Source organism: Nonomuraea sp. B5E05, from assembly GCF_039880665.1.
GTDB lineage: Bacteria > Actinomycetota > Actinomycetes > Streptosporangiales > Streptosporangiaceae > Nonomuraea.
The window spans coordinates 56,155-113,276 of sequence record NZ_JBDPMJ010000019.1 but is presented as its reverse complement, the minus strand read 5'-3'; the positions used below and the strand labels follow the sequence as shown (position 1 = coordinate 113,276).

54 protein-coding genes (2 of these 54 only partly in view) are annotated in these 57,122 nt (G+C 69.9%); 22 read left to right on the top strand and 32 right to left on the bottom strand.

The window, feature by feature from the left end:
• Positions 1-715 carry the 5' portion of a nitrate- and nitrite sensing domain-containing protein gene (locus tag ABGB01_RS30795; protein ID WP_347777018.1) on the bottom strand. The gene continues 2,120 nt to the left of window position 1, outside the view, so the window shows 715 of its 2,835 coding nt (coding positions 1-715); the start codon lies at positions 713-715; its stop codon lies beyond the left edge, outside the window.
• Between the two features lie 501 nt (positions 716-1,216).
• Here ABGB01_RS30795 and ABGB01_RS30790 point away from each other — a divergent pair.
• The 4 genes from ABGB01_RS30790 to ABGB01_RS30775 are packed head-to-tail and all read left to right on the top strand — an operon-like array spanning position 1,217 to position 5,218.
• Entirely contained in the window at positions 1,217-2,167 is a 951-nt protein-coding gene (locus ABGB01_RS30790) for an ABC transporter substrate-binding protein (protein ID WP_347777017.1), read from the top strand.
• Positions 2,164-2,973 (top strand): ABC transporter permease, encoded by an 810-nt coding sequence (locus ABGB01_RS30785; RefSeq protein WP_347777016.1) that lies wholly within the window; start codon positions 2,164-2,166, stop codon positions 2,971-2,973. Before ABGB01_RS30790 ends, ABGB01_RS30785 begins: the two co-directional genes overlap by 4 nt.
• Complete coding sequence (locus ABGB01_RS30780) at positions 2,970-3,746, top strand: ABC transporter permease subunit (RefSeq protein ID WP_347777015.1); 777 nt, start codon at positions 2,970-2,972, stop codon at positions 3,744-3,746. Before ABGB01_RS30785 ends, ABGB01_RS30780 begins: the two co-directional genes overlap by 4 nt.
• A 23-nt stretch (positions 3,747-3,769) precedes the next feature.
• Positions 3,770-5,218 carry a dihydroorotase family protein gene (locus tag ABGB01_RS30775; protein WP_347777014.1) on the top strand — a complete coding sequence of 483 codons (1,449 nt, stop codon included), beginning with the start codon at positions 3,770-3,772 and terminating at the stop codon, positions 5,216-5,218.
• Positions 5,219-5,222: 4 nt separating this feature from the next.
• Here ABGB01_RS30775 and ABGB01_RS30770 read toward each other — a convergent pair whose 3' ends face one another.
• On the bottom strand, positions 5,223-6,032 hold the full coding sequence (locus ABGB01_RS30770; protein ID WP_347777013.1) for a methyltransferase domain-containing protein: 810 nt from the start codon (positions 6,030-6,032) through the stop codon (positions 5,223-5,225).
• A 225-nt stretch (positions 6,033-6,257) separates the two neighbouring features.
• On the opposite strand from ABGB01_RS30770, the gene ABGB01_RS30765 reads away from it, so the two are divergent.
• The 3 genes from ABGB01_RS30765 to ABGB01_RS30755 are packed head-to-tail and all read left to right on the top strand — an operon-like array spanning position 6,258 to position 8,775.
• Positions 6,258-7,217: an ABC transporter substrate-binding protein gene (locus tag ABGB01_RS30765; protein ID WP_347777012.1), complete on the top strand. Its 960-nt coding sequence runs from the start codon at positions 6,258-6,260 to the stop codon at positions 7,215-7,217.
• Complete coding sequence (locus tag ABGB01_RS30760) at positions 7,214-7,993, top strand: ABC transporter permease subunit (protein ID WP_347777011.1); 780 nt, start codon at positions 7,214-7,216, stop codon at positions 7,991-7,993. Before ABGB01_RS30765 ends, ABGB01_RS30760 begins: the two co-directional genes overlap by 4 nt.
• Positions 7,990-8,775: an ABC transporter permease gene (locus tag ABGB01_RS30755; protein WP_347777010.1), complete on the top strand. Its 786-nt coding sequence runs from the start codon at positions 7,990-7,992 to the stop codon at positions 8,773-8,775. Before ABGB01_RS30760 ends, ABGB01_RS30755 begins: the two co-directional genes overlap by 4 nt.
• Here the strand turns inward: ABGB01_RS30755 and ABGB01_RS30750 are convergent.
• The 6 genes from ABGB01_RS30750 to ABGB01_RS30725 form a co-directional block, all read right to left on the bottom strand.
• On the bottom strand, positions 8,765-9,778 hold the full coding sequence (locus ABGB01_RS30750) for a nitrilase-related carbon-nitrogen hydrolase (protein WP_347777009.1): 1,014 nt from the start codon (positions 9,776-9,778) through the stop codon (positions 8,765-8,767). The genes ABGB01_RS30755 and ABGB01_RS30750 overlap by 11 nt on opposite strands.
• Positions 9,779-10,222, bottom strand: coding sequence for a hypothetical protein (locus tag ABGB01_RS30745; RefSeq protein ID WP_347777008.1), 444 nt, complete (start codon positions 10,220-10,222; stop codon positions 9,779-9,781).
• A gap of 2 nt (positions 10,223-10,224) precedes the next feature.
• Complete coding sequence (locus tag ABGB01_RS30740) at positions 10,225-11,610, bottom strand: aldehyde dehydrogenase family protein (protein ID WP_347777007.1); 1,386 nt, start codon at positions 11,608-11,610, stop codon at positions 10,225-10,227.
• Positions 11,607-12,404: a DUF1838 family protein gene (locus tag ABGB01_RS30735; protein WP_347777006.1), complete on the bottom strand. Its 798-nt coding sequence runs from the start codon at positions 12,402-12,404 to the stop codon at positions 11,607-11,609. Before ABGB01_RS30735 ends, ABGB01_RS30740 begins: the two co-directional genes overlap by 4 nt.
• A gap of 359 nt (positions 12,405-12,763) precedes the next feature.
• Complete coding sequence (locus tag ABGB01_RS30730; RefSeq protein WP_347777005.1) at positions 12,764-14,116, bottom strand: ATP-binding protein; 1,353 nt, start codon at positions 14,114-14,116, stop codon at positions 12,764-12,766.
• Positions 14,019-14,711 carry a nitrate- and nitrite sensing domain-containing protein gene (locus ABGB01_RS30725; RefSeq protein ID WP_347777004.1) on the bottom strand — a complete coding sequence of 231 codons (693 nt, stop codon included), beginning with the start codon at positions 14,709-14,711 and terminating at the stop codon, positions 14,019-14,021. The genes ABGB01_RS30730 and ABGB01_RS30725 overlap by 98 nt, the downstream gene beginning before the upstream one ends.
• A 526-nt stretch (positions 14,712-15,237) precedes the next feature.
• On the opposite strand from ABGB01_RS30725, the gene ABGB01_RS30720 reads away from it, so the two are divergent.
• Complete coding sequence (locus ABGB01_RS30720; protein ID WP_347777003.1) at positions 15,238-16,221, top strand: ABC transporter substrate-binding protein; 984 nt, start codon at positions 15,238-15,240, stop codon at positions 16,219-16,221.
• Positions 16,222-16,237: 16 nt separating this feature from the next.
• On the opposite strand, the gene ABGB01_RS30715 is transcribed toward ABGB01_RS30720, so the two are convergent.
• Genes ABGB01_RS30715 through ABGB01_RS30700 form a run of 4 tightly spaced genes read right to left on the bottom strand, consistent with a single transcriptional unit; the run spans position 16,238 to position 20,400 of the window.
• Complete coding sequence (locus ABGB01_RS30715; protein ID WP_347777002.1) at positions 16,238-16,825, bottom strand: ATP/GTP-binding protein; 588 nt, start codon at positions 16,823-16,825, stop codon at positions 16,238-16,240.
• Positions 16,806-17,186, bottom strand: a complete 381-nt coding sequence (locus ABGB01_RS30710) for a DUF742 domain-containing protein (RefSeq protein WP_132601579.1) — start codon at positions 17,184-17,186, stop codon at positions 16,806-16,808. The genes ABGB01_RS30715 and ABGB01_RS30710 overlap by 20 nt, the downstream gene beginning before the upstream one ends.
• A 38-nt stretch (positions 17,187-17,224) precedes the next feature.
• Positions 17,225-17,647: a roadblock/LC7 domain-containing protein gene (locus ABGB01_RS30705; RefSeq protein WP_132339573.1), complete on the bottom strand. Its 423-nt coding sequence runs from the start codon at positions 17,645-17,647 to the stop codon at positions 17,225-17,227.
• Positions 17,644-20,400 carry a nitrate- and nitrite sensing domain-containing protein gene (locus tag ABGB01_RS30700; RefSeq protein WP_347777001.1) on the bottom strand — a complete coding sequence of 919 codons (2,757 nt, stop codon included), beginning with the start codon at positions 20,398-20,400 and terminating at the stop codon, positions 17,644-17,646. Before ABGB01_RS30700 ends, ABGB01_RS30705 begins: the two co-directional genes overlap by 4 nt.
• A 607-nt stretch (positions 20,401-21,007) precedes the next feature.
• On the opposite strand from ABGB01_RS30700, the gene ABGB01_RS30695 reads away from it, so the two are divergent.
• The 4 genes from ABGB01_RS30695 (at position 21,008) to ABGB01_RS30680 (ending at position 24,553) form a co-directional block, all read left to right on the top strand.
• The gene (locus ABGB01_RS30695) at positions 21,008-22,009 is read left to right on the top strand and encodes an ABC transporter substrate-binding protein (protein ID WP_347777000.1); all 1,002 of its coding nucleotides are present in this window, start codon (positions 21,008-21,010) and stop codon (positions 22,007-22,009) included.
• A complete protein-coding gene (locus tag ABGB01_RS30690) occupies positions 22,006-22,821 on the top strand; it encodes an ABC transporter permease (RefSeq protein WP_347776999.1) in 816 nt (271 codons plus the stop codon). The genes ABGB01_RS30695 and ABGB01_RS30690 overlap by 4 nt, the downstream gene beginning before the upstream one ends.
• On the top strand, positions 22,818-23,624 hold the full coding sequence (locus ABGB01_RS30685) for an ABC transporter permease subunit (RefSeq protein WP_347776998.1): 807 nt from the start codon (positions 22,818-22,820) through the stop codon (positions 23,622-23,624). The genes ABGB01_RS30690 and ABGB01_RS30685 overlap by 4 nt, the downstream gene beginning before the upstream one ends.
• Before the next feature lie 158 nt (positions 23,625-23,782).
• Complete coding sequence (locus ABGB01_RS30680; protein ID WP_347776997.1) at positions 23,783-24,553, top strand: ABC transporter ATP-binding protein; 771 nt, start codon at positions 23,783-23,785, stop codon at positions 24,551-24,553.
• A gap of 337 nt (positions 24,554-24,890) precedes the next feature.
• On the opposite strand, the gene ABGB01_RS30675 is transcribed toward ABGB01_RS30680, so the two are convergent.
• Positions 24,891-25,655 carry an SDR family oxidoreductase gene (locus tag ABGB01_RS30675; protein WP_347776996.1) on the bottom strand — a complete coding sequence of 255 codons (765 nt, stop codon included), beginning with the start codon at positions 25,653-25,655 and terminating at the stop codon, positions 24,891-24,893.
• A 54-nt stretch (positions 25,656-25,709) separates the two neighbouring features.
• Between ABGB01_RS30675 and ABGB01_RS30670 the strand changes: the two genes are divergently transcribed.
• On the top strand, positions 25,710-26,060 hold the full coding sequence (locus tag ABGB01_RS30670; protein WP_347776995.1) for a metalloregulator ArsR/SmtB family transcription factor: 351 nt from the start codon (positions 25,710-25,712) through the stop codon (positions 26,058-26,060).
• Between the two features lie 147 nt (positions 26,061-26,207).
• On the opposite strand, the gene ABGB01_RS30665 is transcribed toward ABGB01_RS30670, so the two are convergent.
• The 6 genes from ABGB01_RS30665 to ABGB01_RS30640 form a co-directional block, all read right to left on the bottom strand.
• Complete coding sequence (locus tag ABGB01_RS30665; RefSeq protein ID WP_132601556.1) at positions 26,208-26,786, bottom strand: ATP/GTP-binding protein; 579 nt, start codon at positions 26,784-26,786, stop codon at positions 26,208-26,210.
• Positions 26,767-27,171, bottom strand: coding sequence for a DUF742 domain-containing protein (locus ABGB01_RS30660; RefSeq protein WP_226898832.1), 405 nt, complete (start codon positions 27,169-27,171; stop codon positions 26,767-26,769). Before ABGB01_RS30660 ends, ABGB01_RS30665 begins: the two co-directional genes overlap by 20 nt.
• Before the next feature lie 19 nt (positions 27,172-27,190).
• The gene (locus ABGB01_RS30655) at positions 27,191-27,604 is read right to left on the bottom strand and encodes a roadblock/LC7 domain-containing protein (protein WP_201760494.1); all 414 of its coding nucleotides are present in this window, start codon (positions 27,602-27,604) and stop codon (positions 27,191-27,193) included.
• A 5-nt stretch (positions 27,605-27,609) separates the two neighbouring features.
• The gene (locus tag ABGB01_RS30650; protein WP_347776994.1) at positions 27,610-30,804 is read right to left on the bottom strand and encodes a nitrate- and nitrite sensing domain-containing protein; all 3,195 of its coding nucleotides are present in this window, start codon (positions 30,802-30,804) and stop codon (positions 27,610-27,612) included.
• Positions 30,805-31,055: 251 nt separating this feature from the next.
• Positions 31,056-32,453 carry an aminobutyraldehyde dehydrogenase gene (locus tag ABGB01_RS30645; protein ID WP_347776993.1) on the bottom strand — a complete coding sequence of 466 codons (1,398 nt, stop codon included), beginning with the start codon at positions 32,451-32,453 and terminating at the stop codon, positions 31,056-31,058.
• 27 nt (positions 32,454-32,480) lie between these two features.
• The gene (locus ABGB01_RS30640; RefSeq protein ID WP_347776992.1) at positions 32,481-33,731 is read right to left on the bottom strand and encodes a glycosyltransferase; all 1,251 of its coding nucleotides are present in this window, start codon (positions 33,729-33,731) and stop codon (positions 32,481-32,483) included.
• 146 nt (positions 33,732-33,877) lie between these two features.
• On the opposite strand from ABGB01_RS30640, the gene ABGB01_RS30635 reads away from it, so the two are divergent.
• Entirely contained in the window at positions 33,878-34,483 is a 606-nt protein-coding gene (locus ABGB01_RS30635; RefSeq protein ID WP_347776991.1) for a helix-turn-helix domain-containing protein, read from the top strand.
• On the opposite strand, the gene ABGB01_RS30630 is transcribed toward ABGB01_RS30635, so the two are convergent.
• The 4 genes from ABGB01_RS30630 to ABGB01_RS30615 are packed head-to-tail and all read right to left on the bottom strand — an operon-like array spanning position 34,477 to position 38,284.
• On the bottom strand, positions 34,477-35,526 hold the full coding sequence (locus ABGB01_RS30630; RefSeq protein ID WP_347776990.1) for an ABC transporter ATP-binding protein: 1,050 nt from the start codon (positions 35,524-35,526) through the stop codon (positions 34,477-34,479). The two genes, ABGB01_RS30635 and ABGB01_RS30630, sit on opposite strands and share 7 nt — an antisense overlap.
• Positions 35,513-36,295 carry an ABC transporter permease gene (locus tag ABGB01_RS30625; RefSeq protein WP_347776989.1) on the bottom strand — a complete coding sequence of 261 codons (783 nt, stop codon included), beginning with the start codon at positions 36,293-36,295 and terminating at the stop codon, positions 35,513-35,515. Before ABGB01_RS30625 ends, ABGB01_RS30630 begins: the two co-directional genes overlap by 14 nt.
• A complete protein-coding gene (locus tag ABGB01_RS30620) occupies positions 36,288-37,154 on the bottom strand; it encodes an ABC transporter permease (RefSeq protein ID WP_347621879.1) in 867 nt (288 codons plus the stop codon). The genes ABGB01_RS30625 and ABGB01_RS30620 overlap by 8 nt, the downstream gene beginning before the upstream one ends.
• Positions 37,155-37,159: 5 nt before the next feature.
• Positions 37,160-38,284, bottom strand: coding sequence for a spermidine/putrescine ABC transporter substrate-binding protein (locus ABGB01_RS30615; protein ID WP_347776988.1), 1,125 nt, complete (start codon positions 38,282-38,284; stop codon positions 37,160-37,162).
• Between the two features lie 172 nt (positions 38,285-38,456).
• Between ABGB01_RS30615 and ABGB01_RS30610 the strand changes: the two genes are divergently transcribed.
• Together ABGB01_RS30610 and ABGB01_RS30605 are read left to right on the top strand one after the other, a co-directional pair.
• Positions 38,457-39,623: a hypothetical protein gene (locus ABGB01_RS30610; protein WP_347776987.1), complete on the top strand. Its 1,167-nt coding sequence runs from the start codon at positions 38,457-38,459 to the stop codon at positions 39,621-39,623.
• Entirely contained in the window at positions 39,620-40,579 is a 960-nt protein-coding gene (locus tag ABGB01_RS30605; protein ID WP_347776986.1) for an SIS domain-containing protein, read from the top strand. The genes ABGB01_RS30610 and ABGB01_RS30605 overlap by 4 nt, the downstream gene beginning before the upstream one ends.
• Before the next feature lies 1 nt (position 40,580).
• Here the strand turns inward: ABGB01_RS30605 and ABGB01_RS30600 are convergent, their stop codons facing one another.
• The 4 genes from ABGB01_RS30600 to ABGB01_RS30585 all read right to left on the bottom strand — a co-directional run bounded on the left by ABGB01_RS30600 (position 40,581) and on the right by ABGB01_RS30585 (position 44,531).
• Entirely contained in the window at positions 40,581-41,147 is a 567-nt protein-coding gene (locus ABGB01_RS30600) for an ATP/GTP-binding protein (RefSeq protein WP_347776985.1), read from the bottom strand.
• A complete protein-coding gene (locus ABGB01_RS30595) occupies positions 41,128-41,442 on the bottom strand; it encodes a DUF742 domain-containing protein (RefSeq protein WP_246083112.1) in 315 nt (104 codons plus the stop codon). Before ABGB01_RS30595 ends, ABGB01_RS30600 begins: the two co-directional genes overlap by 20 nt.
• A gap of 66 nt (positions 41,443-41,508) precedes the next feature.
• Positions 41,509-41,931, bottom strand: a complete 423-nt coding sequence (locus tag ABGB01_RS30590) for a roadblock/LC7 domain-containing protein (RefSeq protein ID WP_347776984.1) — start codon at positions 41,929-41,931, stop codon at positions 41,509-41,511.
• The gene (locus ABGB01_RS30585) at positions 41,928-44,531 is read right to left on the bottom strand and encodes a nitrate- and nitrite sensing domain-containing protein (RefSeq protein WP_347776983.1); all 2,604 of its coding nucleotides are present in this window, start codon (positions 44,529-44,531) and stop codon (positions 41,928-41,930) included. The genes ABGB01_RS30590 and ABGB01_RS30585 overlap by 4 nt, the downstream gene beginning before the upstream one ends.
• Positions 44,532-44,869: 338 nt before the next feature.
• Here ABGB01_RS30585 and ABGB01_RS30580 point away from each other — a divergent pair, with 338 nt between their 5' ends.
• From ABGB01_RS30580 to ABGB01_RS30555, 6 genes are all read left to right on the top strand, one after another.
• Positions 44,870-45,922 carry a glycine betaine/L-proline ABC transporter ATP-binding protein gene (locus tag ABGB01_RS30580; RefSeq protein ID WP_347776982.1) on the top strand — a complete coding sequence of 351 codons (1,053 nt, stop codon included), beginning with the start codon at positions 44,870-44,872 and terminating at the stop codon, positions 45,920-45,922.
• On the top strand, positions 45,919-47,835 hold the full coding sequence (locus ABGB01_RS30575) for an ABC transporter permease subunit (protein ID WP_347776981.1): 1,917 nt from the start codon (positions 45,919-45,921) through the stop codon (positions 47,833-47,835). The genes ABGB01_RS30580 and ABGB01_RS30575 overlap by 4 nt, the downstream gene beginning before the upstream one ends.
• On the top strand, positions 47,832-48,806 hold the full coding sequence (locus ABGB01_RS30570; protein ID WP_347776980.1) for an ABC transporter substrate-binding protein: 975 nt from the start codon (positions 47,832-47,834) through the stop codon (positions 48,804-48,806). The genes ABGB01_RS30575 and ABGB01_RS30570 overlap by 4 nt, the downstream gene beginning before the upstream one ends.
• Before the next feature lie 52 nt (positions 48,807-48,858).
• Positions 48,859-49,794 (top strand): ABC transporter substrate-binding protein, encoded by a 936-nt coding sequence (locus ABGB01_RS30565; RefSeq protein ID WP_347776979.1) that lies wholly within the window; start codon positions 48,859-48,861, stop codon positions 49,792-49,794.
• Complete coding sequence (gene betA / locus ABGB01_RS30560) at positions 49,791-51,425, top strand: choline dehydrogenase (protein WP_347776978.1); 1,635 nt, start codon at positions 49,791-49,793, stop codon at positions 51,423-51,425. Before ABGB01_RS30565 ends, betA begins: the two co-directional genes overlap by 4 nt.
• A 90-nt stretch (positions 51,426-51,515) precedes the next feature.
• Entirely contained in the window at positions 51,516-52,313 is a 798-nt protein-coding gene (locus ABGB01_RS30555; protein WP_347776977.1) for a TetR/AcrR family transcriptional regulator, read from the top strand.
• A 22-nt stretch (positions 52,314-52,335) separates the two neighbouring features.
• Here ABGB01_RS30555 and ABGB01_RS30550 read toward each other — a convergent pair whose 3' ends face one another.
• The 5 genes from ABGB01_RS30550 to ABGB01_RS30530 all read right to left on the bottom strand — a co-directional run.
• Complete coding sequence (locus ABGB01_RS30550; protein WP_132509929.1) at positions 52,336-52,914, bottom strand: ATP/GTP-binding protein; 579 nt, start codon at positions 52,912-52,914, stop codon at positions 52,336-52,338.
• Positions 52,895-53,257, bottom strand: a complete 363-nt coding sequence (locus ABGB01_RS30545; protein WP_132509931.1) for a DUF742 domain-containing protein — start codon at positions 53,255-53,257, stop codon at positions 52,895-52,897. Before ABGB01_RS30545 ends, ABGB01_RS30550 begins: the two co-directional genes overlap by 20 nt.
• Before the next feature lie 26 nt (positions 53,258-53,283).
• Positions 53,284-53,706 carry a roadblock/LC7 domain-containing protein gene (locus tag ABGB01_RS30540; RefSeq protein WP_132330743.1) on the bottom strand — a complete coding sequence of 141 codons (423 nt, stop codon included), beginning with the start codon at positions 53,704-53,706 and terminating at the stop codon, positions 53,284-53,286.
• Positions 53,707-53,731: 25 nt separating this feature from the next.
• Positions 53,732-56,602 (bottom strand): nitrate- and nitrite sensing domain-containing protein, encoded by a 2,871-nt coding sequence (locus ABGB01_RS30535; RefSeq protein ID WP_347776976.1) that lies wholly within the window; start codon positions 56,600-56,602, stop codon positions 53,732-53,734.
• A 209-nt stretch (positions 56,603-56,811) separates the two neighbouring features.
• Positions 56,812-57,122: the final stretch of a [protein-PII] uridylyltransferase gene (locus tag ABGB01_RS30530; RefSeq protein WP_347776975.1), read on the bottom strand. Its footprint extends 1,915 nt past the window's final position; 311 of the gene's 2,226 nt are visible here — the last part of the coding sequence; the start codon falls outside the window, past its right edge — the gene reads right to left on this strand; it ends in the stop codon at positions 56,812-56,814.

The following is a 57,122-nucleotide window of genomic DNA, read 5'->3' as shown; positions in this document are numbered from 1 at the left end:
TCCGCTGGGCGCGGGCGGCGATGAAGGAGTCGAGCTCGGCCTTGCCGAACTCGCCGGTGGCCAGGGCGGCGACGAGCAGCGCGCGCTGGGTGGAGACGTACTGCTTGGCCCTGGCCAGGGCGGCGAAGCCGGACACGCTCGCGGACAGTTCCTTGTCGACCGCGCCCTGGTCGATCTTGTCGTTCAGCGAGAGAAGGTCGGAGATGGTCCGGTCGTAGAGCTCGATGACGGAGTTGACGTCGAGTTGGGAGGCGACCGCAGTGTCTCGCGAGGTGGCGAGCTCGTCGAAGCGGTTCTTGATGCGCAGGGCCTCGGGGGCCGCCGAGTTGTCGGAGGACATGAGGGCCTCGATGCCCGGCTTGACGTCGGCGACGAGCTTGTCGACGTTCTCGTACTGGGCCGCGACGTCCGCCTTCTCGTCGTCCGAGGTCCGGCGTCCCAGGGCGACGAACCGGGCGGTCAGGTCGCGTTCGCGCTCGACCTCGTGGGCGAGGGCGGTCAGCCGGCTCGCCAGCACGGCCACTTCGTTGACCTGGGCGTATTCACCAGCGGTGGCGATCGAGGTGGTGACGCGCAGGCCACCGAACACGAGCGCGGCGAGGGTCGGGATGACGACGATGACCAGCAGCTTGGAGCGCACTCGCCAGTTGCGCACGGAGAAGCGAGATCCCGCCTGGCGTTTGTCGACCGCGTCCGCGCCGTCCGGCTCGGACATCTCTGGCCCACGGGGGCCTTGTCGGGGGGCTTGTTCTGTTAAGCCCTGTTCGCCGCCCGTAGGGGGGACCACAGTCTTCACTTGCCTCCGCAACCTCTCCTCGGATGGCCTGGTGCACGTAGATCACGTCATTACGCATGTTTGCCATGTGACGCCGACGCACCCTTGGGGCGAGAGCTAATTGGAGCACATCTACCTGAGATCGGCCAATACCGCAAAGATCACAAGCAACACACGGCTCTGCATTTTACGCAATTCACCACACCTGCCCCAGCCGTGCGGTCAAGGACTCCAGATTTCCCGACAAACGGACAAACCACCGCAAAATACCATATATGTGGATATATCTTGTTAATTTCAGGTGTTCCAGGTGACCTGGTCAGCATGGCCTGCGCTAAGGTGCCAGCGTCGTTGAACACCCCCGTTCGCACTCACCCCCCGGTTCAAAGGAGACCCGCAATGCGGTTCGGTGCATTAGGGCGTACTGCCCTGGTTGGGCTTGTGGCCACCCTCGTCATCACTGGGTGCTCCGGTTCTGACGACAAGGCCGAGGGCTCAGGCGCCGACGCCGGTATGAAGACCGACCTGCTGATCGGCCAATATCCCGGCGCGGACTCGGCGCCGCTGTTCATCGCCATGGAACGAGGCTTCTTCAAGGAGGAAGGCCTCACCGTCAAGCAGGAGCCCATCCAGGCTCCGCAGCAGGTCCTGGGAAAGCTTTCGAATGGCGCCATGGACGTCGTTCTCGGTAGCTACGCCACCATCCTGACGATCCAGGAACAGGGCACCGAGAAGTTCAAGTACATCGCCGACTCCTACCAAGGCGCGCAGGGCGCGTTCGGCATCATGGTGAAGAAGGACTCCCCCATCAAGAAGGTCGCCGACCTGAAGGGCAAGAAGGTCGGCGTCAACGCCTTGAAGGGTCTGGGCGTCCTCACCATGAACCCGCACTTCAAGGTCGCCGGCCTCGACCCCGAAAAGGACCTCACGTACGTCGAGGTCCCGACGACCAACTGGCTCTCCTCGCTCGACAAGGGCGACGTGGACGCCGTCTGGATGACCGACCCCTACGTCAGCCAGGCGAAGAAGGAGCTCGGGGCCACCATGCTGGTGGACACGATGTCGGGCCCGACCGAGAGCCTGCCGATCACCGGCTGGGCCGCCACGGAGAAGTGGGTCGCCGACAACCCCAAGACGCTGGCGGCGTTCCAGCGGGCCATGGCCAAGGCGCAGCAGATCGCGGCTACCGACCGTAGCGCGGTGACGAAGGTCCTGCCGACCTTCACCAAGATCCCGGCAGAGACCGCCGCCACGATCAACCTGGGCGCCTACCCGACCTCGCTGAGCGCCGAGCGCATCCAGCGGGTGGCGGACCTGATGCTCGACTCGAGCATGCTCAAGAAGGAGATGGACGTGAAGTCCATGATCTACACGGCTCCCAACCAGGGATGACGGCTACAGTCACACCGGCGCGGCGCGAGCGGTCCCCGCTCGCCCGCGCCCGGCTGGTCAAGTACGCCCGCCACGCCGCAGGCGTGGCGGGCTTTCTGCTGTTGTGGCAGGTCCTCGGAGCGTCGGGCGCGATCAAATGGCTGCCGCCCGCCGTGGACACGCTGGCCAGGACCGTCGCACTCGCCGTCGACCCGGAGTTCCTCGACCACCTGCTGGGCACGCTCACCGCCGCGATCGTCGGGCTGCCGCTCGCCGTCCTGGTCGCGGTCCCCATCGGCCTGGTGCTGGGAACGGTTCCGGTGATCGAGGAGATGACCCGGGTGTTCGTCGAGTTCCTGCGGCCGATCCCGTCCGTGGCGCTGATCCCGCTGGCGCTGTTCTTCTTCCCCTCCGAGCTCAACGCCAAGGTCGCGCTCATCGTCTTCGCCGCGTCCTGGCCCATCCTGATCAACACCATGTACGCCATGCGCGACGTCGACCCGGTGAGCAAGGAGACGCTGCGCACGTTCGGGTTCGGCGCCGGAGCCGTGTTGTGGCGGGTGTCCCTGCCGAGCGCGGCGCCCTTCATCGCGACGGGAGTGCGGCTCGCCGCCTCCATCACGCTCATCCTGGCGATCAGCGTGGAGTACATCGTGGGCGGGTCGACCGGCATCGGCAGTTTCCTCATCCAGGCGAGCACGGGCATCGGCGCCGACGCCATGATCGACGTCCTGGCCGCCCTGCTGTGGGCGGGTTTCCTCGGGCTCGTCGTCAACACCGTGCTCGTACGGGCCGAGCGGCGTCTGTTCAGGTGGCGAACGACATGATGCGCACCTTGCTGAAGCGGCTGTGGCTGATCCCCGTCGTCCTCGGCGGCTGGGAGCTCCTGGCACGCTCTCTCGACATCGCGTACCTGCCGGAGCCGACCCTGATCGTGACGCGGATGTACGAGATGTGGTTCTCCGGGCCGTACATCCTCACCGAAGAGGCCGTCGACAACTTCGTGCCCAGCCTGGTCAGGGTGACGGGTTCGTGGGCCGTCGCGGTGGTCGTGGGCGTGGCGCTCGGCGTCGCGCTGGGCAGGACCGCCTGGCTGGCCGATGTCGTGCAGCCGCTGGTCGAGTTCGCCCGGGCGGTGCCGCCGCCGGTCATGCTCCCCCTCTTCCTCGTGCTCTTCACGATGGGCACCCAGGTGCAGGTGGCGACGATCGTCTTCGGCATCATCTGGCCGATCCTGCTCAACTCCATCGACGGCGCACGCAGCGTCGACCGGCTGAAGGTCGAGACCGCCACCGTGTTCGGCGTGCCGGCCTCGCTCAGGCTCTTCCGCATCATCCTGCCCTCCGCGGCGCCGAAGATCTTCGCGGGCCTGCGCCTGAGCGTCTCGCTGGCGCTGATCCTCATGGTCATCTCCGAGCTCAAGGGCAGCACCGAGGGGATCGGCTACCTGCTCAGCCTGGCCAACAGCAACGCCGACATGCCGGCCATCTGGGCGGGCGTGCTGGTGCTCGGCGTGCTCGGCTTCGTACTCAACTCCCTGTTCCTCATGGTCGAGCGGCGCGTGCTGGCCTGGCACCGCCACGCCCACCGCATCGCTTAAGCGCTTAGGAGAGACACTCCCCCGTGACCGAGCTGCTGCTGAAGAACGTGAAGGTCGTCACCCACGAGCACGACGAGCCCGTGGCGGCGGACATCGCCGTCGAGGACGGCCGCATCGTCCGGGTGGGGCCGGGGCTGACCGGAGCCGGCGAGGTGATCGACGGCGGCGGCAGGCTGGCCTTCCCCGGTGTCGTGGACGCCCACCAGCACTGGGGCATCTACAACCCGCTGCCCGAGGACACCGCGTCGGAGAGCCGGGCGAGCGCGCAGGGCGGCGTGACCACCGCGCTCACCTACATGCGGACCGGCCAGTACTACCTCAACCAGGGCGGCCCCTACGCCGAGTTCTTCCCCGAGGTGCTCAGGCAGGCCGAGGGCCGGGCCTACGTCGACTACGGATTCCACCTGGCGCCCATGTCGAGCGGGCACATCGACGAGCTGCCCGACCTGGTCGAGCGGTTCGGGGTGCCGTCGTTCAAGATCTTCATGTTCTACGGCGGGCACGGGCTGCACGGGCGCTCCGACGACCAGCGGGCGTTCCTCATGCTGCCGGAGGGCGAGCGCTACGACTACGCGCACTTCGAGTTCGTGATGCGCGGGGTGCAGGCGGCCAGGGAACGCCTGCCCGAGCTGGCCGGCGAGATCTCGTTGTCGCTGCACTGCGAGACGGCCGAGATCATGACCGCGTACACGAAGCTCGTCGAGGAGGCGGGAGACCTGAGCGGGCTGGCCGCCTACAGCGCCTCCCGCCCCCAGCACTCCGAGGGGCTGGCCGTCTTCATCGCCTCCTACCTCGCCCACGAGACCGGGCTGGCCAACGTCAACCTGCTGCACCTGTCGTCCCGCAAGGCCCTGGACGCGGCCGTGCGCATGGCGGCGACGTTCCCGCACATCGACTTCCGCCGCGAGGTCACGATCGGTCACCTGCTGGCCGACGTCGACACGGCCAGCGGCCTCGGAGCGAAGGTCAACCCGCCGATCAGGCCGCGCGAGGACGTCGAGGCGCTGTGGGAGTACGTGCTCGACGGCACCGTGGACTGGGTGGTCAGCGACCACGCCTGCTGCCGCGACGAGCTCAAGTTCGGCGACCCGCGCGACGACGTCTTCGTGGCCAAGGCCGGGTTCGGCGGGGCGGAATACCTGCTGCCCGGCCTGATCACCGAGGGCCGCCGCAGGGGCCTGCCGTACGGCAGGATCGCCGCGCTGACCTCCTGGAACCCCGCCAAGAGGTACGGTCTGCGCACCAAGGGCACGATCGCTCCCGGTTTCGACGCCGACATCTGCCTGGTCGACCCCGCGAGCACCTGGACGGTCCGGGCGCAGGACTCGGAGTCGGCGCAGGAGTACACGCCGTTCGAGGGTTTCGAGCTGACCGCCAAGGTGACGGACACGTTCGTGCGCGGCAACCACGTGCTGGACGCCGGCAAGGTCGTGGGCCGTCCGGTGGGACGCTACGTGTCCCGGCCCGCGTAACCCTTCACGCGCGCGTGCCCGTGGCGTAACGCACGGTGCGGGCCAGCAGGAAACCCTCCCGCGGCAACGACGCCTCCAGCGCGGCCCTGGCCTCGGGGCGCAGCGACTCGGGGATGCTCTCCAGCGAGGCCCTGCGGGCGGCCGACCAGAGCCAGTCCCACACCTGCCCGGCCCCGACGGTCACCTCGAACACCACGTCCGCGCACTCGACGTCGCTCAGCCCGCCCTGCTCGAACAGCCCGGTCAGCTCCCCTGGCGCGCCCAGGGTGTGGTGGAACGGCGCGCTGCCCGCCCCCGTGACGTAGGGCGCCAGCGCCCGCTCCACCAGCGCGAACAGCTCGGCCTCCGCGGGGCTCGACCGGACCAGCAGGCTGGCGGCCAGCCGCCCGCCCGGCCGCAGCAGCCCGGCCATGGAGCGCACGGCGGCGGGCGGGTCGGGCAGGAAGTAGAGCATCATCCCCGCCAGCACGATGTCGAACCGCTCGCCCGGCAGCAGGTCCTCGGCGTGCTCCGCGTCGCCGAGCACGACGGCCGCCTGGCTGAGGCCGTGGCGCTCCACCTCGGCGGTGGCGGCGGCCACCATCCCGGGTGCGAGGTCGAGACCGACGACCCGGCCGGTGGGGCCGACGGCCTGGGCGGCCGGCACGAGCGAGGCGCCGGTGCCGCACCCGGCGTCCAGCACGTGGTCGCCGGGGCCGGGGGCGGCGCGGCGTACGAGCTCGGCGGCGACGGGCGTGAAGAACGGCACACCGACACGTTCGTAACTGCCGGACGCGCGGTCGAACACGCCGGCCATGTACTCCTTGGCATCCATCAGCTTCCTCGCAATCAGCAGGCACGCGGCCCGGGGGGCGCCGTGCGGTGGGTCCGATGATCAGATGTGCCGGACCCGAGCTTGCCATGCCCATAGCTGATCGACAAAGGGCGAGTCAGAAGAGATCGGCTACCGTAGGCTCGACGTCCTGACGACCCTCTGGGCACCCCCTTGTCCCCCAGAAAGGCAGAAGCGATGAAGCTGGCCAGGATACTAGCCGCAGGCATGGCGATCGCCCTCTCGCTGAGCGCGTGCGGAGGGGGCGGCGAGAGCGGTGACGGTGGCACAGCCGCTCCTGGAGGCTCGGCGGGCGGGCTGGAGAAGACCCAGCTGCTGGTCGGTGTGGTGCCGGTGCCGTCGTCGGCGCCGCTGTTCATCGCGGAGAAGCGCGGTTTCTTCAAGGAGGAGGGGCTGACCGTCAAGACGGAGATCATCCAGGCTCCGCAGGCGGTCATGCCGAAGATCCTCAACGGCAGCATGGACGCGTTCCTGACGAGCTACGTGTCACTGATGGCGATCAACGACTCCGGCGCGGCCACGCTCAAGCTCTTCCAGCACAGCCAGGAGGCCGCGCCCGACGTCGCCGGCGTCGTGGTGGCCGAGGGCTCGCCGATCAAGTCGGCCGCCGACCTGAAGGGCAGGACGATCGCGGTCAACGTGCTGAAGGCGCTCGGGCAGACGCTGACCAACGCCCACCTGCAGGAGGCCGGGCTCAAGCCCGACGACGTCAAATACGTCCCGGTGCAGTTCGCCGACCAGATCAGCGCGCTGTCCTCGGGCAAGGTCGACGCCGCCTGGCTGGTCGAGCCGTTCCTGACCGCGGCCAAGAAGGACGGCGCCACCCAGATCATCGACACCACCGCCGGCGTCACCGCCGGCGTGCCGATCGACGGCTGGGGCGTCACGGAAGACTGGCTGGCCAAGAACCCCAAGACCGCCGCCGCCTTCCACCGCGCCCTGGCCAAGGCCCAGCAGATCGCGGGCGAGGACCGCAAGGCCATCGACGAGGTCGTGCCGACGTACACGCAGATCCCGGCCGACGCGGCGGCGGCGATGACGCTCGGCACCTTCTCGCTCGAGGCCGACAGGGCCGGCGTGCAGAAGCTCGCCGACCTGCTGCACGGCTACGGCTACCTCAAGTCCAAGGTGGACGCGGCGCAGCTGTTCGCGCCGCTGGGCGGATGATCGATCGGCGGATCGCGCGGGCGGCGCTCGGCGTGCTCGGCGTGGCGGGCTTCCTCGCCGTCGCCGAGGCGGCCGGGCGCCTCGGGCTCGTCCCCGACGTGCTGCCGTACACGTCGCAGGTGCTGGTCACGGCGGCGCGGCTGCCGCTGGAAGCGCAGTTCAGGGCCGACGTGCTGGCCACGCTGGAGGCGTGCGCGAGCGGGCTGGCGATCGCGATCGCGGTCGCCGTGCCCGCCGGGCTGCTGCTCGGGACGGTGCCGTTCGTTGAGCGGTCGGTACGCCCGCTGGTGGAGTTCCTGCGGCCGATCCCGTCGGTGTCGCTGATCCCCCTGGCCATGTTCCTGTTCCCGGTGAGCCACGACGCCAAGGTCGCGCTCATCGTCTACACCTGCTCGTGGCCGCTGCTGATCAACACGCTGTACGGCCTGGGGGACGTCGACCCGCTGGCCAAGGACACCCTGCGCAGTTTCGGTTTCGGGCCGCTGGCCGTGGCGCTGCGGGTGAGCCTGCCGAGCGCGGCGCCGTTCATCGCCACCGGCGTGCGCATCGCCGTGTCCGTCACCCTGATCGTGGCGGTGAGCGTGGAGTTGCTGGCTCCCGGCGGCGGCGGGATCGGCGCGTTCCAGTCGCTGGCGGGCAGCGCCAACCGGGCCGACCGCATGCTGGCCGCCCCGCTGTGGGCCGGGGTCATCGGGCTGGCCGCCAACGTGCTGTTCACGTCCGCCGAGCGCCGCCTGTTCCGCTGGCACCGGGCTCGCGCGGGAGAGCCGTCATGACCGCCGCCGCCCGCCGGCTGGTGTGGTATTGGCTGCTGCCCGTGGCCGTGCTCGGCTGGGAGCTGGCCACCCGCTCGGCGGATGCACCCTACTTCCCGCCGCCGTCGCGGATCGTCGTACGGCTGCACGAGATGTGGTTCTCGGGCCCGCCGTCGCGGGCGTTCCTCACCGACGAGGCCGTCGCCGACCTGCTGCCGAGCCTGGCCAGGCTGTTCGCCGGGTGGGCGGTGGCGTGCGCGGCGGGCGTGCTGATCGGCGTGGCGCTCGGCCGCTCGTGGCTGCTGTCGGCCCTGGTCGAGCCGCTGGTGCACTTCGGCCGCTCGGTGCCGCCGTCCACGCTGGTGCTGGTGTTCCTGGTGCTGTTCAAGATCGGCACCCCGATGCAGCTGGCCTCCATCGTGTACGGCGTCATCTGGCCGGTGCTGATCAACTCCATGGACGGCGCCCGCCACGTCGACCGCCAGTACATCGAGACCGGCGTCGTCTACCGGCTGGGCCCCTGGCAGCGGCTCACCCGCGTCATCCTGCCCGCCGCCTCCCCGAAGATCTTCGCCGGGCTGCGGCTGAGCGTGTCGGTGGCGCTGATCATGATGGTGATCTCGGAGCTGGTCGGCAGCAGCGAGGGCATCGGGCACCGCATGCTGGAGGCGCAGAGCCAGTTCGACATCCCGGCGATGTGGGCGGCGATCGTGCTGCTGGGGCTGCTCGGCATCGCGCTCAACGCCGCGTTTTTGGGCGTCGAGCGGCTGGTGCTCTCCTGGCACCGCGGCGTCAGGGCCTAGCTTCGCCGTACAGCCGCTCGATCGTCTCCCTCTGGCGGGCCGTGAACCAGGCCCGGTCGCGCGGCCCTGCCACCAGGCCGCCGGGGCGCTCGCCGTCGTGGCGGGCATATTCCTCGGCCCACAGGCCGGTCTTCACGCGGCTGAGCAGGTTGCCCATTCCGGGCCGCCGCCGGTGCCGGCGCAGCGCCGTCAGGTCCAGCTCGGCGGCGGCCACCAGCGATTCGCCCGCACCCGCCCGCGCCAGCGCCCGGCCTTCGTGGTCGATCACCTCGGATCCGCCGTTGGTGGAGTCTCCGGGGATCGCGATGCCGGACAGGCCGCCGCTGTTGGCCGAGACGACGTAGGCGTGGTTCTCCACGGCCCTGGCCCGGCGGGCGATCGCCTTGGGCGTCAGCGCCGGCGAGGACGCCTCCGACGTGGGATGGCAGAAGACCTCGGCGCCGCGCAGGGCCAGCGTGCGGGCCAGCTCCGGCATGAGGACCTCCTCCGAGGCGAGCACCGCCAGGTTGCCGATCTCGGTGCGGGCCACCGGCAGCACCCCGTCGATGCCGTAGACGTCGAGGTAGCGCTCCCACACGTCGTACGGGGTCGGCGTGAACATCGAGTGCAGCCGGCGGTAACGCAGCACCGCCTCCCCCCGCGGGGAGAGGATCACCGACGCCTGGAAGTACAGCTCGGGGAAGTGCTCGTCGCGCTCGTAGGCGTTCACGCACAGGAACAGCTCGTGCCGCGCGGCGATCTCACCGAGCGCGCGGTATTCGGGGCCGCCGGGGTCGAGAGCGGCCCGTTCGCGCCACTCGGCGAAGCTCTCCCGCATGGGGAACCCGGTCAGCACGTATTCCGGCAGCACCACCAGGCGCAGGCCGGGCCCGAGCCACGCCGCCGAGCCGCGGACCCGCTCGGCGATCCGCTCGACGGCGGCGGCGATCTCGGCCCGCGGATCGGCGGCCGCGTTGACGGCGCGGGTCTCCACCTGCAGGGCGAGCGCGGTGTAGGCGGTCATTCAGCCGACCCGCCGCTCGTTGATGAGGGTACGGCGCACGCACACGCCGTCGCGGATCCACTGCCAGGCCCTGCTGCGGGTGTCGCCCGTCTCGCTCAGCACGATCAGCTCGAACAGCCGCAGGTTCTCCCCTTCCGCCTTGAACTGCCAGCGCAGGTAGATGGTGGACTCGTCCAGCTCCCAGAACTCGCCCTTGAGCCGGTCGGTGTCGAACCCGCAGCGGCCGCCGCCGAGATGGCGGCCGGGGAACTCGTGCACCTCGACCCGGCCGTCGTCCCAGGTGTAGCGGTTGGTCTGGTGGTAGGCGGCGTCGCCGACGATGGCGCAGGTCATCTCGACGCGGTGCCGGTCGAGCACGGCGCCGCCGGGGTCGACGTGTACATACTCGCCCTCCCACCTGCCCTCGTGCCGCGCCAGCAGCGGCATGTCCTCGCGAAGTCCCACGCTCACTCCTTCTCCAGCGGGTGCCACCACGGGTCGGCGGCCGGCGACCGGTTCACCAGGAACGCCCGGCGCCGCACGAACCGGCGTATCGAGGCGGCGCCCATGCGCGAGCGGCCCAGGCCGGACAGCCCGAACGAGTCCTTCTCGCCTTCGTGCACGAGCGCGGTCAGCGAGGCGTCGTTGACGCTGACCGCCCCCACGCGCAGCCGGGCGGCCACCTCCATGGCGTCCTGCTCCGAGGCGGCGAAGACCGCGGCCGACAGCCCGTAGACGGAGTCGTTGGCCAGGGCCACCGCCTCCTCGGCTCCGGCCACGGCCATGACCGGCAGCAGAGGGCCGAACGTCTCCTCCGTCATGACCCGCATCTCGTGGGTGACCCCGGACAACACCGTGGGCCGGCACCAGTGGCCGCCGCCGTGGCGTTCGATCTCCCCGCCCGTATGCACGATCGCGCCCCTGGCCGTCGCGTCGGCCAGCTGGGCGGCGATCACCTGCTCGTGCCCCGGCCGGATGAGGGGGCCTATCGGGCCGCCCTCGCATGTCAGCCCCACCCTGGCGGCCTTGCTCACGAGCAGGTCGAGGAAGTCGTCGTGGACGTCGTGATCGACGTAGACCCGCTCGATCGACTGGCAGGACTGCCCGGCGTTGGCGGTGCCTCCCCACAGGATCGCGGACGTGGCCCGGTCGAGGTCGGCGCCGGCCAGCACGATCGCCGGGTCCTTGCCGCCCAGCTCCAGGAACGCGGGCACGAACGCGCGGGCCGCCGCCTCGGCCACCCGCCGCCCCGTCTCGACGCTGCCGGTGAACACCACGGCGTCCACCATTCCCACCAGCGCCGCGCCGGTCTCTCCGTCGCCCTCGACCACCCTCAGCGGCAGCTCCGAAGGCACCAGCCGCATCAGCGGCTCGATGAACCGCGGCGTCACCTCGCTCGGCTTGACCAGCACGGAGCAGCCGGCCGCCAGCGCGGGAGCCGCGTCGATGACGGCCATGAGCAGGGGGAGGTTCCACGGGCTGATCACGCCCACGAGATCGTGGGGGACCATGTCGCCGCCCACGACGATCCCCGGCGCCGACGCGGCGAACGGCTCGGGCGGCGCCAGCAGCGCGGGAGCCTCGCGGGCCCAGCGCCCGACCAGGTCCGCGGCGAGCCGCCGTTCCAGCGACGACTCCCCCACCCGCCCGGTGTCGGCCACCAGCGCGGCCAGCAGGTCGTCGTCGGCCGCCAGCGCCGCGGCGAACGCCGACAGGACCTCTTTCCTGTCCGCCCGCTGCCAGCCGCCGGCGCGCACGCGCAGCTCGGCCGCCAGGTCCGCCAGCCGCGCGGGTGTGGCGGGCACGAGCTCCCGCTCGGCCCAGCCGGTGAGCGGGTTGCGTACGGTGCTCATGACCGGCCGTTGGCGGCGCACCAGTCCGCCCAGGTGGTGGCTCCCTTGCCGAGTTGCTTGGTGTGGAAGGACGTCCAGGAGTTCTCGCTCGGGCCCGGCTCGGCGGGGGCGGAGGTGTAGCGCGGATGATCCGCTTCGACCGCCGCGCGCAACCACGGCTCGACGTCGTCGTAGGAGTCGAGCGACCAGCCGCGGGCGTGGTAGGTGAGCCCGCCACGCACCTCGGTCTCCGCCAGGCACATGAACGGCGCCCACGGGCTGGTCCTGGCCCAGCTGACCTTGGTCTTCATCGCGCCGCGCGGGACGGTGCCGGGGACGGCGCGGGCGGCGACCTCGCGTGCGTCCACCGAGAAGTCGAACATCTCCTGCGCCGTGTAGACGCCGCCCACGAGGCCGAACCGCTCGCCGAGCGAGACGCCCAGATCGGCGCGTACGGGGATGTCGCTGGTCCACACCGTCTCGTCGTGCAACCTCACCAGCGGGGGCCCCTGGAAGGAGGGCGTGATCGGGAACGGGCCGAAGTTGACCGCGTCGTTGTTGATGGGGACGACCGGGTACGTCCTGCCGTCGACCGGGTTCTTCCACTCGCGGACGATCCGCGCCGGGTCGGCGGGGTCGGTGTAGAACACGATCTCGCGCGAGAGCTGGTAGAGCTGGTTGGTGCCGGGCACCCGGTAGAGCCGCCGGATGTTGTAGCCCTCGATGTTGAAGAGCTTCTGGCCGTGCCGCATGGCGGAGTCGAGGGTGTTGCCCGTGACGTCCGCGAAAACCGACCCCGAAATCCGGAAAACCATATCCCTACCGTCGGGGCGGCCGAAAGTCTGAAGCGAGAGCAGAGCGCTTTTCCCGGTAACCGTTCTGAACACCGGACCGGGATGGGTCGGCGTCCTGGACCCGGCATCCGCCGCCACGCCGGGAATGGTGCCGCTCGCGAACAACAGGACGAGAGCAAAAGACGCCGTCAGTCTGCGTGTGAACATGGACGCTCCCCACCGAGAAAGCAGGACGACGCCTATTCTGATCATGCGCTCACCGGCATTGTCCAGCCGTGGCTTCCCGCAGAATTCGAAAGGTTCTTCCCTTTCGAGCGCGGTGGAGCCGGGCCGCGCGCCGAGCGGCGCGGCTGGAGCAGTCCGGCGCGGGCCATGTCCCGTCATGCGCCCTCCACCGGAGGCGTTCTCCACGGGCCGGGAGGCGGGGTGCCGCCCGTGCTGAGGTCGTCGCGTGCCGCGCGGACGCCCCGCTGGAAGCCGGCCAGGCGGTTGCGGACCCGGTCGGGCGAGATCCGCGGGATGGGGGCCACGCCCTTGGGGGTGGAGGCGCTGTCGGCGGTGCCGGGCACCAGGTTGGCCCTGGGCACGCGCTTGGGCAGGCCGGACGGGGTGGCGCCGTCGTCGACCGGGCTGGCCGCGGCCTGCGCGGCGCTCCATCCGGCGTCCGCCTGGGGCGAGCTCCACACGTCGCTGCGGTTGCGGTCGAACCAGGCCGACTCCACGGCGGCGAAGATCGGCAGGTAGTCGTCCGCACCCCGCGCGGGCGGCCCCGCCCGCAGCGGGTCGAATCCCGGTGATCCGGGCGGGGTGTGCGGTCCGGGCGGGTGGGTGGTCCAGGGCGCGGGTGGAGAGGTGCTGGAGAAGGCGGGCGGTGGGCTGAAGAAGCCGGAGGGCCGGGCGGGCGACGAAGGGAAGAAGGCCGAGGTGGGAAGGGGGGGGGTGGGGTGGCCGGGGCCCAGGTGGGAGTGGAGCAGGGAGCCGGGCAGGAGCACGATCGCGGTCAGGCCGGCCGCGTGCGAGCGCAGCCGCACCCGTACGCCGTGGCGCCGCGCCAGCCGGGCGACCACGAACAGCCCCATGCGGCGGGAGACCGACACGTCCACCGTGGGCGCGCGGGCGAGCCGGGCGTTGGCCTGTTCGAGCTCGTCCCGGGTCATGCCGATGCCGGTGTCGTCGATGGAGAGCATGAGCCCGCCGCTCTCCGCGGTCCCGGTGGAGACGGTGACGCGGGTCTCGTACGGCGAGAAGGCCAGCGCGTTCTCGATCAGCTCCGCCAGCAGGTGGACGATGTCGTTGACCGCCTGTCCCGAGACGGCGACGCCGTCGGCGAGCCTGACCGCGACCCGCTCAGCCCCTTCGACCTCCGACAGCGCGGCGCGCACCACGTCGGCCAGGCCGACCGGCTCGTTCCACCGGCGGGGGGCGTCCTGCCCGGCCAGGACCAGCAGGTTGTCGTTGTTGCGCCGCATGCGCGTGGCCAGGTGGTCGAGGGTGAACAGGCCGGCCAGCCGCCGCTCGTCCCGCTCGCCCTGCCCCAGCCCGCCGATGATCTGGAACTGCCGCTGGACCAGGGTCTGGCTGCGCCTGGACAGGTTGACGAACATGGCGTTGACGTTGGCGCGCAGCCGGGACTCCTCACCGGCCAGCCGGATGGCCTCGCGGTGCACCTCGTCGAACGCCCGGGCGACCTCGCCGATCTCGTCGCGGGAGTCGACCCCGATGGGCGCGGGCACGCTGCCGCGCGCGGGCGGCGATGAACCGGTCGAGTTCGCCGCTCTGGAACCGCCCGGCGGCGGCCGCACCGGTGAGCAGGCCGCGCTGCTCGGAGGCGGCGTTGTACGCCCTGGACAGGGCGGAGAGCGCGGCCACGTCGCCGGCGAGCACCTCCTGGTCACCTCCCTTGCCGATCTCGTCGTGGAACTGCGCGAGCACCGCGATGATCTGGGAGTACTTGGTGACGGTGGGCAGGGCGAGCAGGGCGGAGCCGAGTACGGTGCTGCGGGTGGCGGCGATCTCCGGCAGGCGGCTGAGCATCTGCCGGGTGAGAGTCGACGTGCTCTCGCCGTACGCGGGAGTGATGGTCGCGGCCTTCTCGCGGAACGCCTCGGCGGCGGCGTCGACGCGGCCGAACTGCGCGCGCAGCGGCTCCTCGCGTTCGGGGGTGCGGCCGGCGGCCACGTAGTGCACGGCGAGGTCGCGTTCCAGGGCCAGCTGGTGGGTCAGCTCGGCGACGGAGGCGCTGAGCTCGGATTTGTCCATGACGCGCTGGTATTGACCGGCCAGCGTCCACGACGTGATGACCTGCTGCGCGCCGACCACGATGCTCACTCCGGTCGGGATGACGATCAGGGCGATGAGCCGCGATCGTACCCGCCAATCCCGGAACCGGAATTTGCGCCGTCCTTTTCCGCCGTTGCGGCCATGCGGTTTCGACGGTAAAGGCGGATGGGGACGGTGGACGTCCGCAGGCGATCGGTTGCTCACTGGTTCCACTCTCTGGCCTACACATACGCCGGCATCGGCACCTGATGCGCCCCCGAGACGAAGGGCAATTTCAACACACGCCAGGCAGGTTGCGCCAACCTTACAAATCACCTGACTGCCCGGAAAGGATGACGTACAGCAAAACAACCCCCAGCGAAGCAGAGACGTCATGAAAGCCGGACAGCAACCGACAATCAGCGATGTTTCACTGAGCCGTGACTCAGGGCCATTCATGGCATTCGTGACACTCCTGCTGTACGATCACCGCCTGTCCGCGTGCCGCCGCCTCCGGTTCTGTTTCCCCGCGTGCACTTCCCGGCGTCCACTTGCCGGCGTCCACGGCGGCCCGATGCCCCGGCCAAGGAGGACCATGCGATCCGGGCCCGCCCTCCGCGCCTGCGCGGCGCTCGCCACCACGATCGTCCTCACCGCATGTGGCGGCGCCGACCCCGGACCTGCCTCAGGCAGTCAGCAGGGAGGCCTGGAGAGGACCGCGCTGACCATCGGCGTCAGCCCGACGCCCTCGTCGGCTCCGGTCTTCATCGCCGACCGCCGCGGGTTCTTCAAGGAGGAGGGCCTGACCGTCAGGACGGAGGTCATCCAGGCGCCGCAGACCGTCATGCCGAAGATCCTCAACGGCACCATGGACATCTTCAAGGGCAGCTACGTGTCCCTGATCAACATCCAGGGCAGCGGCGCGGCGAAGATCAAGATCCTGCACGACAGCCTGGCGGCCGCGCCGGGCATCGCGGGCGTCGTGGTCATGAACGACTCCCCGCTGCAGGGCCCGAAGGACCTCAAGGGCGCGACGATCGCCGTCAACTCGCTCGACAACCTGGGCACGATGTCGATGAGCGCCCACCTGAAGGCTTATGAGGTCGCGCCCGACCAGGTGAAGTTCGTCGTGGTGAACTTCGAGGCCCAACTGGCCGCGCTCAAGGAGTCGCGGGTGGACGCCGCGTGGATGGTGGAGCCGTTCCTGTCGGCCGCCCAGCAGGCGGGCGCGCGACTGCTGCTCGACACCAACACCGGCCCCACCGACGCGCTGCCGATCGACGGCTGGGCCGCGACGGAGGAATGGACGGCCCGGCATCCGCGAACCGCCGCGGCCTTCCAGCGCGCCGTGTCCAGGGCGCAGCGCCTGGCCGCGACCGACCGCGCGGTGCTGGCCGAGGTCGTCCCGCTCTACACCCAGACCCCGAAGGAGGCGGTGATGACCATGGCGATGGGGACGTTCCCCACGTCGCTGAACGCCACGCGCATCCAGCGGGTGGCGGACCTGATGTACGAGTTCGGCTACCTGAAGTCGAAGGTCGACGTGGCCTCGATGGTCGTGCCCATGCCCGGGCGGTGACACTCGCGGAAGCGGCTCAGCCGCCCCAGCCCGGCACGGCCATCCTGACCGACAGGGCGTGTTCGACCAGGTTGATCAGCGCGCTTTTCACGGAGTCCTTCGACCTGGCGTCCAGGCGCACCATCGGGATGTGCGGGGCCAGGGTCAGGGCGTCGCGGACCTCGGCGTCGCTGTGGGCGTACTGGCCGTCCCAGCCGTTCACTCCGACGATGAACGGCAGTTGCGCCTCTTCGAAGTAGTCGATGGCGGGGAAACTGTCGGCCAGCCGTCGCGTGTCGACCAGCACCACCGCGCCGATCGCCCCGCGCACCAGGTCGTCCCACATGAACCAGAACCGATGTTGCCCGGGCGTCCCGAACAGATAAAGGATCAGGTCACGGTCGAGGGAGACCCGGCCGAAGTCCATCGCCACGGTCGTCGTCGACTTCAACGGCGTCATGCCCAGATCGTCGATGCCCTTGGAGGCATCCGTCATGACGGCCTCCGTGGTCAACGGCATGATCTCCGACACCGCGCCGACGAACGTCGTCTTGCCCACCCCGAAACCTCCAGCCACCACGATCTTCGTCGAGGTGAGGCCGGGACTAGAGCCTGCGAAGTCCACTGAGCACCCTTTCGAGCAGATTGACGTCCGGCCTACCCTCATCCAGCTGCGGCTGGTGCACGCGGACCAGACCTTCGGCGGCCATGTCAGCGATCAGGACCCGTACGACGCCCAGGGGGATCCGCAGCAGGGCCGACACCTCCGCCACCGACCGGACCTGCCGGCACAGTTGGCTGATCGCCTGGTACTCCGGCGTGATGTGCGAGAACTCCCGCTGCTCGGCGGTCGCCGAGGACACGAGGGCCTCCATCGCCAGCTTGACCCGCGGCGCCGTCCGTCCGCCTGTCACCGCGTACGGGCGGACGGGCGACGCCGGGTCGGGACTCAGCGGCGACTGGGACTGGGGCTGAGGCGGAGGCACCCAGTCACCGCTGTTCCATCGGGGGTCTGTCACCTACGTCACCTTGTCTGGCTGGCGCGCAGCTCCGCACGCACAGCCGGAGTCAGCACCTGACCGGCGCGATCCACCATCAGCGTCATCTGGTACGCCACCAACCCCATGTCACAATCCGGAGCCGCCAGCACCGCCAGACACGAACCATCGCTGACCGACATGATCAGCATCAACCCACGCTGCATCTCCACGATCGTCTGATTGACCGCACCCCCCTCGAACACCCGCGCCGCACCCTGCGTCAAACTCACCAGACCCGACGCGATCGCCGCCAGCTGATCCGCCCGATCAGCCGGAAACCCCGACGACGCCGCAAGCGGCAACCCGTCAGACGAAACGACCACCGCGTGCGCGACCCCGGGAACGGTGCTGACGAAATCGGTGATCAGCCAGTCGACTCCGCGTGCCGCGTGACTCAGGTCTCTCATGCGTCCTCCTCCCTGTTGTCGTCCGCTGGGCCAGAGGGGAACGCCCTGCCCTCGCTGATGTCATCACGTGCCGCCCGGAAGCCCTGCTGGAAGCTGGAGAGCCGGTTGCGGATCCGGTCCGGCGACACCGACGGCATCGGCGTCACCCCCTTCGGCGACGACGAGGTGTCCGCCGAGCCGGGCACCAGGTTGGCCTTGGGCACCCGCTTGGGCAGCCCGGCGGCCGTCGATCCATTACGCACCGGCTCCACCACCGCTTCCGCCGCGCTCCAGCCTTCGTCCGCCTTGGACGGGCCCCAGCTCGCACCGCTCCCGTCGCGGCCGAACCAGGCGGACTCGACGGCGGCGAAGATCGGCAGGTAGTCGTCACCGCCGGAGGCGGGCGGGGCAGCCGGGATGGACCCCGACGTCCCCCGATCCGGATCGTGGTGGTCGAACCCCGGCCGCTGCGGCGGCATCGTGTCGTTGCTCCAGCCGCCCGGCGGGCGCTCGGGCCCTGGCCGTCTGGGCAGGCCGCGGTCGCCGTTCAGCGCCGGGCCCCGGTGCGGACCGCCCGAGTTCCACACGTCGGCCCCGTCGTAGCCGAGCGGTTCCTGCGGCCAGCCGCCGGGCTCGGGCTGCCAGGGAGCCGACGGCGGCCAGTTGCCGCCCTGCTCCGGGTTCGACGGGAAGGACGGGTGGCCGGGGCCCAGCTGGTACGGGGGCTGCGGCCAGTCCACGGCCGGCGGGGCGGGATGCGGGCCGGAGTACGGCTCGTCCCTGGGCCCGCCGCTCGCCGCGCCCGCGAGGGCGGGAGGCTGGTTGCCGGAGAACGCGGAGGGCTGGTTGCCGGAGAAGGACGGCGTGCCGGCGAGGGGAGGCGCCTGCGTGCCCAGCATGTTCTCCGGGATCAGCACCATCGCGGTCAGCCCGCCGGAACTGTGCGGGCGCAGCTGCACCCGGATGCCGTGGCGGTGCGCCAGGCGGGCGACCACGAACAGGCCCATGCGCCGCGACACCGACACGTCCACGGTCGGCGCGTCCGTCAGGCGATCGTTCGCCTGGGCCAGCTCCTCCTGCGTCATCCCGATGCCGGAGTCGGTGATCGACAACATCACGCCGCCGCCGTCGATCCTGCTGCCCGACACCGTCACCCGCGTCTCACGCGGCGAGAACGACAGGGCGTTCTCCACCAGCTCCGCGATCAGGTGGATGACGTCGTTGACCGCCTGACCGGCCACCGACACCCCGTCGGGCACCTGCAACACGACCCGCTCGTAGTTCTCCACCTCCGACAGGGAGGCCCGGGCGACGTCGACCAGCTTGACCGGCTGGCTCCAGCGGCGTGGCGGGTCCTGCCCCGCCAGCACCAGCAGGTTCTCACTGTTACGCCGCATACGCGTGGCCAGGTGATCCAGCTTGAACAGGTTCCCGAGCCGCTGCTCGTCCTGCTCACCCTGCTCCAGACCGTCGATCAACGTGATCTGCCGCTCCACCAGCGTCTGACTACGCCGCGACAGGTTCACGAACATCGCGTTCACGTTGCTCCGCAGCCGCGCCTCCTCACCCGCCAGCCGCACCGCCTCACGGTGCACCTCGTCGAACGCCCGCGCGACCTCACCGATCTCGTCGTGCGTGTCCACGCCGATCGGGTCGACCGGCGGGACCGTTCCTTCCCCGCTTTCGCGCAGCTCGCGTACGGTGCCCGGCAGGCGCTTGCCCGCGATGTCGAGCGCCTCGCCGCGCAGCTTGCGCAGCGGCCTGATCAGCGAGCGGGCGATGAGCGAGATGATCGCGAGCACCACGAGCAGCAGCACCAGGATGAAGCCGCCGGAGATCAGCGCCGAGCGGTTGGCGCTCTCCTCCAGGGCCCTGGCACGCAGGATGACCGAGGAGGACAGCTCCTTCTCCACGGTGCGCAGCGCGTCGATCTTGCCGGTGCTGACCTCGACCCACGTGGCCGCGTCCTGGGCGGGCCGGCCACCGATGCTCAGCTCCTTGCCCTCGGCCGCCTGTGCCATGGCCCGGAGCCTGAACAGGTCGGTCTGGTCGACGTCGTGGCCCACGACCGTGTTGCGGTAGAGCTCGAGCTGTTCGAGGTTGGCCAGGGTGGCGAACAGCGTCGTCTCGCTCTCCTCGCGCGACTTGGCGTCGGTGAGCGCGTCGAGCTCGCCGCTGTCGAAGCCCTTCCTGTCCAGCGCGCCGGCCAGGATGCCACGCTGCTCGGACGCCTGCTCCTTGGCCCTGGCGATGGCGGCCCGCGAGCCGGCGCTGCGTGACACCTCGTCGTCCACCGCGACCTGGCCGACCTGGTCGTGGAACTGCAGCAGGGTCGCGATGATCTGCGAGTACTTCTGGATCATCGGCAGGGGCTGGATCTTCCCGTTGACCGCGGTGTCGCGTACCGTCCGGATCTCGTCGAGCCGGCGCAGCACCGGGCGTACGGCGTCGGCGTGGGTGTCCGTGATCGCCGCCGCCCGCTCCTTGGCCTCCTCGATGTGGCCGTTCACCGCGCTGTAGGTGGTGCGCAGCTGGGCTTCGCGGTTGTCGGGACGGCCCTGGGCGATGAAGAGCGCGGTCTCGTCGCGTTCGAAGGACAGCTCGTGCGTGACGGTGCCGAGTTGCTGGCTGAACTCGGCGACCTCCCTGAGGGTCTGATAGGTGTTGGCGTCACTGAGCGAGGTGATCACGTTCAGTCCGCCCAGCCCCACGGCCACGGCCGTGGGAACGACGATCAGCGCGACGAGCCGCGACCGTACGTGCCAGTTGCCCAATCCGAACCTTTTCGAGGTCGGCTGAGACAACCGTCGCTTCTCATGCCCGTGCGGCTCGCGGTCGGCGGAAGCTTCGGCGCTCTGCGTTCTCACTTGCCTTCGCAACCTCTCGCCTGGAGGGGGAAATTCTCGGGGGCCGTGCAGGTTATTGCAGGTGGGGCAATATGTACGTCCAGATAAGCGCCATTTGAGCACAGGGGTCGCCAAGGGCCAACCACTACTAGTGCCCATATGGGGTGTTTATCCCCCAGTGTCCAGAAAATTCGACAGAATCGGTAGAGGGCCTCTCATCAGGTGAAACAGGAAATAGAGGACCGCCCGCGGGCCACCTCTTGACTCGCAGAAAAGATCGAATAGTATGCACCATCAGTTACTGATGTCTCGCGTTCACCTCCAGTCCCAAAACGGACATACATTCGGACCCGTATCGGTCGCCAGAATTTCACGATAGAGCCCGAAACAGACATTGCAACCACAAGTGTTGTTCTCGCGATAATGACCGCTAATTTGGTGCTACCGTCGATCTCTGTTGTGCGTCAGGCACGCAACCCCCCGGGAGCAGAAGCCCCCGGTTCCCCCCTGGCTCCATCTGAAGGGAGTCCCTGACATGAGGCTTGGCCGTCCCGCCAGGACCGCCATCATCGGGATCGCTCTGATACTCGGTGCAGTCGCGTGCAGCACCGGCGGCTCAACGACCGCCGGCGCGCCATCGTCCGCACCCGCCAACGGCGGCCTGGAGAAGACGGAGATCAAGGTCGCCACCCTGCCCGCCATCGACAGCGCAGCCCTCTACGTGGCCATCGACCAGGGGCTCTTCGAGAAGGAGGGCCTGGAGGTCACACCGCAGGTCGTCCAGGCCTCCCCCGAGGCAATTCCCATGATGCTGAACGGCGAGATCGACGCCATGTTCGGCAACTACGTCTCGATGTTCGCCGCCCACGACAAGGGCTCGCTCAAGCTGCGGATCCTGGCCGAGGGTTCGCGCGCCTCCCCCGACTCGCTGAGCATCATGGCGCTGCCCGACTCGCCCATCAAGGCGCCGAAAGACCTCGAAGGCAAGACGATCAACGTGAACGTCCTGCACAACTTCCAGGAGCTGGCGCTCACGCAGGTGCTCAAGGCCAACAACGTCGATCCGGCCACGATCAAATACGTGCAGGTGACCTTCCAGAACATCATGCCCTCCTGGAAGGGCGGCCAGATCGACGCCGCCTACCTCGGGGAGCCGATGGTCACCGCCGCCACGGCGTCCATGGGCGCCCGCAAGATCCTCGACCCCGCGTCCGGCCCCGCCGCGGAGTTCCCGATCTCCGGCTACGTCAGCACGCAGGAGTGGTACGACAAGAACCCCAAGGTCGCCGCGGCGTTCCAGCGGGCCATCCACAACGCGGGCAAGCTGATGGAGAACAACCGTGAGGTCGTGGCCAAGGTGCTGCCGACCTTCACGCAGATCAACGCCGCCACGGCGGCCACCGTCACCTTCCCCTACTTCTCCAGCAACGACAATCCGGTCCGCCTCCAGCGGGTGGCCGACTGGATGCTGGAGGCCAAGTGGCTGTCCAAGGCGATCGACGTGAAGACCCTCATGTCGCCCACCACGTCCGGGTGAGCGCCCAGACCCTGTCCCGTGCCCGTCCGGCGTCCACGACCACCCGCTGGTCACGCCGGGCGGCCGGGGCGCTCGCCTTCGCCGCCCTGATCGAGCTGACGAGCCGGACGGGCCTGGCCGATCCGGAGTTCCTGCCGCCGGCCACGGAGATCGTCGTGCGTGCGGTCACGCTGCCAGCCGATCCCGCCTTCCTCGGGCACGCCCTGACCAGCCTGCTCGCCTGGGCGATGGGGCTGGGCATCGCGGCGGCCCTCGCGGTGCCGCTCGGCCTGCTGCTCGGCAGCGTCCCGATCGTCGACGCCGCGATGCGGTCGGTCGTGGAGTTCCTGCGGCCGATCCCGTCGGTGGCGCTCATCCCGCTGGTGGCCCTCGTCATCGGCACCGGGCTCCAACTGCGCGTCACGCTGGTGGTCTACGCCTCGCTCTGGCCCATCCTCTACAACACGATGTACGGCCTGCGCGGCGTCGACCCGCTGGCCAAGGAGTCCCTCAGGTCGTACGGCTTCGGCCCCCTGGCGGTGCTGCTGCGTGTCTCGCTGCCGTCGTCGGCGCCCTTCATCACCACCGGGATCAGGCTGGCCGCAGGGGTGGCGCTCATCCTGACCGTCAGCACCGAGATCGTGGCCGGGCGGGGTGAGGGCATCGGCGTGTTCATCTTCTTCGCCGGCATCGCCGTGCCCGCGCGGATGGCCGACATCCTGGCCGGCGTGTTCTGGGTCGGCCTGTTCGGAGTCCTGGTCAACGCGCTGCTGGTGGCCGCCGAGCGGCGGGCGTTCCGCTGGCATCACGCGCAGTTGGGAGAGCGGCCATGAGGCGCGGAGGGCTGGGCACGGCGACGTTCCGCTGGGTGGTGCTGCTCGTGCTCGTCCTGGTCTGGGAGGCGGCCACGCGGGTGGCGGGCAGCACGTTCTTCCCGCCGCCGAGCGCGATCGTGACCCGGATGCACGCCATGTGGTTCTCGGGCCCGCCGGATACGTTGTTCCTGACCGACGCGGCCGTGGAGAACATCCTGCCGAGCCTGGGCAGGATGGCCGCGGGCTTCGCGGGGGGCGCGCTGGCCGGCGTCGTGCTCGGGCTGGCGGTGGGGCTGTCCGCCAGGGCGTACGACTATCTCGACGGGGTGCTGCAGTTCCTGCGCGCGATCCCGCCGCCCGCACTGGTCACCGTCTTCCTCGTGCTGTTCGGGTTCGGGCTGCGGATGCAGCTGGCGTTCATCATGTTCAGCATCGTGTGGCCGGTGCTGCTCAACACCGCCGACGGCGCCCGCTCGGTCGAGCCGCTGCACCTGCAGACGAGCCAGGCGTTCCGGCTGTCGCGGGCCGAGCTGCTGTTGCGCGTGGTGGTGCCGTCCACGCTGCCCAAGATGTTCGCCGGGCTGCGGCTGGCCCTGTCGCTCTCGCTGATCGTCATGGTCTTCTCCGAGCTGCTGCCCGGCACCACCAACGGCATCGGCTTCCAGATCACCGACGCCTACTCCACGTTCGACCTGCCCGGAATCTGGGCCGGGATCGTGCTGCTGGGGGTGCTGGGATACTTGCTCAACGAGCTCTTCCTGGTCGCGGAGCGCCGGGTGCTCGGCTGGCACCACGCCGCCCAGCAACTGGCGGCTGCGTGAGCGTCCCCCATGGCGGTGGCGCCCGTGAAAGACTGAGATCACGTTCTCAATAGGTTATCTAACCGACATGTCCGGCAATTTACCCTCCGATAAAGTTGCTGTCCCCGGCTCCGCAAGAGCCGCCGTGCAATCCGCGGCCTCGCCCCCAAGGACATCCATTGCTCGAGATAGACAACCTCTCCCACGTTTACGGCGGCGGCAGCCCGAACGCGCACCACGCCATCGACGGGCTCAACCTGAGCGTCGCGGCGGGTGAGCTGCTGTGCATCGTCGGCCCTTCGGGGTGCGGGAAGTCGACGCTGCTGCGCTCGATCGCCGGCCTGATCAACCCGACAGGTGGCGAGATCAGGGTCGAGGGCGACGTGGTGCGCCAGACCCCCGACAACCTGGCCGTCGTCTTCCAGGACTACAGCCGCTCGTTGTTCCCGTGGATGTCGGTGGCCGACAACGTGGCGCTGCCGCTGCGCCGCAAGAACATGGACAAGCGCCAGCGCCGCGAGGCCGCCCACGAGGCCCTGGAGTCGGTCGGGCTGCAGGACGCGGGGCGCAAATATCCGTTCCAGCTCTCCGGCGGCATGCAGCAGCGGGTGGCGATCGCGCGTGCGCTGGCCTACCGGCCGACCCTGATGCTCATGGACGAGCCGTTCGGCTCGGTCGACGCCCAGACCCGCGAGGACCTGGAAGACCTGGTGCTCAAGGTGCGCGGCCACCACCAGATGACGATCGTGCTCATCACGCACGACATCGACGAGAGCGTCTACGTCGGCGACCGCGTGGTGGTGCTCTCCAAGGCCCCGGCGCACGTGGTGGGCGACCTCAAGGTGGACCTGCCCGCGCCGCGCGACCAGATCTCCACCCGCGAGCACCCCGACTTCGTGCACCTGCGCGCCGAGGTCGGCCGCCTGGTCCGCGGCCACGCGACCGTGTGATCATCCGCACGTCCGCGCCCCTTCTGTCCGCAGCCACGCGGACGTGCGACCATCCCTCTTCAGGGCCGCGTCCGGCCCTGGGGTCCGCAGCCACGTGGGCCGTGCGGAAAAACAGCATTCTTTACGGCTGGCGCCAAGGTCACGCCACCCGCCACACGTGGCTGAGCGCCTCCAGGGGGACGCCCGCTGACCCGCACGGGGACGGCCGCCGTCACGGCGTGCATTTGACCGGGTCATGTGGTTGTACTCCGGCCGGTCAGCGCATGAAAGCCTATTCTGGAAGTCGTGCCCTCTCTCCAGGCAGGCGGGGCACCGTCGTGTTGCGGAGGGCCGGGGCTCACACGAGTTCCAGGCCGCCGTCGACGGTGAGGACCTGGCCGGTGATCCAGGTGGCGGCGGGGTCGGCGAGGTGCACGATCCAGGCGGCCACCTCGTCCGGCTCGCCACGGCGGCCGAGCGGGATGCGGGCGGCCTCGTCCTGCTTGATCTGCTCGACCGTGTCCCGGGGCAGCCCGGCGGCGGCCAGTGCCTCGCTCTCGGTCGGGCCGGGGGCCAGGGCGTTGACGCGGATGCCGTCGGGCGCGAGCTCCAGGGCCCAACTGCGGGTCAACTGCTCCAAGGCGGCCTTCGAGGCGGCGTAGTGGGCGGCGCCGGGCAGCGGGCGGTGCCCGTACGTGCTGGAGACGTTGACGATCGCGCCGCGGGTGGCCTTCAGGTGCGGCAGCGCGGCGCGGGCGAGCAGGCTGGGCGCGGTGACGTTGAGCGCGAACAGATCTCCGACGCGCTCGGCGTCGGTGTCGGCCAGCGCCATCATGGCGGTGGCGCCGGCGCTGTTGACGAGCACGTCGAGGCGCCCCCACCGCTCGATCGCCGCGCCGACGATCGTCTCCGGCGCGTGCTCGCCGCGGACGTCGGCGGCGCGGACGGCGATGCCGGGGTGCTGGTCCGCGGTCTCCCGCAGCACGTCGGCGCGGCGGCCCACCCCCAGCACGTGCGCTCCGGCGCGGGCGAAGGCGAGCGCGGCGGCGCGGCCGATCCCCGTGCCCGCCCCTGTCACGATCACCGCTTTGCCCTCCATCCGGCCGCCTGGTCGATCGGTCACATCGTCCCCCTATGTTCGACGTTCGTGAAACGTCGAACAAGCTAGCATGGACGTATGCAGAAGGCACATCATCCCGAGTTGGGCGAGATCGCACTGACCGAGGTGATGGCCGCGCTGAGCGACCCGATCCGGGTCGGGCTGGTGCGCGTGCTGGCCGACGGCCGCGAGCGCGGCTGGGGGCAACTACGCGCACCGGTGGCCAAATCGACGCTCAGCCATCACCTGCGCGTGCTGCGCGACGCCGGGCTGACCCGCACCCGCCAGGAGGGCACCCGTTGTTATGTGACCCTGCGCGGAGACGACTTACAGGCCCGCTTCCCCGGCCTGCTCCAGGTCGTGCTCGCGGCGATCGAGATCGACGACGTGGGCTCCCAGGTCGGCCTGCGCGACGACGCCGATCGTTGACGCCCCGCTCTGGCAGGCGCGCGACGACCTTGCGGCGCTGCGCGAGGCGAGTCACCCGTGGAGCGGTCGGGGTTCTGACCGGTCCAGGGCCGGGCAGCAAGCGGCCCGCCACCCCGGTCAGGCAAGGGCGGCGGGCCGTTGAGCCGGCTAGACCGGGCTGTGCATGCGGCGGGTCAGGGCGTGCTCGACCAGCGTGATCAAGGTGCCCTTGACGGATTCGCGCTGCCGGGCATCCAGCCGCACGATCGGGATGTGGCCGCCGATCGACAGCGCCTCGCGGATCTCCTCCTCCGCGTGCGCGAACTGGCCGTCCCAGCCGTTGATGCCGATCACGAAGGGCAGCTTGGCCTCTTCGAAGTAGTCGATGGCAGGGAAACTGTCGGCCAGACGGCGCGTGTCGACCAGCACCACCGCGCCGATCGCACCCCGCACCAGGTCGTCCCACATGAACCAGAACCGGTGCTGCCCGGGCGTGCCGAACAGATAAAGGATCAGGTCACGGTCGAGGGAGACCCGGCCGAAGTCCATCGCCACGGTCGTCGTCGTCTTGTTCGGCGTGAGCGAGACGTCGTCGACGTGCGCCGAGGCGTCCGTCATGACCGCTTCGGTGGTGAGCGGCAGGATCTCCGACACCGCACCCACGAACGTCGTCTTCCCCACGCCGAAGCCCCCGGCCACGACGATCTTCGTCGAGGTTAGGCCGGGGCTAGAGCCTGCGAAGTCCACTGAGCACCCTTTCGAGCAAGTTGAGGTCCGGCTTTCCCGCGTCCAGCGCAGGCTGGTGCACGCGGATCAGGCCCTCCGACGCCATGTCGGCGATCAACACCCGGACCACACCGAGAGGCTGGCGTAAAAGGGCGGAGATCTCGGCAACCGACCTGACGTTCCGGGTCAGCTGAATGATCGCCTGATACTCCGGACTAAGTAGGGAAATGTCTTGGTATTCCGATGTCACGGAGGACACCAGGGCCTCCATGGCGAACTTCATCCGCGGCGCGGTACGGCCCCCGGTCACGGCATAGGGCCGTACCAGGGAACTCGGCTTCTGCGGACGGGGAACCGCCGGATGCGGCGGTGTACTATCACCAGCCCAACCCTGACCTGACACCATGATCTCCTGTCACCGCCCCCTAGCGGGGACGGGCCGCTTGCAGCTCCGCGCGCACCGCCGGAGTCAGCACCTGGCCCGCCCGCTCGACCAGCAGAGTCATCTGGTATGCCACCAGCCCCATGTCACAGTCTGGTGCGGCCAGGACAGCCAGGCAGGACCCATCGCTGATGGACATGATCATCAGAAGGCCCCGCTGCATTTCGATGACGGTCTGGGTCACCATACCGCCCTCGAAGACCCGCGCCGCTCCCTGGGTCAAACTGATCACACCTGAGGCGACCGCGGCGAGCTGGTCGGCCCGGTCCTTGGGAAAGCCCTCGGAAAAGGCCAGCGGCAGCCCGTCGGACGACACCACGACCGTGTGAGCGACGCCGGGCACGTTGTTCACGAAGTCCGTGATCAGCCAGCTGATGCCGCGCGCTCCCTGGCTCATTTCTCTCATTTGTCCTCCTCATTTTCTTCTCCGCGGGTGAATGCTCGGCCTTGCCGGACACCCTGCTGGAAGCTGGAGAGCCTGCTGCGCAACCGCTCAGGTGAGATCTGCGGCGCCGGTGATGCGGCCTGAGGCTCGGCGAGGCTGGCCGTGCCGGGCACCAGGTTGGCCTTGGGGACGCGGCGGGGCAGCCCAGAAGCCGTCGTGCCGGCCTGCGCAGGCTGCGCGGCGGCCTGCGCGGCCTGGAAGCCGGTGTCCGCGGGCGAGGACCACGACGCGCCGGCGCCCGACTGCCCCGGCTTGCGCTGCGGCAGCTTGCCCGGCGTCTGCTGGGCGGGACCGGCGGGCGGCGGGTCCGCCGGCACCGCCGGGTTCACGGCGGTGGCCTCGTGCTCGGGCTGCGGCTCGTGACGAGGCCGCATCTGCTCCGGCTCCGGCCTGCGGAACCAGTCGGAGCCGACCGACGAGAAGATCGGCAGGAACTCCTCGCTCTGCTCCTCCATGGGCGAGTTGCGCACCGCGGGCAGCGGCCCGGTCATGTCCTGCGAGGAGTAGTCGCCCGGCCCGAACGGGTTGTAGCCGGGGTTCCCGTTCTGCTCGAACTGGTCGGCGGGCTTGGGCTCCTCCGAGAACGGCGAGTGGTACGACGGGTCGAACTGCGGCCGCGGCCGGTCCTCCGCATCGAACAACGACCTGCGCGGCAACGGGTCGGCGAACGACGACCACCGCGACTCCTCCTGCGGCTGCTGCTGCGGCGGCTGCTGCGGCGGCTCCGTCGCGAACGACGGCCAGCGCGGCTCGTCATCCTGCAGCGGCGGGGGCTGCTCGGCGAACGACGGCCACCGGTTCTCCGCGAACGGCTGCGGCTCGGAGGAGGGCGGGGGCTCCTCCGAGAACGAGGGCCAGCGCTGCTCGCCGAAGGGCGACGGCGTGGGCGGCGGCTCCTGGGCGAAGGACGGCCAGACCGGCTCCTCCTGCGCTTCCTGCGGCTGACCCGCGAACGGCGACGGCTGGTCGCCGAAGGCCGGCGGCTGCTCCCCGAACGCCGGCGGCTGCTCCCCGAACGCGGCCGGTTGCTGGTCGGGCTGCTCGCCGAAGGCGGCGGGCTGCTGCTGATCGCCGAACGACGGCCAGTTGCCGGTGCCCGGCGCGGGCAGCGACCCCGGCCACTGCGTGTCCACGACCTGCTCGGAGCTGTCGCCCGAGGGCGCCCCGGAGCGGGAGCCCGATCCGTTCGTGGACGGCTGCCCGAGCATGCTCGGGTCGAACGTCGTGAACGCTTCGTACTGGCCGCCCTGCTGCGGCGTGCCCGAGCCGTCGCTGATGAGCATGTCGGGCATCATGACGAGCGCGCTCAGACCGCCCGTCTCCCGCATGCTGAGCTGCACCCGGACGCCGTGGCGCAGGGCCAGGCGGCCGACCACGAACAGACCCATGCGCCGCGACACGGACACGTCGACGACGGGCGGGTTCGCCAGCCGCCAGTTGGCCTCGGCCAGCTCGTCCTGGCTCATGCCGATGCCCAGGTCGTTGATCGACACGAGCACGCCGCCCTCGACCGGCGAGCTGGTCACCTGGACCTTGCTCTCGCGGGGGGAGAACGAGATGGCGTTCTCGATCAGCTCGGCGAGCAGGTGGACGGCGTCGGTGACGGCCGGGCCGACGATCAGGGTGCCGGACGCGATCTGGATCTGGACGCGTTCGTAGTTCTCGACCTCGGAGAGCGAGGCGCGGGCGATGTCGACCAGCGGCACCGGCTCGCTCCACTTGCGCGCGGCCTCCTGGCCGGCGAGAACCAGGAGGTTCTCGCTGTTGCGGCGCATGCGGGTGGCCAGGTGGTCGAGGCGGAAAAGGTTGGCGAGCCGCTGCTCGTCCTCCTCGCCCTGCTCCAGGCCCTCGATGAGCTGCAACTGCCGCTCGACCAGAGTCTGGCTGCGCCGGGAGAGGTTGACGAACATGGAGTTGACGTTCGCACGCAGCTTGGCCTCGTCGCCGGCCAGCCGGATGGCCTCGCGGTGGACCTCGTCGAACGCCCGCGCCACTTCACCGATCTCGTCACGGGTGTTGATGCCGACCGACGGCATCTCGGGCACGTGGGCGCCCTCTCCGGACTCGCGCAGCAGGCGGACGGTCTCGGGCAGCCGGGTCGTGGCGACCTGGAGCGCTTCGGCGCGCAACCGGCGCAGCGGGCGGACCAGCGAGCCGGCCACGCGGGTGGTGATGATCAGAACGAGGAGCAGCAGCACGAGGATCATCGCACCGGAGATGATCGCGTTGCGCTGCTCGGTGTCGCTCAGGTCGCGGGTGCCGGCCACGATCTTGGTGGCCAGGCCGTCCTCGACCTTGCGCATGGCGTTGCCGGTCGCGGTGGTGCTCTCGAACCAGCGCGTACGGTCGGCCCGCGTGGTGACGTCGAGGTCCCTGATCCGGTTGAGTGCGCGTACCTGGGCGAGCGCCCGCTGCCGCATGGCGTCGGCCTGGTCGACCTCCCGGCCCCGCAGGCCCTGGTGGTACGCCTCCAGGGCCTGCGGGTCGGCCTCCTGCTCGAAGGCGAGCTGCTCGGCCTGCTGCTTGTTCCAGGAGCCGAGGAAGTCCGCCCAGTCGTCGCTGTCGAGCTCGCGCTGGACGAGCGTCACGAGGAGGATGATCTGCTGCCGCGACACCTCTTCCTTGGCTCGCTGGAGCGCGCCGAGCGCGGCCACGTCTCCCTGGATGGAGTCGTCGGTGACGCCGTCGCCCATGCCGCCCTGGACCGACGAGAAGACGTCGATCATCGTGGTGTAGGTGCTGATGACGGCGCGCGGGGGCACGTTGCCGACCATGGAGGCGCGCAGGCTGTTGAGGCCGTTGAGCCAGCGGTTCATGCCGGCGACGCCCTCGCGGACGCGGGTCGAGTGGGTTGCGTCGATGGCCGAGGCCGCGTTGACGACGTCCTGCTTGGCCTTGTCGGTCGCCTGCCGCTGGGTCTTGACCTGGACGAAGCGCTGGGCCTTCCTGCGGTCGGCGATGTACCACGCGGTGAGCGTGCGTTCCTTGCCGAGCTCGTGGTTGAGCGCGCCGATGCGCTGCACCAGCTCGGCGACCTGGGTCAGCCGGCGGTATTCGGCGCTGGTGCCGATGGCGTCGGCCAGCTGGATGCCGGCGAGCAGCACACCCACGACCGTGGGGATGAGGATCAGCGCGACCAGCCTTGAGCGCACACGCCAGTTCCCCAGCCGGAACCGTCCGCCTGTGTGCTCCCCTGACCTCGTATGTCTGGGGTTATCCGTCCTCACTGACTCTCGCAACCTCTCGCCGGTACGTGCTCGAAAAAATCAGACACGCGTGTGGCGCATGGGATTCTGTCCGGCTGGGTAATTGGAACACAACCCGTACCAGATCGGCCAACCGAACATATCCCATCAAACACGCCCAAAGCAGCACTTCGGGGCGTCTATCGCCGTACACGTTTTCAGGCGGGCCGGAACGAATCCCGCTCGGCCGGTGCCGCGTGCTTCACCATGAGGTGGCGCGTCACCGAGTAGTCCTGCACCGCCTCCTGGCTCATGTCCTTGCCGAACCCGCTGCCCTTCACCCCGCCGTGCGGCGCCTCGCTGGCGATGGGCAGATGGTCGTTGACCCAGGTCACACCCACGTCGAGCCGATGCGACACGCGCATCGCCCGCGACACGTCGCGCGACCACACCGACGACGCCAGGCCGTATGTGGTGTCATTGGCCAGCCTGACGGCCTCGTCCTCGCCCTCGAACGGCAGAGCGACCAGCACAGGACCGAAAAGCTCACCTTGGACGATCTCGCTGTCCTGACCGACCTCGCTGACAAGCGTAGGCGAATAGTAAAACCCCGGCCGGTCGATCGGCGACCCCCCGTGGAGAATCCGCCCGCCCGACCTCGAGACGAACCCGTGCACCCGGTCCCGGTGGGCCGCCGAGATCAGGGGGCCGATGTCGGTCGCCGGGTCCCACGGGTCGCCGACGGTGATATTGGCAAGAGTTGCCCGAATCGCCTCGACCGCGTCCGCGTACACCTCGCGGGCGACGTAGACCCGGGTCGCCGCCGTACAGTCCTGCCCGCTGTTGTACGTCGCCCCCATGGCCACGCCGTGAGCCATCTCGGCCAGATCGGCGTCCCCGAAGACCAGCGCCGGGGCCTTGCCGCCGAGCTCGAGATGCACCCGCTTGAGCGTGCCCGCCGCCCCGGCCATCACGGCGCGGCCGGTCTCCGTCGAGCCAGTGACGCTGACCATGTCGACCCCGGGGTCGGTGACCAGTGCCTGACCGACCTGCGCGGCCCCAGTGACCGCCTGGACGAGCCCTTCGGGCGCGCCCGCCTCGGCGAACAACTCCGCCAGCCGCAGCGTCGTACGCGGCGTCTGAGGGGCGGGCTTGATCACCACCGCGTTGCCCGCGGCCACCGCCGGGCCGACCTTCCACACGGCCATGACGAAGGGGAAGTTCCATGGCGCGATCGACCCCACCACCCCGACGGGGCGGCGCAGCATCACCGAGGTGTAGCCAGGGCTGAACACGCCGGCGCCCGACCCTTCGAGCGAGCGGGCGGCGCCGGCGAAGAAGCGCAGGTTGTCGACGGCGAACGGCAGCTCTCCGTCTCTGAACACCGCGGCGGGCTTGCCCGTCTCCTCCACTTCGAGCCTGGTCAGCTCTTCGGCGTCGGCCTCCACCAGGTCGGCCAGCCGCAGCAGCAGGCGCTGGCGTTCGGCCGGAGTGGTCTGCGACCACGTCTCGAACGCCGCGCGCGCCGACCGTACGGCCGTCGCCACGCCCTCCACCGGCGTGTCCGGAATTTCGGCACACGGGAGCCCGGTCGCGGGGTTGATCAGTTCACGCATCGGAAGACTTCGCTCTCAGGGGTCGTGCTATTTGCCGAGCTGCTCGATCAGGTCGGCGGCCTTGCGCAGCCCGTCGCGGCGCCGGATCTCCTCGCCCGCGGCGGCCAGCCTCGCGCGCAGCCCGGTGTCGCCGAGCAGCCGCGCGACCGCCCCCTTCAGCTCGTCGTCGGTGAAGGTGTAGGTCGAAAGCCTGACACCATAGCCCAACTCATCCATCCTCTGGGCATTGTCGTACTGGTCCCAGAAGAGCGGCAGCAGGATCATCGGCTTGCCGAAGTGCAGCGCCTCGGTGGTCGTGTTGTTGCCGCCGTGGGTGATGACGAGGTCACACAGTGGGATGATCCTAGTCTGCGGAAGGAACTCCGCGCCCCACATGTTGGCGGGAAGTTCGATCTCCTCGTGCAGCGGGCCCTTGGAGACGATGTACTGGTGCGGGGTGTCGGCCAGCACGCCGATCACCCGCCGCATCAGCTCCACGTCGGACGAGCCGAGCGAGCCGAGCGAGAAGTAGATCAGCGAGCCCTCGCCACGTTGGAAGGGCAGCTCCCACTTCTCCTCAGTCTCCCGGACCGAGGAGTCGAGCCGGTGCCAGGTGTCGTCCAGCGGCCGGGCGTCGGCGTAGTCGGCGATCTCCGGATAGACGTAGAGGTTCAGGTCGCCGTTGTGCATGAAGTCGAGCTCGGGCAGCGGCTCGGTGCCCTGCTCGACGCACCACTCGTTCCAGGCGGTCCAGAGCTCGCGGTGGGTGCGGTCGTACTCCGCGCGGAAGGCCTCCCACTCCGAGCGGTCGCCCGCGGGAAGCCCGGAGAAGACCGGCGCGACGTTCTCGCCGCGGACCTCGAGCGGGTTGCAGGAGACGATGCGGACGAACTTCTTGCCCGCCGTGACCAGAGCCGGGAACGTGAGCACGTTGTCCTCGACGATGATGTCCGGCTGCACCCGCTCGATGATGGCCTTGAGCTGCGGCTCGCAATATTTCGCGCCGTCGATCAGCTCGGCCCAGATGGGCTTGACGACGGTGTCGAGCTGCTCGCGGGTGCTCTTGCGGTATTCGGGCGCGGTCTCGCGGATGAAGTCCTTCCAGAACTGCCCGGGGTCCTGCTCCTCGGCGTCGTCGGGTAGAGGCGCGAGGTCGACCAGATCCTCCTCGAAGCCGAGCGCTTCGAGCTTGCCCTTCCACGACGCCTCGGCGGCGAAGACGACGCGGTGACCCCGGCGACGCAGGATGTCGCCGATGCCGATGCTGTTGTTGGTGGGACCGTAGGCGCTTTCAGGCATGAACAGGATGGTGAGAGACATCGAGACTCCGGAACTGCTGATCAATTTGAAGGGGAATTCAAAAACGCATCTAGCGTGAAGGTCAACTTAAGGGCACTATGGTCACGGCCAACTGAACAGCAGCCGAACGGGTGAAGGTGGTGGGGGTGGCTCAGCGTAAAAGCAGGAGTGACCGGCGCATCGACTTGATCGAGGCCGCGCGCAGGGCCATCATCCGCCATGGCATCGACGGAGTACAACTCTCCCACGTGGCCGAGGAGGCCGGCCTGACCTCCGGAGCCGTGCTCTACCACTACCCCGACCTGCGCGAACTGCTGGTCGAGGCGCAGCACGCCGGCATGGAACGCTTCTACGAGCAGCGGCTGCGCCGGCTCGCCGACTTCACCGATCCGGTGGAGAAGCTGGTCGTGACCATCAGGTCGGGGCTGCCGACCGGGCCGCTCGACCCCGACGTCCGCCTGCTCAACGAACTGGGCGGGGCCGCGGGCCGCAACAGGGTCTACGGCGTGTTGCTCACCTCGCTCTATGACCGCCAGGTGTCGATGTACCAGGCGATCCTCGACACGGGGGCGGCGCTGGGGGTGTTCCGGCTGAGCGCCGACTCGCTGACGGTCGCGCGCAACCTCGTGGCGCTGGAGGACGCGTACGGCTACCGCATCACGGCCAGGCATCCGGTGATCGGCCCGGCCGAGGCGGCCGAACTGGTCCTCTCCTACGCCCGGGCGGCCACGGGCAACGACCTGTCTCACTGATCGACCGCCATGATGACGGCGTCCTCGGCGTTCCAGCGCAACTTGACCTTGGCCCCGGCCTCCACCGCACTGGCGCCCTGGACGGCGACGAGCACCGGCTCGACCCGGCCCGGCACGTCCACGGAGATGTGCGACACGCCGCCGTAGAAGCTGACGTCGAGGACGCTGCCCCGCAGGCCCCCGGTCTCGCCCTCGTCGACCAGCCTGACCCTCTCGGGACGTACCGCCAGCAGCGCCTTGCTGCCCGCCGCGAGCTCGGTCATGGGCGTGCCCGCCAGCACGCCGAACTCCTCGCTCTCCAGCCCGTCGAGGCCGCCGGCGACGCCCTCGAACAGGTTGTTGGCGCCGACGAAACCGGCTACGAACGGCGACCGCGGCCGCTCGTACAGCGGGACGGGCTCGTCCACCTGGCACACTGTGCCGCTGTCGAAGACCGCGATGCGGTCGGCCAGCGACATGGCCTCCTCCTGGTCGTGCGTGACGACCACGAAGGTGATGCCGACGTCGTGCTGCAGCCGCTTCAGCTCCAGCTGCATGTCGGCGCGGACCTTCTTGTCCAGGGCCGACAGCGGCTCGTCCAGCAGCAGCAGGCGCGGCCGCTTGACGATGGAACGGGCGAGAGCCACCCGCTGCCGCTGGCCGCCGGAGAGCTGGGCGGGCTTGCGCGAGGCGTGCGCGGTCAGCCCGACCGTCTCCAGCACCTCGCCGACGCGCTGCCTGATCTCCTGCCTGGGCAGGCGCTCCCGCTCCAGGCCGTAGGCGACGTTCTTGGCCACGGTCATGTGCGGGAACAGCGCGTACGACTGGAACATCAGGCTGATCGGCCTGCGGTTCGGCGGCAGGGCCAGCAGGTCCTCCCCGTCGAGGGTGACCGTGCCCCGGTCGGGCGTCTCGAACCCGGCGATGATGCGCAGCAGCGTGGTCTTGCCGCACCCCGACGGCCCGAGCAGGGCGAAGAACTCGCCCTGGCCGATCTCCAGCGAGACGCCGTCGAGCGCGGTGACGTCGCCGAACCTGCGCGTGATCCCGTCAACCTTCAGCACGCCGTGCCTCTCCGATCCTTGTCAGACGCTGGCCGGCGATCACCGCTACGAAGCTCACGAGGAGCAGGATCGCGGCCAGCGCGTTGATCTTGGGGGTCACGCCGAAACGGATCATCGAGTAGATCACGATCGGCAGCGTCGGCTCGGCGTTCCCGATCGTGAAGAAGGCAATCACGAACTCGTCGAGCGACAACGTGAACGCCAGCAGCGCCCCCGCCACGATGCCCGGCGCCAGCTGCGGCAACGTGATCTTCATGAACGTGACCACGTGTCCCGCGCCGAGGTCGCGCGAGGCCTCCTCCAGCGAGGTGTCGGCCCCGGACAGCCGGGTGCGCACCACCGCGGCCACGAACGCCATGGAGAACAGGGCGTGCGCGAGGATCACCGAGTAGTGGCCGAGCGTCAGCGCGATCACGCCGTAGAAGAGCAGCAGCCCGATCGCCAGCACCAGGTCGGGCAGTACCGCGGGCATCAGCGCCAGCGCGTCGAGGGCCTTGGACCTGGAGTGGCGGGCCAGGCCGACGGCCAGCAGCGTGCCCAGCACGGTCGCGATCGCGGTCGACCCCACGGCCACGATCAGCGTGTTGATCAGGCCGTTCCTGACGCGCTCGTCCGCGGCCAGCTCTCCATACCACTTGAGGCTGAAACCCTCATAGGTGTACGCCGACTCGCCGGCGTTGAACGACATGACGACGAGCACGACGATCGGCAGGTAGAGGAAGACGTACGTCACCCAGAGCGGGACGAACAGCAGCTTGGACCTACGCACGGCGCGCCACCCATGCCTGTGCCATCAGCAGCACCAGGAGCACCGCGATGAGCGCCAGCGCCAGCGTCGAGCCGAACGGCCAGTCGCGTGCCTTCAGGAACTGGTCGCGGATCAGGTTGCCCACCATGATCGACTTGTTGCCGCCCAGGATCTCGGGGATGACGAAGTTGCCGAAGCTCGGCACGAACACAAACAGGCAGCCGCTCAGCACGCCTGGGACCGTGAGCGGCAGCGTGACCTTGCGGAACGTGGTGAACGGCGAGGCGCCGAGGTTCGCCGACGCCTCTCTGAGCTGCGGGTCCAGCCGCTCGATCGCGGCGTACAGCGGCAGCACCATCAGCGGCAGGTACGAGTAGAGCAGCCCGGTGACGATCGCGCCCTGGTTGTAGAGCAGCTCGTACGGCCCGAGCCCGATCGCCGCCAGCCCGCTGTTGACCAGCCCGGGACCGCTGAGCAGGATGATCCACGCGTAGACGCGGATGATGAAGTTGGTCCAGAACGGCAGCACGATCGCGACCAGGGCGATCGTCTTCCACTTGGGCGAGAGCCGCGCGATCGCGTAGGCCGTCGGATAGCCGATCAGCAGCGCGATGGCCGTCGTCAGGGCCGCGATGCGCAGCGAGCCGCCGACCACGCCCAGGTAGAGCGGGTCCATCAGGCGGGCGAAGTTCTCGGTGGTGAACTCGTACACGATGCCGCCGAAGCGCCCGCGCTGGAAGACGGTGTTGCTCAGCACCAGGGCCAGCGGCACCAGCAGCAGCACGACGAGGTAGGTCAGGCCCGGCGACAGGAACACGAACGCGCCCAGCCGGCGTCCGCGCGAAGGGGACGCCGGCCGGGCCTTGAGCTCAGAGGTCACCGCTGTTACGACTGCGCCGTGACTTCCGTCGACAGGCGGGTGTACTTCGTGGACGCCTGTCCGAGGTCGACGATCGCCTCACCGTCGAGCAACTCGTCCGGCTTGATGCCGAGCAGCGAGCCCTTGGGGACCTTCACGCGCTCCATGGCGGCCTTGTTGGGCACCTTGTAGTTGATGTTCGCGGCGGCCCAGCTGTGGTTCTCGGGGGCGAGGATGTAGTTGATGAGCGCGTGGGCGGCCTCCTTGTTCTTGGAGGACTTCATGATCACCATGGTGTCCACCCAGAGGTCGCTGCCCTCCTTCGGCACCTCGAACGCGATGTTGCCCTTCGGGTCGGTCGTCGGGCACCAGCCGTCCCACGCCTCGACCATGATGGCCTCGCCGGACTTCAGCTTGTCGCCGAAGGTCGTGTCGTCGTAGCCGAGCAGATGTGGCTTCTGGGCCACGAGGAGCTCCTTGGCCTTGGCGATCTCCTCGTCCTTGTCGGTGTTGACCGAGTAGCCGAGGGCCTTGAGCGCCGGCAGGGCCAGCCAGCGCTCGGTGGTCATCATGGTGACCTTCTTGTCGGCCCAGGCCGGCGGCTTGAGAAGATCGTTCCAACTGGTCGGCTTCTTCTTCACCAGGTCGGTCCGGTAACAGATGCCGGTCGTGCCCCAGGTGTAGGGCACGGAGATCTTGTTGCCCTTGTCGTAGGAGAGCTGGGTGGCCTCGGGGTAGAGGTTGGCCAGGTTGGGGATCAGCTCGGGGTGGATCGGCTCCAGCAGGCCCTGCTCGTTGAGCGCCTGGGCGTACTGGCCGGACACGAACGCCACGTCGACCCCGCTGTCACCGGAGGCGGTGAGCTTGGCCATCGCGTCCTCGTTGGTGGCGTGCAGAGCGATCTTGATGTCCTTGACCTTGAGCTTGTCCTTGGCCCCCTTGGTGAACTCCTCGGGCAGGTAGCCGTCCCAGACGGTCACCTGGATCGACTGCTTGGTCAGGTCCGCGTTCGGCTTGAGGTCGTCGGCCGCCGCCGCGTTCGTGCCTTCTGGGCTTGTCGACGACTCACCTCCGCACGCCGCGACGGCAAGCGCGAGGCCGGCCACCGCTACGGCGGCCGGGAGACGACGGGTGAACCGGATACGGGACACGGCCGCTACTCCTTCTTGAATTTGCGGTGTTAGAGGGGTCGCGCGACCTTACCGGACACAGCGGACCAGATCAGGAGTGTTGCAGCAGATATCAACATGGGCAAGACTTTTTATGACATTGCTACCTGGAAGTTTGGCGATCGTGTTGAATTGGGATTCAATAGGGCCCCGGTTGATCTCTCTCGGTGAGAAGCCCCTCACCGGCCGAGATCGCGGGCTCACCACCGCGCTCGTGGGGCTGCTGGACGAGGATCCGCCGCCGCCCTTCGCGGTGCGGCGCTTCCGCCCGCTGCCCACCTTCTCGTACGCCTCCGGGGATCTCCACACTGGGGCCCCAGGTGAGCGTGGTTTCGGCCCGCACGTGGACCAGACAAACCACTCCGTGGTCGTGGCCGAAAAGGTCGTTGTCAAGTGGCTGACCCCGCCGGCGCCCCTGCCGCATCCCGCCCCGGAGCTCCTCGCCCATCTCGTTGAGGCGGGTTTCAACGACACCGCTCCTCCCTACGCGGCGCTGACCGCGGAGCTGGACGGCCGCGACCACCTCCTCGCCCTGGTCACGGGCTACCTGCCCGGGGCGCGGGACGGCTGGGAGTGGTGCGTCGACCAGGCCGCGTCGCCGGAGAGAGCCGGGGCCACCGCCTTCGCCACCCCGCTCGGCCGCCTGGCCGCCGACCTGCATCTCGCCCTCGCCACGCTGCCGCCGCCGCCCGGCGGGGCCGGTCCCGATCTGGCGGAGCGGGCGGCGGGCGCGCTCGCGGAGGCCATGGAGCTGACCGGCGGCGACGACGGCGAATGGCTGGCCACCAGGTCCGCCGCCCTCCGGCGCGACCTGGCCCCACTGGACCTCCTCCCGACCGGTCCGCGCATCAGGATCCACGGCGACCTGCACGTCGGCCAGATCCTCCGGTGGGACGGCGGGTACGCGGTGATCGACTTCGACGGCAACCCCACGGTCGCGGGCGCGGACCCGTACCAGCCGGCGGCCAGGGACGTCGCCCAGCTCACCACCAGCCTGGAGCACGTGGCGCAGGTGGCGATCAGGCGTCGGTCCACGCCGCCCGCCGAGGCCGCCGCGTGGGCGGCCGCCGCCCGCGCCGCCCTGATGTCCGCCTACCGGGCCCGGCTGGCCGAGCGGGGCAGGCCCGACCTGCTGGACGACAGGCTGATCCGCCCGTTCGAGGTGGAGCAGGAGTGCCGGGAGCTCATCTACGCCGCCCGCCACCTGCCCCGCTGGCGCTACGCCCCCATGGGCGTCCTGCACACCTGGTATCCCGAAGAGAACCCGGAGCAGGATCCCGAGCAGAACATCGTGCAGGACCCCGAGGAGAACAACGCGTGAATCCCGAGCTCTACCTGTCCGACCTGGAAGCCAAGCCGGAGGCGCTGCGGAGCCTGGCCGGCGCCCTGGCCGAGGAGAACCCGTTCCGCGTCCTGCCTCCGGGCATCACGAGGGTGCTCTTCCTCGGCATGGGCAGCTCCCGCTACGCCGCCGGGGTGGCGGCCCTGCGCCTGCGCGCGGCGGGCGTCGACGCGTACGCCGACTACGCCTCCGCCGCCGCCACCTGGTCGGCGAGGCAGGACACCCTGGTCGTGCCGATCTCGGCCACCGGCGCCAGCGGGGAGACCCTCGACGCCACGGCCCGCTACGCGGGCGGCCCCTCCCCCGTCGCCGTGCTCACCAACACCCCGGGCTCGCCCCTCGCCGAGGCGGCCGACCTGGTGATCCCCATGCACGCGGGCGAGGAACGCGGCGGCGTCGCGTGCCGGACGTTCCAGCACACCCTGGCGCTCCTGCTGCTCATGGAGGCCACGCTCACCGGGCGGGACCGCGACGTCCCCGCCCTGGTGGAGCAGGCCGCCGAGGCCACCGCCGACCTGCTGGAACGCCGGGACGCCTGGCTCCCGCGGGCGCTGGAGCTGCTCGACGGCCCGCACGGCGTCTACACCGTCGCACCCGCCGAGCGCCTGTCGTCGGCGGAGCAGTCGGCGCTGATGTTCCGCGAGGGCCCGCGCCGCCCGGCCGACGCGTGCGAGACGGGCGACTGGTCCCACGTGGACGTCTACCTCACCAAGACCCTCGACTACCGGGCCCTGCTCTACCCGGGTTCCCGCTACGACGACCAGGCCATGGACTGGGTACGCCTGCGGGGCTCGACCGTGCTGGCCGTCGGCGCGGAGGTGAAGGACGCCGCGGCCGCGATCCGCTACCGGCACGACGGCGACCCCGACGTGGCCCTGCTCACGGAGACCCTGGTGGCGGAGCTGGTGGCCGCCCACTGGTGGAGGGGACGGTAGGTCAGCCGGCGCGCACGGCCATGGCGTGTTCGACGAGCGTGATGAGGGTGTGCTTGACCGCCGGGCGCGCCCGCGCGTCCATGCGGACGATCGGCACGTGCGTCGAGAGCGTGAGCGCCTCCCGCACCTCGCTCTCGGCGTGCGGGAACTCGCCGTTCCAGCCGTTCAGGCCGACCACGAACGGGATCCGCGCCTGCTCGAAGTAGTCGACGGCGGGGAAACTGTCGGCGAGCCTGCGGGAGTCGACCAGCACCACGGCGCCGATGGCCCCGCGCACCAGGTCGTCCCACATGAACCAGAACCGGTACTGGCCGGGGGTGCCGAACAGGTAGAGAATCAGGTCGTTCGCCAGGGAGAGCCGCCCGAAGTCCATGGCCACGGTGGTGGTGGTCTTGCCCGGCGTGTGGCCGAGGTCGTCGATGCCCGCCGACGCGTCGGTCATCACCGCCTCGGTGGTCAGCGGCAGGATCTCGGACACGGAGCTCACGAACGTGGTCTTGCCCACGCCGAACCCGCCCGCCACGACGATCTTCGTCGAGGTGAGCCGGCTAGAGCCTGCGAAGTCCACTTAACACCCTTTCAAGCAGGTTCTTATCGGGTAATCCCGCGTTCAGCTGCGGCTGGTACACCCTGACCAGCCCGTCCGCCTCCATGTCGGCGATGAGCACCCGCGCCACTCCGAGCGGGACGCTCAGCAGCGCCGAGATCTCCGCCACGGACCGCACCTGCCGGCACAGCTCGCTGATCGCCCGGTATTCGCGGGTGTAGGTCGAACCGAGCCGGGCCGAGGTCGCCGACGACACCAGGGCTTCCATGGCCAGCTCGGTGCGCGGGGCGGTCCTTCCGCCGGTGACGGCGTACATGCGGACGAGCGAGCTGCGCTCGGGCTCCGGCTCGCCGTTATCCCACGATGCCACGGTCTACTCCCATCACCACGGACGCGCGGCGGACAGCTCCGCCCGTACGGCGGGCGTGAGCACCTGGCCCGCGCGCTCGACCAGGATCGTCATCTGGTAGGCCACCAGCCCCATGTCGCAGTCGGGTGCGGCCAGCACCGCCAGGCAGGATCCGTCGCTGATCGACATCACGAGCAGCAGCCCGTGCTCCATCTCGACGAGCGTCTGGGTGACCCCTCCGCCCTCGAAGACCCGCGCCGATCCGTGCGTGAGGCTGACCAGGCCCGCCGCGATGGCGGCGAGCTGGTCGGCGCGGTCCTTGGGGAAGCCCCGCGAGTACGCCATGGGCAGCCCGTCGGCGGAGACCACGACGGCGTGCGCCACGCCGGGCACCTCTTCGACGAAACCGGTGACCAGCCAGTTGACGTCTCTGGCTGCCTGGCTCAGCTCCTTCAAGAGTCCTCCTCGAGCTCGGCACGGCCCTTGCGCACGCCCTGCTGGTAGCTGGCCAGCCTGGAACGCAGCCGATCAGGGGACAGCGGTGGAGCGGGAGCGGGAGCGGGCGCCGGATTCGCGGTGCCCGGTACCAGATTCGCCTTCGGCGTCCTTTTCGGCAAGCCCGAGTTCGTGGTGCCGCTCTGGGCGGGCTCCGCGGCCGCACCCGCGGCCTGCCACCCCTGGTCGGCGGGCGAGGTCCAGGAGGGATCGCGGTGGTCGGCGGTGGGGGCCGCCTTGCTGAACCAGCTGCTCTCCTCGACGGCGGTGAAGATCGGCAGGAAATCCTCCTGGGACGGCCCCGCCAGGCCGAGCGGCGGGTCGGCCGCTTGCGTGTACGGCGGCTGCTCGCCCGGATAGGCGTACGGCGGCTGCTCTCCCAGCGTGGCCGGCCGGGTCGTCGGCGACGAGCCGAACCACGACGACGGCTCGGCCGCCAAGGGTGCGGCGTCGAACGACGGGTGCCCGGGCGGAGGGCCCGTCAGTGAGGCGGGCGGCGGTGTGTGCACGGGGGCGGCGAAGGAGTCGGCGGTCCCGAAGGACGGCGTACGCACCTGCGCCTGCCTGGGCACCTGGACCCGTCCCTGCGCGGGCATCGCGCTCGGCACCTCCGTGAGCAACATCGGCGGGACCAGCACCATGGCGGTCAGCCCGCCGACGTCCTGCGCCCGTAACTGGACCCGGATGGTGTGCCGCAGCGCCAGCCGGCCGACCACGAACAGGCCCATGCGCCGCGACACCGACACGTCCACGACCGGCGGATGGGCCAGCCGCCAGTTGGCCTCGGCCAGTTCGTCGGGGCTCATGCCGATCCCCTGGTCGGTGACCGACACCATCAGGCTGCCCTCGTCGAGGCGGGCGCTGGAGATGATGACCTTGGTGTCCCTGGAGGAGAAGGAGACCGCGTTCTCGACCAGCTCCGCGAGCAGGTGCACCACGTCGGTGACGGCCTGGCCGGCGATCGCCACGTCCGACTCGACCTGGATGCTGACCCGGTCGTAGCTCTCCACCTCGCCCAGCGCCGCCCGCACGATGTCCATCAGCTCGACCGGCTCGCTCCACTTGCGGGCGGCTTCCTGGCCGGCCAGGACGAGCAGGTTCTCGCTGTTGCGCCGCATGCGGGTGGCCAGGTGGTCGAGCTTGAACAGGTCGCCGAGCCGGGCGTCGTCGCGCTCTCCGCGCTCCAGCCGCTCGATCAGCGTGAGCTGCCGTTCGACGAGCGTCTGGCTGCGCCTGGACAGGTTGACGAACATGGCGTTGACGTTGGAGCGCAACCGCGCCTCGTCGCCCGCCAGCCGTACGGCCTCGCGGTGCACCTCGTCGAACGCGCGCGCGACCTCGCCCACCTCGTCCCTGGAGAAGATGCCGATGGGCGGCACCTCGGCGTTGACCGCGCCGTCGCGTGACTCCCGCAGGTGCTGCACGAAGTCGGGCAGCCGCCGGCCCGCGATCTCCAGCGCCTCGCTGCGCAGGCGGCGCAGGGGGCGTACGAGCGACCTGGCCACCCCGGTGGTGATCAGCAGCACGGCCACCAGCAGCGCGAGCACCGCGCCCGCGGTCACGAACGCCTTGCGCCGCTCGTCCGCGCTGAGTGCCTCGCTGCGGGCCACGATGCCCTCTGCCTGGCGCCGCTCGACCGTGCGCATGGAGTCGACGACCACGGCGGCGGCGTCGTGCCACTCCTTCGCGTCGTCGCGTCTGGCCTGGTCGAGCCCGCGCAGCGGCAGCTCGTTGGTGGCCCTGATCATCACCAGCTCGCGCAGGAACAACATGCGCTCGGCGGACCTGCCGTTGACGGTCTCGTCGAAGAAGCGGCGCTCGCCGGCGGTGGCCTCCTCGGCGAAGCCCCTGCGCTCGCTGGCCTCCTTGGACTGCTCGCCGAGGAACCGTTTGAGCTGGTCGGGGTCGAACGCCCCCTCGACCAGCACGATCGTGACCAGCGCCTGCTGGTAGGAGACGCTCTCCTTGGCCCGGGCGAGCGCGTCGAGCATGCGGGTCTGGCGGAACAGCTCGTCGTCGACGCTGCCCTTGATCAGCTCGTTGTGCACGGAGAGCAGGTCGGCGATCACGGTCGTGTAGAGCTCGACGGCCGGACCGGGCAGCAGGTTGGCGTCGAGCGCCTGCGCGCGCAGGGTGCCCAGGTCGTTCAGGCGGCTGAGCAGGGTCTCGATCTGGTCCGCGGTGCGGCCGCTCACGTCGTTCAGCAGGGGCTGTGCGAGGCCGCGCACCCTTTTGACGGACAGGTCGGTCTGGCCCATCCGGGCGCGCACCGTGCCGAGCTCGTCCGCGGGCCGGTCGCGCGCGATGTACCACGCGGTCCTGGCCCGTTCTGTGGACACCTGGTGGGTGAGCTCGCCCAGCTCCGCGGACATCCGGGCGAACTGGTTCGTACGGGCGTAGTCGCCGGCGGCGGAGGTCGAGGCGAGCACCTGGACGCCGCCGAGCAGCACGGCGGCGGCCGTGGGGATGAGGATGAGCGCGATCAGACGCGCCCGCACGCGCCAATTGCGCAGCCGCCAGCGGCTCTCGCCGGCCTGCCTCTCGCCCAGCTGTGTACTCACCGAACGCACCTCGCCCGAATCGGCGTATATGAGGGGCATACGCCCCGGGGGGAAATCAGCAAGTGCGGGTAATTGGAACACATCCCATACAGGACGGCCAACCGAACTTAACGCGACAAAAGTCGAGTCGTGTGACTCCTGAGGATAGAACTTGGGACACCATGCGTGAAGCACCCGGGCGAGAGATTAACCCAGATCAAGATAGATGTCCGCTAATGAGTGGTTAGTACGTTTCAACGCATAACACGGAAGCCGCACCATGATCTCTGGAGTGTCACAGCGTTGAGAATGTCGCTAATCACCACATATGTTGAGCCACGTCATAACGAGGAGGCAGTGTGGGCGATTCTCACAGCGCGGCCATCACCGTCGACGGCCTATGGAAGATCTTCGGGCCCAAGGCGCAGAAAGTGCTGGACAGCGAGGACAGACATCTCGATCCCGCCGCGCTGAGAGAGAAGACCGGCTGCACCGCCGCGGTCAGGGACGTCGGCTTCGAGGTGCGCCCCGGCGAGGTGTTCGTGGTCATGGGGCTGTCCGGCAGCGGCAAGTCCACCCTCGTACGCTGCCTCACGCGGCTCGTCGAGCCCAGCGCCGGCGAGATCACCATCGGCGGCGAGGACGTCGGCCGCGCCTCACCCGCCCGGCTCCGCGAGATCCGGCGGCACCAGGTCAGCATGGTCTTCCAGCACTTCGGCCTGCTGCCGCACCGCAAGGTGATCGACAACGTCGCGTACGGCCTGGAGATCCAGGGCACGCCCAGGGCCGCCAGGCACGAGCGGGCCGAGGAGATCCTCGCCCTGGTCGGCCTCGACGGCCACGCCGGCGCCTACCCCGACCAACTCTCCGGCGGCATGCAGCAGCGGGTCGGGCTGGCCCGCGCGCTGGCCGTGGACCCGCAGGTGATGTTGTTCGACGAGCCGTTCAGCGCGCTCGACCCGCTGATCAGGCGCGACATGCAGGCCGAGGTCATCCGCCTGCACCGGGAAGTCGGCAAGACGATGGTGTTCATCACGCACGACCTGTCGGAGGCGCTCAAGCTGGGCGAGCGGATCGCGATCATGCGGGCGGGCTCGATCGTGCAGCTCGGCACCGCGGAGGAGCTGGTGGGCGCGCCGGCCGACGACTACGTGGCCGACTTCGTCCGTGACGTGCCGAAAAGCCACGTGCTGACGCTGCGCCGGCTCTGCCGGCCCCCCGAGCCGGGCGAGTCGCTGGACGGGCCCGAGTTACCGGTCACCACGGTCATCAGGGACGCCATCGCCGCCTCCGCCGCCTCCGCCCACCCGATCAGGGCCGTGGACGGCGACGAGCTGGCGGGCGTCGTGGACCGGGTCGACCTGCTGTCCTTCCTGTCGGGCCAGGAGAGCCCCGTGCGAGCGGGCGCATGAGCAGCGCCACGGCCGCCGGCAGGCCGGCCTGGCTCGGCCTGCCGAGGTGGGCGGCCCCCGCGGGGGCGGCGGTCCTGTTCGCGGCGGCGTACCTGGTCTTCCGCGACACGGCGACGCTGCCGCACGACAGGGAGGCGGCGCCGTTCCTGGCCGTCACCGAGCTGCGCGAGTGGATCGACGACAACAGGAACGACAACCCGCTCTTCCTGTACTTCCTCAACTACATCAGGCTGTTCGTCGGCGGGCTCTACGACGCCTTCCACACCGTCCTGTTCGCGCTCGGCTGGCCCGGCATCACGGGCGTCATGGGTGCGCTGGGCTGGTTGTCCGGCGGCCGGTGGATCGCGGCGCTCGCGGTGGGCGGCGTGAGCGCGTTCGGCCTGCTCGGTCTCTGGGAGTCGAGCGTCGACACGCTGGCCCTGGTCGCGGTGGCGGTGCTGCTGTCGCTGGCCGTCGGCATCCCGCTCGGCGTGTGGGCCGGGCTCTCCGAACGCGTGCGCAGGGTGCTGACGCCGGTCCTCGACGTCATGCAGATCATGCCGACGTTCGCGTACCTGGCGCCGCTCGCGCTGTTCTTCCACATCGGCGCGCCCGCCGGCGCCATCGCGACGATGATCTACGCGATCCCGCCCGCCATCCGCATCACCGCCCTGGCCATCTCGGAGGTATCCCCCACCGCGGTCGAGGCGTCCGCCTCGCTGGGCGCCACGGGCCGGCAGACGTTGTTCAAGGTCTACCTGCCGCTGGCCAGGTCCACGATGGCGCTGGCGGTCAACCAGACGATCATGATGGCCCTGTCCATGGTCGTCATCGCGAACCTGATCTCGGCCCCCGGGCTTGGCGGCGACATCATCCGCGGCCTGTCGCGGGCCCAGGTCGGCATCATGCTCCCGGCGGGCGTGGCTGTGGTGATCATGGCGGTGATGCTCGACCGGATGACGATGGCCCTCTCCCGCCGGGACGCGCACGCCCGGACCTCACGGGTCGACCTGGCCGGGGCGGGGGTGCTGGCGGTGGCCGGGCTCGCGCTCATCCCCGTGCTGCCGCGCGCCTGGCCGGAGAACCTCACCGTCAACGTCGTGGCGGAGGTGAACGCCGCCGTCCGCTGGGCCGAGACGACCTGGTACCCGGTGACGACGTTCATCAGGGAAGCCACCACCCAGGCCCTGCTGAACCCCCTGCAGTCGCTGCTCACCTCGGCCCCGTGGTGGCTGGTGGCGCTCGCGCTGCTGGCGGCGGCCTGGCGGGTGAGCGGGCTGCGTCCCGCGCTGACGGCGCTGGCCTGCCTGCTGGCCATCGCGCTGCTCGGCCTGTGGGAGCACAGCATGATGACGATGAGCACGGTCGCCGTCGCGGTGCTCGTCACGCTGGCCATCGGCCTGCTGCTCGGGGTGGCCGCGGCCCGCTCGCCGCGCTTCTCGGCCGTGCAGCGGCCCATCCTCGACGCCGCGCAGACCATGCCCGCGTTCGTCTACCTGCTGCCGGCGCTGGCGCTCTTCGGCACCACCCGGTTCACCGCGATCTTCGCCTCCGTCATCTACGCGGTCCCGCCGGTCGTACGCCTGGTCGAGGACGGCATCAGAGCGGTGCCCGCCACGGTCGTCGAGGCCGCCGCCTCGGCGGGCTCGACCCCGGGCCAGCTGCTGTGGAAGGTGCAGCTGCCCATGGCGAGGAGGGCCATCCTGCTCGCGGCCAACCAGGGCATCGTGATGACGCTGGCCATGGTCGTCATCGGCGGCCTGGTCGGGGCGGGCGCGCTGGGCTACGACGTGGTCCTCGGCTTCTCCCAGCGGACCGACTTCGGCATGGGCTTCGTGGCGGGCATCGCCACGGTGCTCCTCGGAGTCATGCTCGACCGCATCACGCAGGGCGCCGACAGGCGCTCTTCCCCCCGAAAGAGGAAGTTCACATGAAGATTCGCCTGCTCGCAGGCCTTCTCGCCCTAGGGCTCACCGCGATGGGCTGCGGCGGAGCCACGGTCGGCACCTCGACCAGCTCGGCCGCGCCGGAGGCCGGCGCCAGCGCCTCGGGCGCCTCCGCCGGCACGGTGAAGATCGCCATCAATCCGTGGGTCGGTTACGAGGCCAGCGCCAACGTCGTGGCGTACCTGCTGGAGAACGAGCTCGGCTACGAGGTCGAGCTGCCCGAGATCAAGGAGCAGCTGGCCTGGGAGGGCTTCGAGACCGGCGACGTCGACGTCATCATCGAGAACTGGGGTCACCCCGACCTGAAGAAGCAGTTCATCGAGGAGAAGAAGGTCGCCGTCGAGGCGGGCTCCACCGGCAACAAGGGCGTCATCGGCTGGTACATCCCTAAGTGGATGGCCGACGAGCACCCCGACATCACCGACTGGAAGAACCTCAACAAGTACGCCGAGCTGTTCAAGACCTCCGAGTCGGGCGACAAGGGCCAGCTGCTGTTCGGCGACCCGTCGTACGTCAGCAACGAGGCCGCGCTGATCAAGAACCTGAAGCTCGATTACAAGATCGTCACGGGCGGCAGCGAGGCGGCCCTGATCAAGGGCGCCCAGCAGGCGCAGGCGCAGAAGAAGCCGCTGCTGTTCTACTTCTGGGACCCGCACTGGCTGTTCAGCCAGACCGAGCTGGTCCGGGTCAACCTGCCGCCCTACACCGAGGGTTGCGACGCCGACCCGAAGAAGGTGGCCTGCGACTACCCGGAGATGGACCTCGACAAGATCGTCAGCAAGAAGTTCGCCGACACCGGCGGCAAGGCGTACGAGCTGATCAAGAACTTCAACTGGACCAACGCGGACCAGAACGCGGTCGCCGACGACATGACCAACAACGGCATGACCGGCGAGGAGGCCGCCAAGAAGTGGGTCGAGGCCAACCCCGCCAAGTGGCAGGCCTGGATCCCCAAGTAGCCCCTCGACGACCCGGGTCCCGGCACGCGGGACCCGGGCACGGAGACCTCTGATGCGAACGAAGACGCTCGTCGGGCCGCTGGTCGCGGCCCTGCTTCTGACGGCCTGCTCCACCGGGGAGCCCGACTCGGCCACCGTGTCCAAGGGGACGGTCAACATCGACGTCCACGCCTGGGTGGGCTATGAGGCCCAGGCGGCCGTGCTGGCGTATCTGCTGAAGCACGAGCTGGGATACGCGGTGAAGACGCGCAAGGCGGCGGAGGCGCAATCCTGGAAGGACTTCGAATCCGGCAAGGTGGACGTGATCGTCGAGAACTGGGGGCACAACGATCTGAAGAAAGAGTTCATCGAGGAGAAGAAGGTCGCCCTGTCGGCCGGTCTCACGGGGAACAAGGGAGTGATCGGCTGGTACGTCCCCGAGTGGATGGCCAAGAAATACCCCGACATTACGGACTACCGAAACCTCAATAAATACGCACACCTCTTCCGCACCCCAAAGACGGGAAATGCCGGACAGATTCTGGACGGCGACCCGTCGTTCGTGACCAACGACGAGACACTCGTCAAGAACCTCAACCTCAACTACAAAGTCGTCTACTCGGGCAGCGAGGAGGCGTTGATCAGGGCGGCCCAGTCCGCGACGAGGAATCGGACGCCCTTGCTCCTGTATTTCTACGAACCGCAATGGCTGTTCACCAAGGTCAAACTCGTCAAGGTCGCGCTGCCCCCGTACGCGGTGGGCTGCGACGAGGTTCCGGCCAAGGTCGCCTGCGACTACCCGCCCTACCTGCTCGACAAGATCGTCAGCCGGCGGTTCGCGGAGACCGGCGGGCCGGCGTACGAGCTGGTCCGCAACTTCAGCTGGACCAACGACGACCAGAACACCGTGGCCAGCGACATGATCAACGAGAAGATGACCGCCGAACAGGCGGCCGAGCGATGGGTCGCCGAGAACAAGATCGTGTGGAAGGACTGGATTCCCCGTTGAGGTACGACTACGTCATCGTGGGCGGCGGCAGCGCGGGCTGCGCCCTGGCCAACCGGCTCAGCGCCGACCCCTCGACGTCCGTGCTGGTGCTGGAGGCGGGCAGGCCCGACTACCTGTGGGACGTGTTCATCCACATGCCCGCCGCACTGATGTTCCCGATCGGCAGCCGCTTCTACGACTGGAAATACGAGTCCGAGCCCGAGCCGCACATGCACGGCCGCCGCGTCTACCACGCCCGCGGCAAGGTGCTGGGCGGCTCCAGCAGCATCAACGGCATGATCTTCCAGCGCGGCAACCCGCTCGACTACGAGCGCTGGGCCGCCGACCCCGGCATGGAGCGCTGGGACTACGCGCACTGCCTGCCCTACTTCAAGCGCATGGAGACCTGCCTGGCCGAGCCCGGCACGGACTTCCGCGGCGGCGACGGCCCGCTGAAGCTCGAACGCGGCCCGGCCCGCGGCCCGCTCTTCGAGGCGTTCTTCGAGGCCGTGCAGCAGGCCGGTCACCCGCTGACCGACGACGTGAACGGCTACCGCCAGGAGGGCTTCGCCGCCTTCGACCGCAACGTCCACCGCGGCCGCCGGCTCAGCGCGGCCCGCGCCTACCTGCACCCCGTACGCCGGCGGCGCAACCTCACGGTCCGCACCCGCGCGTTCGTGGAGCGCGTGCTCTTCGACGGCACCAGGGCCGTCGGCGTGCGGTGCGACGGCGAGCGCATCGAGGCGGGCGAGGTCATCCTGAGCGCCGGCGCCGTCAACACCCCCCAGCTCCTGCAACTGTCCGGCGTCGGCCCGCGTGACCTGCTGGAGCCCCTGGGCGTGAAGATGGTGCACGACCTTCCCGGCGTGGGCGAGAACCTGCAGGACCACCTGGAGGTCTACGTCCAGCACGGCTGCAGGCAGCCGGTCTCGCAACAACCGTCGCTGGCCAGATGGCGCAGGCCCTTCATCGGCGCCGACTGGCTCTTGCGCAGGAGCGGCCCCGGCGCCACCAACCACTTCGAGGCCGGCGGCTTCATCCGCTCCAACGACGACGTGGCGTACCCGAACCTGATGTTCCACTTCCTGCCGGTCGCGGTCCGCTACGACGGCTCCGCCCCGGCCGGCGGCCACGGCTACCAGGTGCACATCGGCCCGATGTACTCCGACGCCAGGGGCTCGGTGCGGATCACGTCGGCCGACCCCCGCCAGAAGCCGGCCCTGCGCTTCAACTACCTCTCCACCGACCAGGACCGCCGCGAGTGGGTGGAGGCCGTCAGGCACGCCAGGACCATTCTGGCCCAGCCCGCCTGGGCCGACCTCGACGCCGGCGAGCTCTCCCCCGGCCCCGCCGTGCGACGCGACCAGGAGATCCTCGACTGGGTGGCCAGGGACGCCGAGACCGCGCTCCACCCCTCCTGCACCTGCAAGATGGGCACCGACGAGACGGCGGTGGTGGACCCGGGGACGATGCGCGTCCACGGTCTCGACGGGCTGCGCGTGGTGGACGCCTCGGCGATGCCGTACGTCACCAACGGCAACATCTACGCCCCGGTCATGATGCTCGCCGAGAAGTCGGCCGATCTCATTCTCGGCAACACGCCCTTGGCCCCGGAGCCCGTGGAGTTCTACCGCCACCCCCGACCGGCCTGACCCGCGCTTCCTGGCTCCGGATCGTCGTTGCGCAGGTGCGCGGCCACGCCCGACATTCCACATGACTGCCGTACGGTGTACCGTACGACGGTGACCGTCGAGTACTCGGGCAAGGGCGACCCGGCGCGTAGCCTGGCGCTGCTCTGGCGCACCGGCGAGCGGGCCAGCCGCAAGGGCAAGCCGGAGCTGAGCGTCGACCGCATCGTGCGGGCCGCCATCGAGGTGGCCGACGCGGAGGGCCTGCAGGCGCTGTCCATGCGCCGCGTGGCCGAGCGGCTGGGCGTCGGGACGATGTCGCTCTACACGTACGTGCCCGGCAAGCCGGAGCTGTTCGACGTCATGCTGGACACCGTCTACGGCGAGACCGCCAGGCCGAAGGAGGTGCCCGGCGGCTGGCGGGGCCGGCTGGAGCAGATCGCCAGGGCGAACTGGGCCCTCTACCTGCGCCACCCCTGGCTGCTGCAGGTGGCGACGAGCCGCCCGGTGCTCGGCCCGAACGTCACCGCGAAGTACGACTACGAGCTGCGCGCGATCGACGGGATCGGGCTGACGGACGTGGAGATGGACTCGGTGATCACCCTGATCACCGGTTTCGTGCACGGCACGGCCCGGGGCGCGGTGGAGGCCGCGCAGGCCGAGACCCGGACGGGCATGACCGACGAGCAGTGGTGGGCCGCGCACTCGCCCTTCCTGGGCAGGATCGCCGACGTCGACCGCTATCCCACGGCGACCCGGGTGGGGCAGGCGGCGGGGGAGGAGCTCAACGCCGCCTACAGCCCCGAGCACGCCTTCGAGTTCGGCCTCCAGCGCGTGCTCGACGGCATCGAGGCGCTGGTGGACAGCCGGGCCGCCGAGGGCGGTCAGGCGGCGGGCAACGCCCGCTCGTAGGCCGGCAGCGTGTCCAGGAGCGCTAGCGCACGGGAGCGGAGCGCAGCCGTACGACGTGCTCGACCAGCGAGATCAGGGTCGACTTGACCGCCTCGCGGTTGCGGGCGTCGGTGCGCACGATCGGCACCTGCGGCGACAGCGCCAGCGCCTCCCTCACCTCCTGGTCGGAGTGCGGGAACTGGCCCTCCCAGCCGTTGATGCCGATCACGAACGGCAGCTTGGCCTCTTCGAAGTAGTCGATGGCCGGGAAGCTGTCGGCCAGGCGGCGCGTGTCGAGCAGCACCACCGCGCCGATCGCGCCGCGCACCAGGTCGTCCCACATGAACCAGAACCGGTGCTGCCCGGGGGTGCCGAACAGGTAGAGGATCAGGTCACGATCCAGCGACAGACGGCCGAAGTCCATCGCCACGGTCGTGGTCTGCTTGTGGGGCGTCAGACCGAGGTCGTCGATGCCCGCGGACGCGTCGGTCATCACCGCTTCCGTCGTGAGCGGAAGGATCTCGGACACCGCCCCCACGAACGTCGTCTTGCCGACGCCGAACCCACCCGCGACGACGATCTTGGTCGACGTGAGGCCAGGGCTAGAGCCTGCGTAGTCCACTGAGCACCCTTTCGAGCATGTTGAGGTCTGGCTGTCCCTCGCTGAGGTGTGGCTGGTGCAGGCGGACAAGCCCTTCGTCGGACATGTCCGCCACGAGCACCCTGGCGACGCCCAGCGGGACACGGAGCAGGGCCGAGATCTCGGCGACCGACCGGAACGTCCTGCACAGCTGCATGATGGCCTCCTGCTCGGGGGTGAGCAGGGCCATCTCGTCGTCCGGGATCGACATCGACGAGATCAACGTCTCCATCGCGAGGTGATAGCGGGGCTCGGATCGTCCGCCGGTCACCGCGTAAGGGCGGAACAAGGGCTCGTCGTCCCCGGTCCCGTCAACGCCGTACACGACCCTCTCCCATCAGTTCCACCACATCACCGCGTCCTGGCCGCCTGAAGCTCCGCTCGCAGGGCCGGCGTGAGCGCCTGTCCCGCCCTGTCCACCAGCAGCGTCATCTGATAGGCCACGAGCCCCATGTCGCAGTCGGGCGCGGCCAGCACCGTGAGCACGGAACCGTCGCTGATCGCCATGACCAGGAGCAGGCCACGCTGCATCTCGACGACGGTCTGCGTCACCGACCCGCCCTCGAAGACCCTGGACGCGCCCACCGTCAGGCTCAGCAGGCCCGCGGAGACCGCGGCGAGCTGGTCGGCCCTGTCGGGTGGGAAGCCCTCCGACGCCGCCAGGCACAGGCCGTCGGCTGAGACGACGACGGCGTGCGCCACACCTGGCGTGTTGCGGACGAAGTCGGTGATCAGCCAGTCGAAGCGATGTGCCTCATGGCTAAGGGTTGTCACGCATCCTCCCCAGCGGGGCGCTTACTCACTCTTGTTCCTCCTGTCCACGTACTTCCTGGCGGGCCCGTCGCACACCTTGCTGGAAACCGGCCATCCGGCTGCGCATCCGGTCTGCGGAGACCGGTTGCGCGGGCGCCGGCCGCGACGGCTGTTGCTGCTGTGCCGCCTGGCCGGCCGCCGTGCCGGGGACCAGATTCGCCTTGGGGGTGCGCTTCGGAAGCCCGGCGGCGGTGATCCCGCCGAGACTCGGCTCGCTCGCGGCGGCCGCCGCCTGCCAGCCGGCGTCAGCGGCCGTTCGCCACGCTTCCTCCCCAGAGCGTACGGCCTGCCCCGGCGTGGCATCGCCGCCGCCCTCCGCCTGCGCCGCCTGCTCCTCCGGCGGCCTGCGGAACCAGGCCGACTCCACCGACGCGAAGATCGGCAGGAACTCTTCCTGCTCCTGCCCCACCGGCGACACGTCGACCGAGGGGACCGGGTCCGGCCTGCGCACGTCGTTCGTGGAGTACGACGGCGGCGGCGTCTGGAACGCGCCATTTCCAGATGGCGGAGAGCCCTTGCTCGGGTACGACGGATAGGTCCCCGAGTCGAACGAGGCCGGCTGCCTGCGGTAGGAACCGCCGTCGGTGTCGGCGGTGAAGCCGTTGACACCCGCCCTGCCGGGGTCGGACGGGTGCGTCCCGAACGCGGGCCTCGGCGTCCCCGGCGCGCTGTCGTACGTGCCGGGGCCGGGCCGGGGCGCTCCCGCGGCCCTGCCGTTGGCGCCCGGATGGAAGGAGCCCGGGTCGAAGGAGTCGAAGCTGCCGAACGACCGGAATGTCCCGTTCGGCGCGGGCTGGCCCGCCTGACCGGGTACCGGCACACCCGCCGGACCAGGAACGCCGGCCTGACCCGGAGCACCCACCTGACCAGGAGCACCCGCCTGACCTGGGGCGGCCGCCTGACCTGGCGTGGTCCCGCCGCCGAACGCCGGCCGCTGCGGCAGCGGCTGCTGCGCGCCGTCGGCGATCAGCGCGGGCGGCAGCAGCACCATGGCGATCAGCCCCGCGCCCTCGCCCTTCCTGAGCTGCACCCGGATGCCGTGGCGCAGCGCCAGCCGGCCGACCACGAACAGGCCCATGCGCCGGGAGACCGACACGTCCACGACCGGGGGCTCGGCCAGGCGGCGGTTGGCCTCGGCCAGCTCCTCCTCGGTCATGCTGATGCCGGTGTCGGCCACCGACACCAGCGCGCCGCCGCCCTCGATGAGGCTGCTGGTCACCGTGACCTGGGAGTTGTTCGGGGAGAACTGGATGGCGTTCTCGACCAGCTCGGCGACCAGGTGGACCAGGTCGTTGGCGGCGCTGCCGACCACCGAGGTGGCGCGGTGCACCTTGACCTGGACGCGCTCATAGCCCTCGACCTCCGACAGCGCGGCGCGTACGACGTCGACCAGCTTGGCCGGCTGGCTGCGCCGGCGGGTGGCCTCGTGACCGGCCAGGACCAGCAGGTTCTCGGAGTTGCGTCGCATGCGGGTGGCCAGGTGGTCGAGCTTGAACAGGTCGGCCAGCCGGCCGCCGTCCTGCTCGCCCTTCTCCAGGCCGTCGATCAGCGAGATCTGCCGCTCGACCAGCGTCTGGGTCCGGCGCGAGAGGTTGACGAACATCGAGCTGATGTTGCTGCGCAGCTCGGCCTCCTCGCCCGCCAGCCGCACGGCCTGCCGGTGCACCTGGTCGAAGGCCCTGGCCACCTCGCCGATCTCGTCGTTGCCCTCGACCTCGATGGGGCGTACCTCGCCCACGGAGCCTTCGCCGCTGACGCGCAGCCGCCGGACCACGTCGGGGAGCCGGAAGCCGGCGATCTCCAGGGCCTCGGTGCGCAGCCGGCGCAGCGGGCCGACCATGGACCGGGCGATGGCCACGGTGAGGAGCAGGACGAGCAGCAGCAGCGCCACGATGAGCACGCCCGCGGTGACCGCGTTGCGGATCTCGGCGCTGCGCAGTTCCTGGCTGCGCAGGCCGACCTTGCCCGCCAGGTCCTCCTCGATGCCGTGGAGCACGTCGATGGTGGTCGTGTTCTGCTTGAACCACTGCTCGCGGTCGCCCGTGGCGGAGATCAGGTTCTCGGTGATCCGCGCGCCCGGCGACCGGCCGCTGACCAGCGTGATCGCGCGTGCCTTGGTGAGCTGGACGTTGACGTACTCCTCGGTGCCGGTCAGCCGCCTGGACAGGGCGAGCCCGACGTCGGGGCCGGCCTCCGCGCCGACGGCGGCGATGTCGCTCTGCTGGCGCGCGTTGGAGGCGATGAACGTTTCGACCTCGTCGGCCCCCACCCGCTGGGTGTTGTAGGAGGCCTGGAGCAGCTGGACGCGCTGCCGGGAGATCTCCTCCTTGGCCGACGTGAGCGCGCTCAGCGCGCGGAACTGGCCGATGATCTGCGAGTCGTCGGACAGCAGGCTCAGCTCGTCGTGCAGCCTGAGCAGGGTGTCGGTGAGGAAGTCGTAGCGGACGGGGTCGGTCTGGCCCTCTTCCCTGATCTGCGCCAGCCGGCTCAGGTCGTATCTCGCCTGCTCGGCGGCCTTGACGATGCGGGGACCGTAGGAGGCGTCCATCGTGTCGAGGTCGGACCGCACGGCCTTGACCAGCGTGTCGACGGCGGCCTTGCGCTGCTCCAGCGGGGCGGCGAGCTTCTTGCGCACGGCGCGGCCGGCGCCCGCCCATCCGGCGGTGTCACGCTCCAGCCCGATCGCCTGCACGAGGTCGCGGATGCGCCCGGACTGCTCGGCCCCGATGGCCGTGCGGTCGTAGACGCCGATGCTCTGGACCGACTCGGCCACGCGCGCTCCCCCGAGCACGACGCCGGCGATGGTGGGCACCAGGATGAGCGCGGTGAGCCGCCATCGCACGCGCCAGTTGCGCAAGCCAAAACGAGGCAGTGACCGCCGTTCGCGGTCCCGCTGCGCGGCTGGGCCGCCGCCGGAGTTCCCCGTAGTCACTGCTTCCGCTACCCCTCAATCGTCCCCTCAGTCAACGGGCCCTCAAGCCGTCCACAACGTATCCACAGCATCCGACTTACCAGGCATTTCGGACACCATTGTTACAAAGATGTCCGCGCGTCGTGTGCTGTTGGTTATCTCAGTGCGGCAAGCACTTGATCACGGACTTGAGCCCTCTGCGCGTCGCCGCTGAGGGAGCGACCGGCGCGATCCACTACGTAGAAGACGTCCACCGCCTCCGCGCCGAGAGTCTCCACGCGGGCGGCCCTCACGTCAAGACCGCACTCGCCGAACGCCCGCCCGATGCGCCACAGCAGCCCCGGCCTGTCATGGGCCCTGACTTCCACCACGGTGGCGGTCGCGGAAGCGTCGTCCACCAACGTCACGCGGGGTGGGGCGACGGGCACGCGAGGCGGCCTCATGGAGCGTGTACGGCGGGCCAGCC

What these genes read in the sequence shown, in the direction of transcription:
- ABGB01_RS30785 (WP_347777016.1), top strand. Translation starts at nt 2,164, where the DNA reads ATGACGGCTACAGTCACACCGGCGCGGCGCGAGCGGTCCCCGCTCGCC.
- ABGB01_RS30780 (WP_347777015.1), top strand. Translation starts at nt 2,970, where the DNA reads ATGATGCGCACCTTGCTGAAGCGGCTGTGGCTGATCCCCGTCGTCCTC.
- ABGB01_RS30770 (WP_347777013.1), bottom strand. Translation starts at nt 6,032, where the DNA reads ATGGATGCCAAGGAGTACATGGCCGGCGTGTTCGACCGCGCGTCCGGC.
- ABGB01_RS30765 (WP_347777012.1), top strand. Translation starts at nt 6,258, where the DNA reads ATGGCGATCGCCCTCTCGCTGAGCGCGTGCGGAGGGGGCGGCGAGAGC.
- ABGB01_RS30760 (WP_347777011.1), top strand. Translation starts at nt 7,214, where the DNA reads ATGATCGATCGGCGGATCGCGCGGGCGGCGCTCGGCGTGCTCGGCGTG.
- ABGB01_RS30755 (WP_347777010.1), top strand. Translation starts at nt 7,990, where the DNA reads ATGACCGCCGCCGCCCGCCGGCTGGTGTGGTATTGGCTGCTGCCCGTG.
- ABGB01_RS30750 (WP_347777009.1), bottom strand. Translation starts at nt 9,778, where the DNA reads ATGACCGCCTACACCGCGCTCGCCCTGCAGGTGGAGACCCGCGCCGTC.
- ABGB01_RS30740 (WP_347777007.1), bottom strand. Translation starts at nt 11,610, where the DNA reads ATGAGCACCGTACGCAACCCGCTCACCGGCTGGGCCGAGCGGGAGCTC.
- ABGB01_RS30735 (WP_347777006.1), bottom strand. Translation starts at nt 12,404, where the DNA reads ATGGTTTTCCGGATTTCGGGGTCGGTTTTCGCGGACGTCACGGGCAAC.
- ABGB01_RS30720 (WP_347777003.1), top strand. Translation starts at nt 15,238, where the DNA reads ATGCGATCCGGGCCCGCCCTCCGCGCCTGCGCGGCGCTCGCCACCACG.
- ABGB01_RS30705 (WP_132339573.1), bottom strand. Translation starts at nt 17,647, where the DNA reads ATGAGAGACCTGAGTCACGCGGCACGCGGAGTCGACTGGCTGATCACC.
- ABGB01_RS30695 (WP_347777000.1), top strand. Translation starts at nt 21,008, where the DNA reads ATGAGGCTTGGCCGTCCCGCCAGGACCGCCATCATCGGGATCGCTCTG.
- ABGB01_RS30685 (WP_347776998.1), top strand. Translation starts at nt 22,818, where the DNA reads ATGAGGCGCGGAGGGCTGGGCACGGCGACGTTCCGCTGGGTGGTGCTG.
- ABGB01_RS30670 (WP_347776995.1), top strand. Translation starts at nt 25,710, where the DNA reads ATGCAGAAGGCACATCATCCCGAGTTGGGCGAGATCGCACTGACCGAG.
- ABGB01_RS30660 (WP_226898832.1), bottom strand. Translation starts at nt 27,171, where the DNA reads ATGGTGTCAGGTCAGGGTTGGGCTGGTGATAGTACACCGCCGCATCCG.
- ABGB01_RS30655 (WP_201760494.1), bottom strand. Translation starts at nt 27,604, where the DNA reads ATGAGCCAGGGAGCGCGCGGCATCAGCTGGCTGATCACGGACTTCGTG.
- ABGB01_RS30645 (WP_347776993.1), bottom strand. Translation starts at nt 32,453, where the DNA reads ATGCGTGAACTGATCAACCCCGCGACCGGGCTCCCGTGTGCCGAAATT.
- ABGB01_RS30640 (WP_347776992.1), bottom strand. Translation starts at nt 33,731, where the DNA reads ATGCCTGAAAGCGCCTACGGTCCCACCAACAACAGCATCGGCATCGGC.
- ABGB01_RS30595 (WP_246083112.1), bottom strand. Translation starts at nt 41,442, where the DNA reads ATGTACGCCGTCACCGGCGGAAGGACCGCCCCGCGCACCGAGCTGGCC.
- ABGB01_RS30575 (WP_347776981.1), top strand. Translation starts at nt 45,919, where the DNA reads ATGAGCAGCGCCACGGCCGCCGGCAGGCCGGCCTGGCTCGGCCTGCCG.
- ABGB01_RS30570 (WP_347776980.1), top strand. Translation starts at nt 47,832, where the DNA reads ATGAAGATTCGCCTGCTCGCAGGCCTTCTCGCCCTAGGGCTCACCGCG.
- ABGB01_RS30565 (WP_347776979.1), top strand. Translation starts at nt 48,859, where the DNA reads ATGCGAACGAAGACGCTCGTCGGGCCGCTGGTCGCGGCCCTGCTTCTG.